Raw genomic sequence first — 53,233 nt, forward strand, 5'->3', positions numbered from 1 at the left:
CCCGCCGCGCGGTCGGGGCGGGGGGGCCGAATCCACACGCCCCCCGCGCTCCCGGTGGGGGCCCGGGCCCTGGCCGCGCTTGGCCACGGCCCGCCGGTCTGGGTCCATGGCGACGTTGCCTCGGGCAATCTGCTCGTCGAAGATGGCAAACTGTGCGCGGTCGTCGATTTCGGCAGCTCGGCTATCGGCGATCCTGCCTGTGACCTGGTGATCGCGTGGACGGAATTTTACGGCGAGAGCCGCCAGGCGTTCCGCGCCGCCATTGCCCTTGACGAGCACAGCTGGGCGCGCGCACGGGGCTGGGCGTTGTGGAAGGCGCTGATCGTCGCCTCGGGACATGACGGCAACCAGCGCGAGGCGGAAAAATCGTGGCGGGTCATCGATGAGGTGCTGGCGGATCACACAAACAGTCGAAGCGGGAAGGCTAATTCAGTCTGAACGCGTCCCGCTCTAGTAACGAAAGCATTACTGCCCGCCCATCTCCTTCCTGAACGTATCGAAATCGACCTGCATGCCGTTGAAGATGGTGCTCCAATGGCGGGTCAGCGCTGAAACGGCGACCGCCTCCTGGATCTCCTCGTCGGTGGCGCCGGCGCGCTTGGCGTCCTGCGTGTCCGACCAGATACAGTAGTTGCACGGGATTTGCGCCGCCACCGCCAGCGAGATCAGCGACTTGACCTTCGGCGGCAGCGCCGTCTTGTCGCTGAGCTGGATGGCCTTGACCTCGGCCCATGCACCGGGCAGACCGGCTTTCGGGAACTGCTTTACGAAACCGGGCACCCCGCCCATGGTCGACTGGATGTCCTTGACGGTCGCGTCATACTCATCGGCATAAGAAGGAGCTGCAGCCAGGGTCAGCACACAGGTGGCGGCGAGCAGGCAGGCGCGGCGGATGGAAGAATGCGTTGATGAAAGAGTACGATAGGCAGACATGACATTCTCCTCTGGCATTTGTTGGCCTTACGGTGTAAGGTAACGTCGAAAATGAACCTTACAGCGTAAGTTGTCAAGCGGCACCATGGACACATCGATCAAAAAAAAGCGACTGCGCGGCCGGCTGTCTCGCGAGATGATCGAGGATGCGGCTTTGAAGGTTATCGAGAGCGAGGGCCTCGCCGGGTTTTCGATGCGCAAGCTGGCGGCAGAACTCGGCTGCGAAGCCATGAGCATCTATCACCACTTTCCTTCGGTGGCGCATCTCTTCGAAGCCTTGGTGGATCGGCTGATCGGCTCCCTCGAAATGCCCGACGCGGACCTCCCTTGGCGACAAAGGTTACGCATTGCCGTGCAGGATTTCCGCCGCGTCGCGCGTGAGCACCCGGCCTTTGCCACGTTCCTTGTAACCTACCGGATGAATTCGCCGACGTGTCTCACTTGGCTGAACGGCATCCTTGGCCTGTTCGAGGCCGGCGGCTTCCGACCGGAACTGGGTGCGCGGCTGTTCCGCACCACCGGCTATTATCTGATGGGTGCCATCCTCGACGAGACTGCCGGCTATGCAAAGGGGCCTTCGGCCGTGAGCACCGTCAGCGATGAGCAACTGGCGCAGGATTTTCCAAAAGTAGCTGCGGCGGGGCGTTATTTCGGCACCGCCGAATTCGACCGGACGTTTGATCTCGGCCTTGACATGCTCCTGGACGAAATGGAGCGCGCCCGCGACGGCGCCAACGCGCCGAATACCGGGTCTTGACCTCATGCGCTCTCTGTTCGCCCTGATCCTGCTCATCGGTACCGGCATCGGCGTCGTCTACCCCTGGGCGATGACCAACTTCTCCGGCCGTGAGATCGGCACCTGGCGGGTGTATGACCAGGGCCGGTTCAAGCCGGTGACGGTACCCCTGAGCGCACGCGACGGGCCGCTACGCGTGCTGGTCGATCTTACGGCAAGAGCCGAGCGCATCGTCTCGCAGCAGCGCACTGTGTTGACCCTCACTGCCGCCGCCGGCGGCAGGACGGTGCTCGCCTCGACGCTGCAGTTCAATCACTCCGACAATCCGCGCCAGGTCAGCCCGCAACTGCCGGACAGGATCTTTCGCGACGAGGCCGGCCTGATCCCGACCGTTACCCCTGGTTCCTACATCTTCACCGTCGGTCCGGGCGACGCCGAAGGCATTCCGATGCGGGCCGTCGATCTCGTCCTGCGCTCGGGTGCCGGCGAGGTCGACCGCCGGGCGCGCCCGGTCGGTTTTTCCCTGATGGCGGCCGGCCTGGTCGGGCTGGTGCTGGCATTCCGTTTCGGCGGCCGCCGGCCGGAAAATCCAAACTCGCAGCCGCCACCGCCGCGCTGGGGCAGGGGCTCCAATTGAACTATCGCCACGCCTACCATGCCGGGAACTTCGCCGATGTCGTCAAGCATGTCGTGCTCAGTCGGCTGATCGAATATCTGAAGCAGAAGGACAAGGCGTTTCGGGTCATCGACACCCATGCCGGGATCGGCCGCTACGATCTGTCCTCGACCGAAGCGCAAAAGACCGGCGAATGGCAAGGCGGCATCGGCCGGCTCGTCGATGCGGCCCTCGATGCTCCGGCGGCGGCACTGCTGTCACCGTATCTTGAAGCCGTAAATTCGCTCAATCCGGACGGCGGCGTGAAAAAATACCCGGGTTCGCCGCTGATCGCCCGGCACCTGATGCGCAAGCAGGACCGGCTGTCGGCAGTCGAACTGCACCCTAAGGATGTCGTCAGGCTGAAGGCGCTGTTCGACGGTGACTTCCAGACCCGGGTGATCGAGCTCGACGGCTGGCTGGCGCTCGGCGCGCATCTGCCGCCAAAGGAAAAGCGCGGCCTCGTGCTCATCGATCCGCCTTTCGAGGAAGGGGGCGAGTTCGGTAGCTTGGTCGACGGGCTGCAAAGAGCCCATCGGCGCTGGCCAGGAGGGATTTACGCGCTGTGGTATCCGCTCAAGGACCGCAGGGCGGTCGCCGCCTTCCGCAAGGCGCTGAAGCAGACGGGCATTTCGAAGCTGCTCGACATCGGTTTTGAGATCAGGCCGGACGCCGTCGAGCCGAGCCTCGACGGCTGCGGCATGGTGGTGGTCAATCCGCCCTTCACGCTGGAAGGCGAGTTACGGACGCTGCTGCCGGCGCTGCACCGGCTGCTTGCACTTGAGCAGCCGTCGCATTGGACGCTGGACTGGCTGGCGGGAGAGTAGTTTGAGGCGCGGCCCTGCCGTTCCGTCAGCGCAACCATCGTCACCACAACCACGGTCGCTACAACCGCTTGACCGCGCGTCAGCGAATCCGCACAGTGCGCGCAGTCGACCTTGAGAGGCTGCCATGACTCGCTTCGCCCAATCCGCCCTTGCCGCACTGCTCGCCTTTTGCACGCCGCTGGCCGCACCTCTTGGCGTCACCCAGGCAGTCCAGGCGGCCGACCTTGCAATCTATACCGACGAGGATAGCGGCGTCTGCGGCGAGGCCTGGGTGCTGAACAAGATCACCGACCGCTTCTCCTATCAGGTGCATCACGTGCCGCATCTGCCGGATGTGCAGATCGTCGACTTCCAGCGCATCCACCAGCATCGCTATCTGCCGGCCGACGACACCTGGCCGATCGGCCGCCGTTATTGCGGCGCCACCGTCAGCCTCTCCGACGGCGGCGCCCGCACCATCTGGTACCTGATCGAGGAAGGCCAGGGTTTTGCCTCGATCGGCGACAATGTCGAATTCTGCGTCTCGGGCTTCGACCGCTGGATGGTCTACAACGGCCGCTGCCGCGTCCTGCGCTGATCGCGCACTCGCTGATTCCGACTTTTTAGCACCGGCCACCTGATCGACCGTCACCGTTTCCATGCGGCGCAGCATTCGCGGGAAGCGCGATCTGCTGTCACGAGTTTGCGGGGAAACAGCACCACATGGATTCGCTTGTTTATACTGTTGCTCTCGGCGCGGTCTTTGCAGGCTTCGTCCAGGGGCTGTCCGGGTTCGCTTTCAGTCTGGTTGCCATGTCGTTTTGGGTTTGGACCGTGGAGCCCCAGCTTGCTGCCGCCATGGCGGTCTTTGGGGCGCTCACCGGCCAGATCATCGCCGCCGTCACCGTCCGCCGGGGCTTCGACCTCAAGCTTCTGCTGCCATTCCTGATCGGGGGGATCATCGGGATTCCGGTCGGTGTCGCCATCCTGCCCTTGCTGGATGTGCAGTTGTTCAAGTTGGTCTTCGGAGCGCTGCTGGTCGTTTGGTGTCCCTTGATGCTCTTTGCGCGTCGCCTCCCTCCCATCACGGTCGGGGGTCCTGTTGCAGACGGTGCAATAGGTCTGGTCGGCGGCGTCATGGGTGGACTTGGCGGCTTCACCGGCCCGGTTCCAACGCTGTGGTGCGTGCTGCGCCAATGGGAAAAGGACAGGCAGCGTATTGTCATCCAGAATTTCAACCTTGTGACCCTCTCCATGACGATGGCTGCCTATCTTGCGGCCGGAAAGATCAAGCTCGAAATGCTGCCGATGTTTGCCGTCGTCGCGCCGGCGATGTTGATACCAACACTCCTTGGCGCGAGACTCTACATCGGCGTTAGCGAGGCGACTTTTCGAAAGATCGTCCTCGCACTCTTGGCCGCATCAGGTGCGGCATTGTTGGCATCGTCCTTGCCGCACCTCATAAGCCGGGTTTGAACGACACACAGAAATCCCGACTTCCGCCGTGCCATGCGCTATCGACCGATGCGGCCTGCTCCCGATAGGTAGGCGCAGACCAGTTCGACGAGTTGCTTTTGCAGCTCCGGCGCGGCGAGCATGTTCCGGCGTGCCGCGTTGTGGATCACACCTTCGATCGCTGACGACAGCACGCGCGCCACGGTCTGCATGTCGGCGCCTTTCCTTGGCTTGCGATAAGTGGCGACAGCAGTCGCATAGTGGTTGAGGTATTGTGCCTGGAACGAAGCATGGGCGGCCCTGGAGCCGCGATCGCCCGGCGCCTCGTCGAGCAGCACCTGATGTAGTGTCGGGTGAATGCTGTGCGCGGCGATCATGCCGCGCACCAGCTCCTGCGCGAATTTCCTGAGCGGCTTTTGGTCTTCCGCCGAATCGCGAATGACCGACAGCACATGATCGAAGTGACGGCGCCGGACGGCAGCGAGCAGGGAAAGCTTGTCGGGAAAATACTGGTAGAGCGTGCCGATGCTTACACCTGTTGTCTCGGCAACCTTGTTGGTGGTGAAGCCGGCCCAGCCCAGCCCGCTCAGAACATGAGCCGCCGCCTCGATGATCGCCTCGACGGTTGCCCTGGAACGCGCCTGGCGCGGCTGTTTGCGCATGCGCGGATGCGGTTTTGCAATGCGAGTAGACACGTTCGCCCATTCTCCTGAAAATATAAACAACATACTCGCATTTCCGGAAAAGGACACCGACCATGAATGCGCTCGCTCTGCTTCGCAGCCTGTTTGCCTATCAGGCCTGGGCCAATGACGAACTGCTGGAAAAGCTCGCGAGTCTCGACCCGCATGTTCACGGCAAGGAACGGCAGGCCGTGATACGGCTCGTCGATCACAGCCATGTGGTGTCGCGGATATTCTCGGCGCACCTGGTTGACGCAAGCCATGGCTACTCCGCCGACACCACCGAGGACACGCCGGCGTTCGACGAACTTCGCGCCGCGGTCGCAGCGACCGATCGCTGGTATCTCGATTATCTCGAAACCGTTTCGTCGCGGCAGCTGTCCGAGCCCGTCGCATTCGTGTTCACCGACGGGGATAAGGCATTGATGTCGCGACAGGAAATGCTGACCCACGTCGTACTGCACGGCGGCTATCATCGCGGTGAAGCGGGGCGCATCCTGGCGCAGATTTCGGTCATGCCGCCATGGGATACCTTCGCCGTCCATCTCCACAGGGCCGAGCCTTCGCGCCGGCTGCAGATAAGCCGTGAACCGCTCGGCGCCTGAACGGCCGAGCGCTTTCGATCACGGTCGGCTCGACCGGATCTATCGAACGATATCCTGTCCTTTAGAAATGCGAGCTATCTGCTTACTTTCATCGCGTCGTGCAAGATAGTGCAGCGGCGTGCTCGTCGCGTTGCTTCCTACTTACCTGTAGTTTATCGTTTCGGACAAGACGAGGCGGGCGACCGCCTTCGCTCTTGACAATGTTCGCGCCGAGCGTCGGACGTTGAAGCGCAAAGCAGGTCGAAAAGGTCCTGAGCTTGACGAGAAGACCGGTCGAGATAGAGCGACCAGAATTTCTGTCGCAGAACTTCGCTGCGGGACACAAAGATTCGCAGCCGATTTTTGCGCGGGTAAAATGGTCGCGCGCTCGCCGTAACCAAAACTTAAGCTGCAAAAATCATTCTAATGCTTCGCTGGCTAGCAAGCCGCGAGTCAGATATGCAATGCGCGCCGGGTCAATAACGGCCGTCGGCACAACGGAAGGGGCATGATATGGCTAAGCAGTCATCCAAAGCGCCGGCATCCAAGGCACCGGCAAAGTCACCGGCAAAGAAAGCACCAGCAAAAGCAGCCGCGGCAAAGGCCGCAACTGCTGTGAAGAAAGCAGCACCCGCTGCCAAAGCGAAAGCCGCCGCGCCTAAGGCAAAAGCAGCGCCGGCCAAAAAGCCAGCCGCCAAGGCCGCGGCAAAACCGGCCGTGAAGAAAGCAGCACCTGCCAAGGCAAAAGCAGCACCGGCCAAGGCCAAGGCTGCACCGGCCAAGAAGGCGGCACCGGCCAAGAAGCCGGCTGCAAAGGCCGTGGCGAAGCCCGCTGCGAAGAAGGCAGCACCGGCAAAGGCCGCCGCTGCGAAATCTTCTGCAGCAGTGAAGAAAGCAGCGCCCGCGGCCAAGCCGAAGGCAGCGCCCGCAAAGGCGAAGGCCAAGAAGTAGTCGCGGTCCTGCTGTCGCAGGGGACAGTACTCAAGACAGCCAGGGCGGGATGCCGGACAGGCGCCTCGCTTCTTGGTTGACAGTCGGGCAGGACCAGAAAGAGGCGGGAGGAAGACGTCTTTTCGCAGCTCCCAGGACTTCGCCATGCGGCGAAGTCCGGTGGGATTTTCGTGGCTGCCAAAACCAACCTTCGGTGCAAGGCCGAGTTGGTAGCTAATCGGATTTGGATTGTCCGACCCGCTCGCGTCTGCCGCACTGCGGCTTATCACATCGCGATTGACGTCGAGACAATGGTTATACGCTGGCGGCGCGGTTTTCCGCCTCTGGCCGTTGATGAACCCTGCATGATCGGTCAACAGTGCCCACGCACGAGCTCCCTGTCGGAATCGATTTTCGGTGAGGGTCATGCGCGAAGTCACAATGCTACAGCGTCCTTTTGCGCGTCCAACGGGGCATATGGAGCTGTAGCCGGCAAACAGGAATCGACAATGCCCAGACTGCTCTACGCGTCTACTTCCCCCTACAGTTCCAAGGTGCGCATGGCAGCACTTCATGCCCGCATTGCGGTCGATCTCGTGCCGATAAAGACCGAGGAAAGGCCGGCCGAACTGATCGGCGCCAATCCGCTCGGCAAGATCCCGGTGCTGGTGCTCGATGACGGCCGCTCGGTCCACGACAGCCGCGCCATCACCCAGCATCTCAACCGGATGTCGAAGAACGCATTGTTTCCGCGCAATCCCGACAAGCGCCTTGAGGCGGAGGTGCTGGAGGCATTGGCCGACGGCATCTGCGACTGCGCGCTGTCGATGGTCTATGAGCGGCGCACACGGCCGGAAGAGATGGTCTACCAGCCTTGGCTCGAGCGCCAGTGGACGAAGATTTCGGCCGCGCTCGATCTGCTCAACGCGAACCCGCCGAAGCTGCCGAAGAAAATCACCCTCGGCCAGATCGCACTGCGCGCCTGCCTCGGCTATCTCTCGCTGCGCTTCGCTGGAAAATGGGAAAAGGGCCGCGGCCGGCTGACGCGCTGGGCGGCACGCTTCGACGAGAAATTCCCGGAGCTGAAGCCCGCTATCCCGGCTTGAGGACAAGCGGTCTCAACCGATGCCAACAAAAAAAGCCGGGCGCGAGGCCCGGCTTTTTCGTGTCGTGGCTTGGACGACTTAGAACTTCATACCGACGCCGAAGGTGACGCGATTGTCGGTCGACTTGACCTTGCCGATACCGTCGAAGTCCTTCCTGCCGAAGTCCGTGTAACGATACTCGACACGGCCGAACACATTGTCGGTGATCTTGATGTCGGTACCCACGCCGGCTGTCCAGCCAAACTGCGTGTTGGTGTCGCTTACGCCGGCAGCTTCAATCTTCTGGTTCTTCAGCGCGCCACCGGCGGTGCCGTAGAGCAGGATGTCCGGGGTGACAGCGTAGCCGAGACGGGCACGCAGCGAGCCCTCGAAGCCACCCTTGGCCTCGATGCCGGCATCGTCGCCCTTGACGCCGTTGTAGCCGATATCGGCTTCGGCACCGTAGACGAAGTTCTCCTGCTGCCAGTTATAGCCGCCGAAGACACCGCCGACAAAACCCTTGGTGTCGACGTCGACGCCAATGTCTTTGGCTTTGGCGTGGCCAGCGAAGCCGTAGCCGACGCTCACACCGGCATAGGGACCAGCCCAGGATGCGACCGGAAGTTCTGCGATCGGGGCAGGTGCCGGCGGCTCTTCCTGAACCACGTCCGCGGCATAGGCGGTTCCGCCGAGGGCGAACAGCCCAAACGCCACCGCGAGCGGTCGCGCAAATTTAAGATTGGCTTGCATTGTTCTTTACTCCTTAAGCCACAGGACACAGGCTTGTTTTTTCATGAGCGCCCTCAACCCGTCCGGGGGGTGAAACGGATCCGGCGTTCAACGGTTCCAAATGTCGTGTCGAAATGCGGCTGAAGCGAACCTGAACTTGGGTCATTACCTGGCACGAATGAGGCAGAACCTTGACGTTGCATCTTCGCAACAGCGAATGTCAGCAGGTTCGCCGTGCTGCACTGCACACGGCTTGGTGTAAGGGCTCCAGCGCCCTATATTGCGGGCGGGCTGGCCCGAATTCCGGTCGAGCCAAAACGCCCACCGGCCACTTTGCCACAATCCTGCCCCAGGTGGAAATGGGATTTAACGCTTGGCGGGCCATAATTTGCCGGCGCGATCCCGGCAGGTCGGAATCGGCATCGGATTAAGGATTGACAGATGAGCAAGGTCGCCGCGACGGCACTGGTGACGGGCGGGGCGAAGCGGATCGGCAGGGCGATCGTCGAAGATCTTGCCGCGCATGGTTTTGCCGTCGCCATTCATTGCAATCGCTCGCTGGCCGAGGCGGAGGAACTGGCGGCCCAGATCACCAGTGGTCATTTTGGTCGACATGGCCGGGCCGCAGTGATTGCTGCCGACCTGACCGAGATGGACGCCGTCGGCGACCTGGTCGGTCGCGCGGCGGCGGCGCTCGGGCCGGTGTCGCTGCTGGTCAACAACGCCTCGCTGTTCGAGCACGACAGCGTTGAGGATTTCGACTGGCCGGCCTGGGATCGCCATTTCGCCATGCATGTCAAGGCGCCGGCGCTGTTGGCGCAGACTTTCGCCCGGGCCTTGCCGCAGAACAGTGAGGGGCTGATCGTCAACATGATCGATCAGCGCGTCTGGCGACCGACGCCGCGTTATTTTTCCTATGCGCTGTCGAAGTCGACCTTGTGGGCGGCGACCGAGATGATGGCGCAGGCGCTGGGTCCCCGCATCCGTGTCAACGCCATTGGTCCTGGCCCGACCTTGAAGAACACGCGCCAGCACGACAGCGATTTCGATGCCCAGATTGCCGGGCTGATCCTGAAACGCGGCCCGGAATTGCCGGAATTCGGTGCCACTATCCGTTATCTCTGGGCGGCACGCTCGGTCACCGGCCAGATGATCGCGCTTGACGGCGGCCAGCATCTTGCATGGCAGACGCCCGATGTGACAGGCATGACGGAATGAGCCCCATGGACCAGAAACAAAAAACGCGCGGTGGCGCCGACGACCTGCCGCCCGAAATCGACCTCGAGGACGAGGCGGCCGAGGAAGTCGTCGAGCCTGCAGCCAGCGGTCCGGACGTTACCTTCACCGCCATCGACTGGACCCCGCATGCCGGCGACGCCGACGGCATGGTCGGCGCCGAGGTGATCCAGACGCTGGTAAAGCGGCTGCCCAATGCGCCCGGCGTCTACCGCATGATGAATGCCGCCGGCGACGTGCTCTATGTCGGCAAGGCACGCAGCCTGAAGAAGCGGGTCACCAGCTACGCGCAAGGCCGGTTCCACACCAGCCGCATCGGCCGCATGGTGCGCGAGACGTCGACCATGGAGTTCGTCGTCACCCGTACCGAGATCGAAGCGCTGCTGCTTGAAGCCAACCTCATCAAGCGCTTGCGGCCACGCTTCAACGTGCTGATGCGCGACGACAAGTCGTTCCCCTATATCCTGTTGACCGGCGATCATGTCTCGCCCGGTATTTACAAGCACCGCGGCGCGCGCTCGCGCAAGGGCGATTATTTCGGCCCCTTCGCCTCGGCCGGCGCAGTTGGCCGTACCATCAACTCGCTGCAGCGCGCCTTCCTGCTCAGGAGCTGCACCGACTCCTTCTACGAGAACCGCACCCGGCCTTGCCTTTTGTTCCAGATCAAGCGCTGCGCCGGCCCGTGCACCGGCGAAATCTCGCACGGCGACTATGCAAGGCTTGTCGCCGAGGCGAAGGATTTTCTCTCCGGCCGCAGCCAGAAGGTGAAGACGGAGATCTCCGCCGCCATGCAGCAGGCTTCGGAGAACCTCGATTTCGAACGCGCCGCCATCTATCGCGATCGGCTGGCGGCGCTGTCGCATGTGCAGAGCCATCAAGGCATCAATCCGCAGACCGTCGACGAGGCCGATGTCTTCGCCATCCATCAGGAGGGCGGCCAGGTCTGCATCCAGGTGTTCTTCTTCCGCACCGGCCAGAACTGGGGCAACCGCGCCTATTTTCCCAAGGCCGATCCGGCGCTCGAAGCCGGCGAGGTGCTGGGATCGTTCCTGGCGCAGTTCTACGACGACAAGCCGACGCCGCGCACCATCCTGTTGTCGCATGGCGTCGAGGACCAGGAATTGCTGGCGGAGGCCCTCTCCACCCGCGCCGGCCGCAAGGTGTCGATCTCCGTGCCGCAGCGCGGCGAGAAGAAGGACCTGACCGACAACGCGCTGCAGAACGCGCGCGAGGCGCTCGGCCGGCGGCTCGCCGAAACCTCGACCCAGGCGCGGCTGCTCACTGGCTTTGTCGAGACCTTCGGCCTGGAAAAACCGCCGGTGCGCATCGAGGTCTATGACAACTCGCACATCATGGGCACCAACGCCGTCGGCGCCATGGTCGTCGCCGGGCCGGAAGGTTTTGTGAAGAACCAGTATCGAAAGTTCAACATCCGCTCGACCGAGATCACGCCGGGCGACGATTTCGGCATGATGCGCGAGGTGATGCAGCGGCGCTTTTCGCGGCTGTTGAAGGAACATGGCGACGCCCCGCAAACCGAGAGCGCGGGCGAGGCGAGCCCTACCGAACCGGGCGACGATATCGAGGACGCGGGCGGCTTCCCCGCCTGGCCCGACGTCATCCTCATCGACGGCGGCCAGGGCCAGATGACGGCGGTGCGCAAGATCCTGGCCGACCTCGGCATCGAGGACCGCGTCGTGGCCATCGGCATCGCCAAGGGTCAGGACCGCGATGCCGGCCGCGAACGCTTCTTCGTCAAGGGCAGGGCCCCATTCTCGCTGCCCGTTCGCGATCCGGTGCTCTATTTCGTCCAGCGGCTGCGCGACGAGGTCCATCGCTTCGCCATCGGTTCGCACCGCGCCCGCCGCAAGAAGGAGATGGTCAAGAGCCCGCTCGACGAGATCAGCGGCATCGGACCCGGCCGCAAGCGCGCGCTGCTGATGCATTTCGGCACGGCCAAGGCCGTCAGCCGCGCCGCCGTCGAGGACCTGGTCAAGGTCGACGGCATTTCCGAGCAGGTGGCGAAATTGGTCTACAATCATTTTCACGAGAGCTAAGACGTATTGCCGACATTTCGGCTGGCTAATCGATTCTGGCCTGTTGACCCCCCACATTCGCTTCTGATTTGACTAAGCAGGCAGAAAGAGTTCCCAAAACATGGCTCAGCGCGCATTCAACCTGCCCAACATGCTCACTTATGCCCGCATCCTGGCGGTGCCGCTGGTGGTGCTGTGCTTCTTCCTGGAAGGGCATCTGAAATCGAGCGACTTCGCGCGCTGGTCGGCGCTCATCATTTTCCTGCTCGCCTCGATCACCGATTACTTCGACGGCTATCTGGCGCGCGCCTGGCAGCAGACCTCCAACATCGGCAAGATGCTCGACCCGATCGCCGACAAGCTGCTGGTCGCCACTTGCCTGCTGCTGCTTGCCGCCGACACCGACCGCCATGCCGGCATCGCCGGCTGGTCGCTATGGGCGGCGATCATCATTCTGTGCCGCGAGATCCTGGTCTCGGGCCTGCGCGAATATCTGGCGGCCCTGAAGGTCTCGGTGCCGGTGACGCAGCTCGCCAAATGGAAGACCACCATCCAGATGATCGCCATCGCCTTCCTGCTTGCAGGTCCCGCCGGCGACAAGATCTTCCCGCTGACCACCCAGACCGGGCTGGTGCTGCTGTGGATCGCAGCCCTGGTGACGCTCTACACCGGCTACGACTATTTCCGCGCCGGCCTCAAGCACATCATGGATGAATAAAATGTCGACGAAGCTCATCTATTTCGCCTGGGTGCGCGAGCGGATCGGCAGACCGGAGGAAGAAGTCGAACTGCCGGCCGGCATCGAAACGGTCGCCGACCTGTTGCGCTGGCTGAAATCGCGCGGCGAGGAGTACGAGAACGCGCTGCAATATCCTGACGTGATCCGCGTCGCCATCAACCAGGAACATGTCGAGCACCGCGAGAAGATTGCCGGCGCGCGCGAGATCGCGCTGTTCCCGCCGATGACCGGTGGCTGAACCATGTCCGCGGTGGTGCCGGTCGTGCGCATCCAGGCGGAGGATTTCGACGTCGCCGCCGAGATCGCCAGGCTGACCAGGGGTCGCAACGATATCGGCGCTGTGGTGACCTTCTCCGGCCTTTGCCGCGACGAGCAAGGCAGGCTCTCGGCGCTCGAGCTCGAACATTATCCCGGCATGGCGGAAGCCGAGATATCCCGCATCGCCGGCGAGGCAATCGAGCGCTGGCCGCTGCAGGGGCTCACCGCGATCCATCGCCACGGCAAGATCGCGCCCGGCGAAAACATCGTGCTGGTAGTGGCGGCTTCCGCCCACCGGCAGGCGGCGTTCGAGGCCGCGAATTTCCTGATGGACTATTTGAAATCACGGGCGCCGTTCTGGAAAAAGGAACACCATAGCGACGGTTCCGAAGGCGGCTGGGTCGACGCCAAGGAGGCCGACGACAAGGCGGCGAGCCGCTGGAAGCAGCCGCCGTCCAAATAAATCCCTGCGACAGCCATCCCATACCCTGCCGGCCATTCATTGACCGCAATCCTGCGAGACCCTTGGCCGGAAGGGGAGCAGGATCATGCTGGACAGGATCGCCGAGTTCTTCATCTTCGGACTGGTGCCGCTGGCCGTCGGCATCCTGGCCGTTCCGGATCATTCCGCGGCTGCCGAAAAGACCCTCAAGGGCGAGGTGATGTATCGCGAGCGCATCGCGCTGCCGCCCAATGCCGTGCTTTCCGTGCAGCTTGCCGACGTCTCGCTGGCCGACGCGCCGGCCGCAATCATCGGTGAGCGCAAGGTGGTGCCGGCCGGCCAGGTGCCGATCAAGTTCGAGATCAGCTTCGACCCGCGGGTGATCCGGCCTGATATGACCTACGCGCTGCAGGCGCGCATCACTGTCGATGACCGGCTGCTGTTCGTCACCGATGCGCGCCATCAGGTCGACCCGCTCAGCGACGCGCCACAGACCATCATGCTGAAAATGGCGGCGCCGAGCGATGCGCCGGCGGCAGCCTCGGTGTTCGGCCAAAGCTGGCTGGTCGAATATATCGACGGCATCGGCGTGATTGCCGAGCCGCGGGCGACATTCCGGATCAGCGAAGCCGGCAAGGCCGGCGGCAGCGGCCCTTGCAACGTCTATTTCGCCACCGCCAGGGTAGACGGCTCGACGATCGCCATCAGCGACATCGGCTCGACCTTCAAGGCCTGCGCGCCTCAGGTCATGGCCGAGGAAAAGGCGCTGTTCGAGGCGCTGGCCAAGGCGGCATCCTACCACGTCGACGCCGGCAAGCTTGTCATCATTGACAGCGGCGGCCGCGACATTCTGCGCTTCAACGCCGCGAGCTAGCGCATCACCCAAGCCGATTACTCTCTGCGGCAGCTGCATGCCGATCACGTTGTGTTTCAGCGGGAATAGGCCGGGCAGGGGGCGCGTTAGTTCTTCATAAATGGCGGGTAAGGCAAAAGGGACGTTTGTCCCTTCGTTGAAGCCGCCAGAATGGCTGCGGCTCGTTCTGGCCTTAACTCAAAGGAGTCCAGACATGAAAACGCACACGCTTATCCTTGCCGCCACCGGTGCATCGCTCCTTGCCTTTACCGGCCTTGCCAAGGCGGACGACCATCTCGTCAATGCTCTTGACCACGGTCTCAAAGCGGACAGCCAACCGTTCCAGACCAACAAGGCCGGCCATAGCGGCGATCTCGCACCGGGGCAGGGCAGCCCGTTTTCAGGTGAAGAGACCAAGACCCCGTCCACCGACACGGAAGCGGCGAACGAACATGCGAACGTGAAGGAACGCGAGGCGAAATAGACAGGCAGAACCCGCCGCTAGGGGGCGGCGGGCGACATGTATCGGGCGACGATGCCGCATCTCATGCGATATTTCTCAATTCGTCGCGAGTTTGAATACCGCGCCATAGTGATAGGGCGGCACATCAACCAGCTCGGCGAGCTTGAACCCGCTCGCTTCCACCGACGCGGTGGTCTGTTCGGGTGACAGCCTCAGCTCGGTCTTTGGCCCGCGCGGCTCGCCCAGGACCGTGGTCTGCTCGCGCGGATACTGGTGCCAGTTGACGATGGCAAAACGACCGGCAGGGCCAAGCGTCGCGCGCACGGCGCGGGCAAGCCGCGGCCGATCCGGAACGCCGTGGAAAGCGTTGGCGATAAAAACGAAGTCGACGGTTTGAGGCACCAGCCTGGCAAGTTCATAGGCGTCGCCCGCCAAAAACTCGCAATTGCCCGCGCCTCCTTCGGCCAGCCGCCGCCTGGCGACGTCGAGCAGATCGGCATCGATGTCGATAGCGATCACATGACGGGCGACCCTGGCGATTGGCAGCGTGAACCAGCCGTCGCCGCAGCAGAGATCGACCACGTCCGTGCCGGGCTTCATGCCGACTGCCGCCAGGACACTGGCAGGCTCGGGCCACAGCGCTTCCCACCAGCCGCTGGTTGGCATTTCGGTGCCTTGGAAGAAACCGGGAATGGTGCTGGTCATGGCCTGGTCGGCTCCATTGTCGGGATCGCGTTTGATCCGCCCCTCCGAGCTTAACGCACCCGTGACCCGTCGAGGAGCCTGAAGCTGAAAATGTCCGCTACTGCATGTCGCGCAAAAGTGTGCAGCGGTTTTGCGATAACGACATGCATCAAGACAAGAAACCTGAAGCGCGTCGCATGAGGCCGGTCGAACGCGACGCGCTTTAGCAAAAAAGGCCGGCATTGCGCCGGCCTCTTTGATGGGGTTCGGGATGCCGGCTCAGCCGACGATCTCGGTGTCCGAGAACCAGTATTTGATCTCCTGCGCGGCGGTTTCCGGCGCATCGGAACCATGCACGGAATTCTCGCCGATCGACAGCGCGTGCAGCTTGCGGATGGTGCCTTCGGCTGCGCTTGCCGGATTGGTGGCGCCCATCACTTCGCGGTTCTTGGCAATGGCGTTCTCGCCTTCCAGTACCTGCACGACTGTCGGGCCCGACGACATGGATTCGACCAGCTCGCCGAAGAACGGACGCTCCTTGTGGACGGCATAGAAACCTTCCGCCTCACGGCGGCTCATCCACACCCGGCGCGAAGCGACGACGCGCAGGCCGGCATCTTCCAGTATCTTGGTGATAGCGCCGGTGAGATTGCGACGGGTCGCGTCCGGCTTGATCATGGAAAAGGTGCGTTCGAGCGCCATGGGATCGTCCTTGTGATGGAGAGTGGAATTGAAGGTGGCGGGCTATATACAAGCCGCCCGCCGCCTTGCCAAGGGGAGGCCGGCGCGGCGCGCATTTCTGCGCTGGGGCGGCGGACTTTCAAGTCGAACCATGCCGCCGCTCCATCTTTTTGCTCAGCATCGGATTTTCCAGAAACCGGTACTCACTTTGGGTCCGATCGACTGGCAGCCCTATAGCGCGTCGTCGCCAGCCTGAGACTACGTCGTCATAACTGCATCTCGATCGTCAGGTTGGCCGTGTCGCCAGCCCCGAGGCCTTCGCGAACCCGCACCGCGGTCTTGATCGGCAAGAGCAGGCTGCCGGATTTCTTGTCGGGAAACAGCGATGTCCGCCATCTGGTCTGGCCGATGACGGCTTCCACGCCAAGCGAGCCCCAGGGCCTTGCCATCCCCACCATCGCCGTCTTGATCCGGGCTCCAAGCTCCGGCGGCAGCGTCACGAAATGCCAGCCGCCCTTGCCCTGATAGACCCAGATCTCGGCCTGCACGTCGCAGCGAAACATTCAATGCCCTTCCTCAGATCAAGGCCGTCGTGACTGGCCTTGCCACGGTCTCTTGTTGGCGATGCTGACGATCGGCGAAAATCATCCAGAATATCCATTCTGCCCTGCAAGGGAGGAGCGCAAAGAGGATGGCAGCGCCGCCGTTGCACTACCGCCTTATCACGATCGAAGCGCGCCGGACCTCCCAGCCTTCCCGTTCCAGTTCCGGCACACTGTGTTCCTCCGAGGGATAGCCGACGCAGAAATAGCCGATCAGCGTCCACTCCGCCGGCACGTCCATGATCGTCGCCATCTCGGCCGGATCGAGGATCGAGACCCAGCCCATGCCTATTCCTTCGGCTCGCGCCGCCAGCCACATCGTGTGGACCGCCATGACAGCGGAATAGTCTATGGTGGCTGGCATGGTCAGGCGGCCAAGCCCATGCCCTTGCTCGGTTGCGCGGTCGGCGAAAACCGCAAGCTGGCAGGGCGCCTCATTCAGGCCGGCAAGCTTCAGGCGCGAATACAGGGCGGCGCGTTCACCGCAAAAGCTTTGGAGTGCCTCCGCGTTGCAGCGCTCGAAGCAGGCCCTGACGGCGGCGCGGCATGCTTCGCTCTCGGCGACGACGAAGCGCCAGGGCTGGCTCAGCCCGACGGACGGTGCGGCGCTGGCAAGCTCGAGCAGCCGCTCCAGCGCTCCATCGGGGAGCGGCGTCGGCTTGAACCGCCTGACGTCGCGCCGCCACAGGAAGAGGTTGGCGAGCGCAGCGCGAAAATCGGCCGGGAACTCTGGGTTTGCGGTCATGGCGCGCTGCCTTTGTTGTGATTGCCCGGTTCGCCGGATGTTCGTCCTGTTTGCTTCGATCCAGGCGCTGATGAGGCGCTTCGAGCGACACTTCGTCTACCCGCATTGTCGCATTTCGCCGGCTGGCAACTTTCAGCTAAGGCCGGACGACATCGCCGCGATCTACGCCGTTGGACCTCGATCGGCAAAACAAAACCCGCCTCGGCAGGCCGGGCGGGCGTCGGTGCGAATCATCACCATATCGAGATTAGTAGCATAGCTGCCGGCACAAAGCAAGAACAAAATGTGCCGCCGCCGATGAAAACTGCCGATTTCAACTCTCAAGGCGGGAGATCGCTGCGGCCGCAACCGTGCGGCCGAGGCCGCCATGCAGATCGAGGCATCGTTCGAACCATTGCGCCACGACATCGGTGTCGTCGAGCAGCCGGTAGGGCGTGGCGATGCGCGCCCATTGCAGCGCGCCGAAAACGATGTAGTCGGCAAATAGCGGCGACCGGCCTCCGATGAAGGGCTGATAGCCAAGCATCGAGCGCAGCGGCTCCAGCGAGGCGCGGAAGCTGGCGAGCCCGGCGTCGCGGGTGGCGTAAACCGCCTCCAGGGGCTTGCCGAAGCGCTGCTCGCGGTTCTGCCGGAAATAGGCGGCGTTCGCCTCGTCCTGCATGGCGTGCAGGTCCAGTATCGCAGCGGTGGTGACGTAGGGATGGATGGTCAGCTGCGACCAGCGTTCGATGAAGCGCGCCGTCGCCTTGCCGCCGTCGCCGGAAAACAATGTCGGCCGCTCGGGATAGGTCTCCTCGAGATAGAGCGCGATGGCGAAGGAATCGGCGACCACCGTCTCGCCGTCGCGGATCACCGGAACGAGCTTCGAGACGCCGCCTTCCACCTTCGGCACTTCAAGGAAACGGGTCGGCACGCTGGCGATGTCGAGCCCTTTGTGGGCCACCGCCATCGCCGCCTTCCAGCAATGCGGGCTGAACGGGCGGGCGGCGTCGCGTCCGACAAGGTCGTAGAGCAGAATGGTCATTGGCGGCAGCGTCCTTGCAGTCTAACTATGGCCGAAACGGACCCGCGCAGGGGGTCTCGCAGGTCGAGAGAAAATGAAACAGCATTTCAGGATGTTTGCGGCCTACAATCAATGGGCCAACGGCCGCATCTACGATGCCGCTGCCGATCTCGTCGAGGAAGAGTTCGACCGCAATATCGGCGTCTTCTTCGGTTCGATGATGGGAACGCTCAACCACCTCCTGGCAGCCGACCGTATCTGGATGAAACGCTTCACCGGCGAGGGCGACGCGCCGGCAAGGCTCGACACGATCCTGCACCGCGCCTTGCCAGGCTTGCGGCTGGCGCGCGAGGCCGAGGACAAACGGATCATCGACTGGGTCGACGGCCTGAGCGACAAGGCGCTGTCGGGCCGCTTCTCCTACATGACCGTCTCGGATATGCGCACCGTCTCGCAGCGGCTGGCGCCGGCGCTCGACCACTTCTTCAACCACCAGACCCACCACCGCGGCCAGGCGCATGCGATCCTGACCATTCTGGGCAAGCCAAGCCTCGGACTGGACCTGACGATGTTCCAGCGCAGCGAGGAGGGCAGGGCCTTCGCCTGAACCTGGGCGGCTGGTGAAGCGGACCGTGGATAGAGGACGATCTGCCGAGATTGCAAAACGCGCCGAAACATTTTATGGAGCGGATGGTCGTGAGGGCGGCCGCTTCAGCAGCATTCAGCAGCAACAGCGAGAATTGGCACGCATGCCCAATGAACCCTTGCGCCTTGTGGCGTTCTTCGCCGTGGTCTTGGCGCTTCTCAACTCCGGTTATTATTTCCACCAGGGCGACATCGTCGCGACCATCTATTTCATGATCGGCGCCATTCTTGTGACTGCGGTGACCCGGATGAGTATCAGAAGGCAGCTGATTTAGGATCCGCCGGGCCAGCACTGGTGACCGGAATCCGGCCGGCCATGATGACGAAGAGTCTTGTCAGGCGGCGTAGCCGCCGAGGCCCCGGGCGACCGGCTTGACCGAGACTGCCGGCTGGGCGGCCGGCCAGAGGATACCTGCCGTCACGGCGAAGGTGATCAGGGCGTCGCGTGCCGCTTCGGCCGAGATATCGCCGGCACGTGCCGCCTCGCAGGCCTTTACCGCGGCGCCATAGCTCAGCCGGCGGCGCGAAGGCGGGAACTCGGTCAGGAATTCGTGCATCTCGGAGAACGAAGCGATCGTACGCTTGTAGCCGGCGCCAACAGTTAGGGCGACCGGGGTGGAAAACGTCCTGTCGTGCATTCTGGCCTCTCGAATGGGCGGAGGTCACGGCGGACGCCGTTCTCCGGTCTGGGGGTCGGGCAGAAACGCGGATCACGGCGCGAGGTTCCATGTTGCCGGGATTGTTTTTTCGCCGGCTCTGGGAGCGGTCGCCGGGCGAGCAGCGCCGACGTCGAGGCGGGTGCCTATTTCCACATGCCGCGCATGCGGGCGCCGAGGTCGACACGCACCTGCGGCTGGCGGCGCGGATCGTCTCTGGCCTGGACGCTGGCCCATGCCACCTGCTCGAAGGCGCCGAGGATAGAGCGCGGGATGAAGCGCGTGCGCGAGGCATAGACATGGCGGTCGCCGCGCGCCGCCTGGCCGTGGACGAAAAAGCGATGCGGCATGACCAGGTGCAGGCTGTCCTTGGCCCGCGTCATCGCCACGTAGAGCAGCCGCCGCTCCTCGTCGACGTCCTCCTTGCTGCCGACGCCGAGATCGATCGGGATGCAGCCGTCGACGGTGTTGAGCACGAAGACGTTCTTCCACTCCTGGCCCTTGGCCGAATGGATCGTCGACAGGATCAGATAATCCTCGTCGCGGTGCGGCGGGCCGGCTTCGTCGCTGGTCGCGTCCGGCGGATCGAGCGTCAGCTCGGTGAGGAAGCGCTCGCGCGAGCCATAGCCGGAAGCGATCTGCTCGAGCTGCAGGAGGTCGGCCCGGCGCGTCGTCGCATCCTCGTGGATGCGTTCCAGATGCGGCTCGTACCAGAGCCTGACCTGCTCGATGTCGGCCGGCCATTTTTTTGCGCCGGCGCGCAGGCCGCAATAGAGCGCGACAAAGCCCGGCCAGTCGTCGGCGGCCCGCTGCGGCGGCCGGTAGCGGGCAAGCCCCATCGTCTCGTCGAGCGACGTCGCCATGGTCTCGACGATCGCATTGGCGGCCGAGGGGCCGATGCCGGGCAGAAGTTGCAGCACGCGAAATCCGGCGACGCGGTCGCGCGGGTTTTCGGCAAAGCGCAGCACGGCCAGCACGTCCTTGACGTGGGCGGCATCGAGGAATTTCAGCCCGCCGAACTTGACGAAGGGGATGTTGCGGCGCGTCAGCTCGATCTCCAGCGGGCCGCTATGGTGCGAGGCGCGAAACAGCACCGCCTGTGCTTTGAGAACGGTGCCGGCCTCGCGTTCGGTGAGTATCGCCTGGCAGACATAGCTCGCCTGCTCGGTCTCGTCGCGCACACTCACCAGCTTCGGCTTTTCCGCAGATTTGCGCTCGGTCCAGAGATTTTTGGTGAAACGCTCCGAAGCTTCGCCGATCACCGCATTGGCGGCCGCCAGGATGGTCTCGGTCGAGCGGTAGTTGCGCTCCAGCATGACGACCTCCGCCGGCTGCGCGAACTGCTTGGGAAAATCCAGGATATTGCGCACTTCCGCGGCGCGGAACGAATAGATCGACTGCGCGTCGTCGCCGACCACCGTCAGCCCCGATCCGTCGGGCTTGAGGGCCGTCAGGATCGAGGCCTGCAGCCGGTTGGTGTCCTGGTATTCATCGACCAGCACCTGGTCGAAACGTGCACCCAGATGCGCGGCGATTTCCGGCTCGCCGGCCATCTGCGCCCAGTAGAGCAGCAGGTCGTCGTAATCGAGCACGTTCTGCGCCTGCTTGGCCTCGACATATCGGGCGAACAATTGCTTCAGCTGTTCGGCCCAGCCGGCGCACCACGGGAACACCGAACCCAGCACCTCGCCGAGCGGCGCCTGTGCGTTGACCGCGCGCGAATAGATCGCAAGGCAGGTGCCCTTGGTCGGGAAGCGGGCTTCGGTCTTCGAAAACCCAAGCTCGTGGCGGGCGAGGTTCATCAGGTCGGCGGAATCCTCGCGATCGTGGATGGTGAAGGCCGGATCGAGACCGATCTCCAGCGCATAATCGCGCAGCAGCCTGGCGCCGATGCCGTGGAACGTGCCGGCCCAGCTCAGCGCATCGGTAATCACCGAGGCATCGCGCCCCAGCACCTCGCCGGCGATGCGCTCGACCCGCTTGGCCATTTCCGCTGCGGCACGGCGCGAAAATGTCATCAAAAGGATGCGGCGCGGGTCGGCACCCCTGACGATCAGATGCGCGACCCGGTGCGCCAGCGTGTTGGTCTTGCCGGAGCCGGCGCCGGCAATCACCAGCAACGGCCCGGCGATCTTGCCGTCGCCATGTTCGACGGCAAGCCTCTGCTCGGCGTTGAGCTTCGCCAGATAGGCCGGCTGGAAGGACGAATCACGGGCGGCGAGGTTCATCGCCCATCAAGCATCGTTTCTGCTTTGTTCGCAACGGTTTGCGGAGCCGGAATAGGGCCCGTGAGCGAGAAGCCTTGCGGGCAGGCCTGTCGACTAACGCTCGGGCTCGACGCCCATCCTTGCCGATTGCCGCCGCAGCGCCTCGCGATCGTCCTGTGGCGGTGGCAACAGCAGCGGATCAAAATCGTCGGGCACCTCGTCGATCACTTTCTTGGCGACGCGATAGGCAACATAGACGATTGCCCCGGCGATGAGCAGACGGATCATGCCTTCCTCCATTGATTGTGGAGCAACCGGAGACGCGGCATTTTGTTCCCAGGCCCCTTGGCGAATGCAGGAACGACACCGGCCGCGCAACCAAATCGCCGACGCCTCGTTGTCGGGCGAGAGGAGACTGCGATGAAAAAGCGCTCAATCCTGCTGCTTATGGCAGCTCTGACTGTTGCGGGTTGCGACAACAATATCCAGCCGACCAAGGCCCCTGGCGACACGGTCGATCAGAACCCGCAGGTCGACAAGAATCCGGTGCCGAAGTCGACGACCGGCGGCGATCAGCCCGGCACGCCGCCGAAACAATGACCGCCTCAAATGGCGTCGGCGCCGGTCAAGGAAGGTGGCCGGCGCCGCTTGGGAGGAAGCTGATGGCGCCGGCCAGGCGGAGATCAGGCCCGCCGCACATCCAAGGATAGCCGAGTCTTTCCGCAGCGTCATGGTCGATAGCGTACAGACGGCACGCCCCTGTGGACAAACCTGCCGGCCACAGCAGCATTTGTTCATCACATAGTTCGTTCTTCCCAAGGAACAAACCGGGCTCCTGCGTGTTTGGATGTCGATCGGACGCTCCCAAGGCCGCCGTTCACGAAAGAGCCCGCTCTCCTTGTCCCCCCTCAGGATAGCGGGTTCTTTTTGCGTTTTGCGGGAAGTCGCGGCGCGGCGGGCTGACTTGCTTGCCGGTTTTCGCGCCTTATGCGGCGAACCGGGGCTCAAGCCCTTGCGAAGCATGGTTGTCCCGTGCAAAAGCCCGGCCATGCTGATCATCAACGACCTTTCGCTCCGCATGGCCGGACGCCTGCTTCTCGACCATGCCTCACTGACCTTGCCGGCCGGCAGCAAGGCTGGCCTTGTCGGCCGCAACGGCACCGGCAAGACGACCTTGTTCAAGGCGATCACCGGCGATCTCGCCTCCGAAACCGGCTCGATCAGCCTGCCCAAGAACACGCGCATCGGTCAGGTGGCGCAGGAAGCGCCGGGCACCGAGGAGCCGCTGATCGAGATCGTGCTCAAGGCCGATCTTGAACGGAGTGCGCTGCTCGAAGAGGAAAAGACGGCGACCGATCCGCACCGCATCGCCGACATCCACATGCGGCTGGCCGATATCGATGCGCACTCGGCCGAGTCACGCGCGGCCACCATTCTCGCCGGCCTCGGCTTCGACGATGCCGCGCAGCGGCGCCCGGCCTCGTCCTTCTCCGGTGGCTGGCGCATGCGCGTCGCGCTGGCCGCCGTGTTGTTTGCCGAGCCCGATCTGCTGCTGCTCGACGAGCCGACCAATTATCTCGATCTCGAAGGCACGCTGTGGCTGGAAAACTACGTGTCGAAATACCCGCACACCGTGCTGCTGATTTCGCACGATCGCGACCTGCTCAACCGCGCCGTCAACTCGATCGTCCATCTCGACCAGAAGAAGCTGACCTTCTGGCGCGGCGGCTACGACCAGTTCGAGCGCCAATACACCGAGCAGCGCGAATTGCAGGAGAAGGGCCGCGTCAAGCAGGAAGCAGCGCGCAAGCACATGGAATCCTTCGTCGAGCGCTTCCGCGCCAAGGCGTCGAAGGCGAGGCAGGCGCAGTCGCGCATCAAGGCGCTGGAGAAGATGAAGCCGATCGCCGCGATCGTGAACGACACGGTGCGGCCGTTCTCCTTTCCGGAGTCGGTGAAGTCGGTGGCCTCGCCGATCATTGCGCTGAACAACGTCAACGTCGGCTACACCGAGGGCGAGCCGATCCTGAAGAAGATGACGCTGCGCATCGATGCCGACGACCGCATCGCGCTGCTCGGCGCCAACGGCAACGGCAAGTCGACTTTCGCCAAGCTTTTGGCCAGCCGGCTGAAGCCGGAGACCGGCAGCATGACGGTGGCGCCCGGGCTCAAGGTAGCAATCTTCGCCCAGCACCAGCTCGACGACCTCAGGCCGGACGAAAACGCCTATGAGCATGTCCGCCGGCTGATGCCGGAAGCGCCGGAATCGAAGGTGCGCGGTCGCGTCGCCCAGTTCGGCCTGACCACCGAAAAGATGAACACCGCAGCCAAGGACCTGTCCGGCGGCGAGAAGGCGCGGCTGCTGATGGGACTGTCGGCCTTCGAGGGGCCGAACCTGTTCATCCTCGACGAGCCGACCAACCATCTTGATATCGACAGCCGTGAATCGCTGATCCATGCGCTGAACGATTTTCCCGGCGCGGTCATCCTGATCTCGCACGACCGCCATCTGCTCGAAGCGACCGCCGACCGGTTGTGGCTGGTCAAGGACAGCGCGGTTAATCCGTATGACGGCGATCTCGAGGATTACAAGACGCTGGTTACCGGCGTCTCCGGCGACCGCCGCGGCAAGCGCGAGGCGGACAAAGCGTCGAAGGCCGACCGCCGCCGCGATGCGGCCGCGCGCCGCGCCGCCTTCGAGCCGCTGGCCAAGGAAATCCGCGCCACCGAAGCGCTGATGGACCGCCTCCGCAAGCGCATCGACCTGATCGAGGACGAACTCGCCAACCCGGCCGTCTACGAAAAGGACCCCTCGACCGCGACAAGGCTGGCCAAGGAGCGCTCACAACTTGCGCAACAGCTGGCCGGCCATGAGGAAAAATGGCTGTCGATGTCGGCGGAGTACGAGGAAGGCACGGCGGAGTAGGAGAGCGTAATCTCCCCGCTCGTGGGTTCCCGCCAGCCTGACAGCCATTTGGAGCCGCCGGTCGTTGGAGTTTGATCAAGAGCGAGTCACACCGACGACGTAGCGATCCTTCACGCCCCCCTCTGTCCTGCCGGACATCTCCCCCACTTGGGGGGGATTGGCTCGTCATCTGGCCCTACACCTGGTTGTCCAAAGCAGCTAGTTTGACCCCATGAATCAGCATGCCAAGCTCAAAATCGGCCATTCGGCCTGTCCGCATGATTGTCCGTCGACCTGCGCGCTCGAGGTCGAGTTGCTCGACGCCAGGCGCATCGGCCGCGTCCATGGCGCCAAGGCCAACAGCTATACGGCCGGCGTCATCTGCGCCAAGGTCGCCCGTTACGCCGATCGCGTCCATCATCCCGACCGCCTGCTGAAGCCGCTGGTGCGGGCCGGCGCCAAGGGCGACGGCGCCTGGAAGGAAGCGAGCTGGGAGGCGGCGCTCGATCTGGTCGCTGAAAAATTCATCGCGGCGGAGGCAAAATACGGCTCGGAGACGGTCTGGCCCTATTACTATGCCGGCACGATGGGGCTGGTGCAGCGCGACGGCATCGAGCGGCTCAGGCACGCCAAAAAATACTCCGGCTTCTTCGGTTCGATCTGCACCAATCTGGCCTGGACCGGCTGGATGATGGGCGCCGGCGCGCTGCGCGGCCCCGATCCGCGTGAGATGGCAAAGTCCGACTGCGTGGTGATCTGGGGCACCAACGCCGTGGTCACGCAGGTCAACGTCATGACCCACGCCATCAAGGCGCGCAAGGAACGCGGCGCCAAGATCGTCGTCATCGACGTCTACGAAAACGCGACGATGAAGCAGGCCGATCTCGGCCTGGTGCTGAAGCCCGGCACCGACGGCGCGCTGGCATGCGCTGTCATGCACGTGCTGTTCCGTGACGGCATGGCCGACCGCGCCTATCTGGAAAAATACACCGACGATCCGCACGGTCTGGAAGCGCATCTCAAGACGCGGACGCCGCAATGGGCCGCTGATATCACCGGGCTTTCTGTCGACGAAATCGAGACCTTCGCCCGGCTCGTCGGCACGACGAAGAAGACTTACTTCCGCCTCGGCTACGGCTTTTCGCGGCAGCGCAACGGTTCGGTCAACATGCATTCCGCAGCCTCGATCGCGGCGGTCACCGGCTGCTGGCAGCATGAGGGAGGCGGCGCCTTCCATACCAATTCGGGCATCTTCAAGCTCAACCAGGAACTGCTGGAAGGCACCAAGATGCGCGACCCCGCGATCCGTCATCTCGATCATTCGCGCATCGGCCCGGTGCTGACCGGGGCTGAGGATGCGCTCTATGGCGGCCCGCCGGTGACGGCGCTGCTGATCCAGAACACCAATCCGGTGAATGTCGCGCCGGAGCAGCGGCTGGTGAAGCAAGGTTTTCTGCGCGACGATCTGTTTTCCTGCGTGCACGAGCAGTTTATGACCGACACCGCCAAGCTCGCTGATGTGGTGCTGCCGGCGACGATGTTTCTCGAGCATGACGACGTCTACAAGGGTGGCGGCAACCAGCACATCACACTCGGGCCGAAGCTGATCGACCCGCCGGAAGGTCCGCGCACCAACCATTTCGTCATCGAGGAGCTCGGCAAAAGGCTCGGTGTCGCCGACCGTCCGGGCTTCGGCATGACCGAGCAGCAGCATATCGATATCATCCTGGGCAAGCGTGGGCTGGGCAGCTTTTCGAGCCTGAAAGAGCAGAAATGGGTCGATTTGCAGCCGGATTTCGAGGCCGCGCATTTCCTCGACGGCTTCGGCCATGCCGACAAGAAGTTCCATTTTCGCGCCGACTGGACGGGCCAGGCGTCGCCCAACCGGCCACCGAAAAGCATGGGCCTGTTCGGGCCGGTGGCGAGCCTGCCGGAATTCCCCGATCATGTCGACCTGATCGAGGTGGCGGACGAGGCGCACCCATTCCGGCTGACCACCTCGCCGGCGCGCAATTTCCTCAATTCGACCTTTGCCGAAACACCGGTATCGCAGGCAAAAGAGCGCCGGCCGGAGCTGCTCTTGCATCCCGATGATGCGGCGGCACTCGGCGTCGCGGACGGCGGCCGTGTCGAAGTCGGCAACCAGCGTGGCGAGGTGGTGCTGCACGCAAAGCTGTTCGACGGCATCAAGCGCGGCGTCGTCGTCGCCGAAGGCATCTGGCCGAACAGCGCCCATGAGCGCGGCGAGGGCATCAACGTGCTGACCGGCGCCGATGCGCCGGCGCCCTATGGCGGCGCCGCCTTCCACGACAACAAGGTCTGGCTGCGCCCGGCGGATTGAGCGTCGGAACGATATCTCCATCCGGCCGTTTTCGCGTGGCGGGTGGAGGCATTGTCATGGCAGAAGTGTTGCCGGCGCCGGATCCCATCGGAAGGACACTGTCGTCCGGCGAACTCGTAACCACGATGTCCCACTTTCATCGCGCCGAGATTGCGCGCATGGCTGGGTGGCGCGACCGCCTGGACCGGACAAGCAACTGGGCAATAACGGTCGTCGCGGCGATGCTCTCCGTCTCGCTTTCGACAGCCAGCGCTCATCACGGCGTGCTGCTGTTTGCCATGCTGCTTGTTCTGCTGCTGCTGTGGATCGAGGCGCGGCGATACCGCTTCTTCGACTTTTACCGGGCTCGTGTGCGCCAGTTCGAACGGCACTATTTCGCGCAGATATTCTCGCCGCAGCCGGACTTCGCGTCCGATTGGCTGTTGATAGTCGGCGAGAGCCTGCGCGCGCCGAAATTCCTGATTTCGCAACGCGTGGCTTTGGCGCGCCGCCTGCGTCGCAATTACATCTACATGCTGCTGATTCTGCTGCTGGCCTGGATCCTCAAACTGTCGACCCCCAGTCTTCTGACCGAAGGCGTCCGCATCGGCTTCGTCGGGTCGATGCGTGAGGCCGTCGCCAGTGCTGCCCTGGGTCCGGTTCCTGGTGGCGCCATCGTCGTGCTGGTCGCCGTCCTCTATGCAGGCCTGCTGGTGACAGCCTTTCTGACAGAGAGCGACGACGGCGAACTCTCCTTCGGTGACGTTCACGTCTAGCAACGCAACGCCCTGTCGCGCGTTGTTGGACACGTGCATTTGGGCGATGGGGGTTTCATGGCTTGGCAGGTTCCGACACGTTCCAGCCTGGCGCTGCTGGTTTGCGCTTTCGTCCCCGCGGGCGCGGCCTGGGCAGCGGAGACGCTCGTTGCCGGTACCCGGGCCTCCGGCATGGGTGGTTCGGGCGAAGGCGCTTTCGTCGCCGAGATCGTGCTTCTGCTGCTTGTTGGGCGCGGCCTGGGCGAAGTGCTACAGCGTTATGGCCAGCCGGCAATCATGGGCCAACTGATCGGCGGCATCCTGCTCGGTCCTTCGCTGTTCGGCTGGCTGTGGCCGTCGGCCCAGCACCTGATCTTTCCCAGTGATCCTGCGCAAAAGGGCATGATCGACGCCGTCTCGCAGCTCGGCATCCTGATGCTGCTTTTGCTGACCGGCATGGAGACGGACCTGCGGCTGGTGCGCCGGGTTGGCGCGGCATGTTTTTCCATTTCGGCGACCGGCATTGTGGTGCCCTTCATCTGCGGTTTCGCGCTGGCGCAGTTCCTGCCGGACGCACTGCTGGCCGACGCGACGCAACGCACCGTCGCCGGGCTGTTCCTGGGCACCGCGCTGTCGATCTCGTCGGTCAAGATCGTCGCCATGGTGGTGCGCGAGATGAACTTCATGCGCCGCAACCTCGGACAGGTGATTATTTCCTCGGCGATTATCGAGGACACGATCGGCTGGCTGGTCATCGCCGTAACCTTCGGCATCGCCACCAATGGCAGGCTGCAGCTCGTGCCGCTGGTGACCACCATCGCCGCCGTGGCACTGTTCATGGTGTTCTCCTTCACCATTGGCCGCCGTCTTGTCTTCACCCTGATCCGCTGGACCAACGATCAATTCCGCAGCGAGTTTGCGGTGATCACCATGATCCTCATCATCATGGGCGTGATGGCGCTGATCACCAACATGATAGGCGTCCATACCGTGCTGGGGGCGTTCGTCGCCGGTATCCTTGTCGGGGAATCGCCCATCCTCTCCAGCCATATCGAAGGCCAACTTCGCGGCGTCATCACCGCGCTGTTCATGCCGATCTTCTTCGGCATGGCGGGGCTTTCCGCCGATCTCACCGTGCTCGCCGATCCAACGCTTGCCATGCTGACGGGCGCTCTCGTGGTCATCGCCAGCATCGGCAAGTTTGGCGGCGCGTTCATCGGCGCCAAGCTCGCCGGCATGTCGTTCAAGGAAGCAATCGCCGTCGGCAGTGCCATGAACGCGCGCGGCTCGACCGAGGTGATCGTCGCCAGCATCGGCCTGTCGATGAACATCCTGTCGCACAATCTCTTCACCATGATCGTCACCATGGCCGTGATCACCACCTTGGCCGTGCCGCCGATGCTGCGCTGGGCGCTCGGCCGGCTGCCGGTTGGGCACGACGAGCAGCAGCGTGTCGAGCGCGAGGCGTTGGACGAATACGGCTTCATTTCCAGGCTGGAGCGGCTGCTGGTGCTGGTCGACGACAGCAGGATCGGCAAGTTCACTGCCTATCTCGCCGGACTGGTCGGCGGAGGCAGCGGCATGCCCACCACCTTGCTTCAGCCGAAGGACGGCCGAATTGACAGGCCAACCGACAGCAAAGGACAGGAGCGCACCCTGAAGGAAATCAAGAAGGGTGCAAAAAAAAGCGCCCGGGCGGTGAAACGGATTGAAGATACGCTTGTCGGCAAAGTCCACCTGACGGCCCGCACCGAATTGGAAGCCACCGGTGAGACGATCGCCGAAGAGGCCCGCAAGGGATACGGCCTGCTGCTGGTCGGGCTTGACAATGTGCTGACCGCCGATGGCGCCTTCGCGCCGGCCCTCAACGACATCGCCGGAGGATTTGACGGCCCGCTTTGCCTGGTCCTGAACGGCGGCAATGCTGCCGAAAAGATGCCGACTCTGAAGGCCGGCACCAGCATTCTCGTCCCCGTCAACGGTACCCAAGTGGCGCGTCGCGCCGCCGACTTGGCGCTGGCGCTGGCCCGTCCAAACCGGGCGCGGGTCAAGATACTTTACGTCTCGCAAACGGCAGCCAAGGGCCGCAGGTCGACATCGGTGTCGCATAGCCGCGAAGAGGCCGTCCTGAAAGACATCGCTGATCTGGCGGGCCGCTACGGCCTGCATATCGACACAGCGTTCCATACCCGCGTCACACCCGACAAGGCGATCACCCGGGAGGCGGCCAAAGGCGCGGCGATCGTCGTGATGGGCGTCACCCAACGTCCGGGTGAGGACCTGTTCTTCGGTGAAACCGCCGGCGCTGTTTTAGCCGCCTGCAACTGCCCCGTCGTGCTTCTGGCCAGCGCGCGGCCCAAGCACGACGCCGCTGGCGCTGAGCTGGCAGCGTGAATTTCACGGCGCATTGATCCGTCGGCAGGAATGTCGATCGAGCCTCTGAAAGCGCTGATCAGCCAAACGTAAAGGAACTCGAACCGAACGGTTCGGTGCTGTTGACAGAGAGTACAGGAAAGGGTGAACGCCGGCTCAAAGAATGTTCGCGCGGCAAATCACCACTGACCGCATAACTAGTTGAAAAGAAAGAAGAACATTGTGGCGAAAGGAGCTGCATGTCGAATTTCAAGCGGCCAATTTGGCGCACCCGTACAAAATTTTCGTGATTGGAAACGACAGGCTTGCCGACCCATCTCGGGGTGGTCCGAGCGACGCGAATTCCTCCCGAGGCACGCCACTTGACGGACAGACCAAAGAACTACCGGAGTACCCGAAATGACTAAGCTCGCTCTTACCGCCGCCGCCATCCTCGTTGCCACCGGCACTGCTTTTGCCGGCAGCGACCATTATGGCTCGGACAATTTCAACCAGCCGGCCGCTGCTGCTGCTGCCAACGTCGACAACACCTTCACCGGATCGATCCGCAAGCCAGTTACTTCCGAGCATACCGGTGCCAAGATAACCTCCGAGTCGGTGGCGCCTGAATCCGGCCAAGGCATCTGGGGCCGCTGATTATCACGGCCCGCAACACAAAGAGCGGCGGGCTTGGCCCGCTACTCTTGCTTTCGCGTATCAACGGGCGTGTGCGCCGAATAGCATCCTGCGCCAATCGAATACGTTGATCTGCAGGTTTCATCTGTAGCCACAATCTCGGTTGCTGAAATCGTCCAGCAACGTGCACATCGGAAAAAGCCGGGTGCGTATTCGTCGGCGCGGACAGCGCTCTCATCTCGAATGCGTCGAAAGCAACGACAACTCACGAATGACCAGTACATTGGAGTACCTGAAATGACCGAGATTGCTCTTACCGTCGCCACCATCGTCCTCCTCGCCACGGGCAGCGCCTTTGCAGGCAGTGATCACTATGGTTCGGACGGCGTCAACCAGCCGGCCGCGCCTGTTGGCAACGCGCCTGTCGGCACCATCGACAGCGGGTTTACCGGTTCTATCCGCAAGCCGCTGACGGCCGAGCACAACGCCGTCGACACCAAGGCGACGACCCGGTTCGGCACGGATCAACCCGTAGTGCCCCAATCTGGCCGGGGCAATTGGGGCCGATAGTTCCTCAAACCCCGGAGCACGAAGAGCGGCGGGCTTGGCCCGCCGCTTTTGTTTGTGCGAAGCCGGGTTTGGTCGAAAGGTCGGCGATCCCCCGGCCTGTCGGGCAGTCCCTAGCGAAGATCCTTCGGCCAAATGCAGTGCGTCAGTCGGGCGCTGCCGAAGGTGAGACCGGTCCAATCGCCGTCGACGTCGAACCGAGCCAGGCCCGCGGTTGGGTATTTCTCCGCCAGCTTCTTCAGCGCCGCTTGGTCCGATCCAGCCTCGGCAAGCCCGCGCGCGAACTCCTCCAGCCCGGGATTGTGGCCAAGCACCAGCAGTGTTCCAGTCCCCGCCTTTACTTGCCGCACCTTGGCGAGGATGTCCGCCGCCGCTGCCTCGTAGAGCGCCTGGGAAAATTTGGCCTGCACCTTCGCCGGCAATTCCGCCGAGACCAGCCGCCACGTGTCGCGGGTGCGCAGCGCCGGCGACACCAGCGCCAGCTCCGGCAGCCAGCCGCGCCGGGCCAGTTCGCGCCCGACCAGTGGTGCTGCCTTCAGCCCGCGCGCGGACAGCGGCCGGTCGAAGTCGATGAGGTCGGGATCGTCCCAACTCGACTTGGCGTGACGCAGGAGCAGCAGTTGCTTCATGGATTCAAAATAAGGCCGAAGCGTCGCGTGCGCCATGCACGACGCGGACGATCTCGACGCGCTGTTCGGCTAGGCGATAAAGCACGAGATAGTTGCCGATCGTCAACGCCCGCACCTCGGCAGCGATGTCGGGCCTCTTGGGACCGGATTCCGGGAATATGCCCAATTGCACGATGCGCTCGGCAATAGCATCCAAAAAGCGGTCCGCGGCAAGCGGGTTGTCCCTTGCAATGCCAAACCAAATATCGATCAGGTCGTCTTCTGCCGCCGGGCTGTGGACAATGCGGATGTCAGCCATTCCGCCGGTTTTTGCTGGTGTTGCCCAACCGGCTGCGGGCTTTCTGTTTTATGTCCTCGATGTCGAACGGCGCAAACGGACCGCTCTCCAGCCCTTCCGTCCAGGCTTTCCGCAACCGCTCCGCTTCGGCCTCGCGCAAGGGCTGGCGAAGCCGCCATTCGCGCAGTGCCTCGCGGATCACTTCACTTGTCGAACCGTACTGCCCGCTGGCCACCGCGCCTTTGACCATGTCCAGCAGTTCCGGGGAAAGCGCTACGCTGACTTTTTCGACTGGCGCCATCAAGCCGTCTCCTCACGAAAACGGTAGCAAAATTTGCTACCAAATTCAAGAACTGACCCTCACGGCGTGATCCGCGCCAGGTGCTCGAGATCGGTCTCTTCGCGCAGCGGGTCGGGCGCGATCACCACCGACGTGGCGTTGTCGGCATCGTCGGCGAAGCGCGAAAACACCGTGCGGCCGCCTTCCATTCGCGCCTTGCCTTCGGCGACAAGGCCCAACGCCAGCGGATAAAGTTGGTGCTCGGCCTTGAGCACGCGCGCGGCCAGCGTGTCCTCATTGTCGCCGACCATCACCGGCACGGCGGCCTGGGCGATGATCGGCCCGTCATCCATGTCGAGCGTGACGAAATGCACCGTGCAGCCATGGATGCGCATGCCTGCGCGGAGGGCCCGCGCATGCGTATCCAGCCCCTTGAAGGCAGGCAGCAGGGCAGGGTGGATATTGATCATGCGGCCCTGCCACTTCTCTACGAAGCGCGCGCCGAGGATGCGCATATAGCCGGCCAGCGCGACGATCTCGGCGCCGAACGATAAGAGGGCCGCATCGATCGCCTCGTCATGCGCTTGCTTGCTGGCATAGTCGGAGCGCGAAATCACTCTGGTGGCGATGCCGCGCGCCGCGGCGATGCCAAGGCCGGCGGCATTGGCGCGGTCGGAGATGACGCCGACGATCTCGGCCGGATAGGCCGGGTTGCTCGCCGCCGCAACCAGCGCCGTCATGTTGGAGCCGCGCCCCGAGATCAGTACGACCGTCCGTTTCCTGGTCATAGGCCAATCGAGCCCCGATAGATGACGCCGGCATCGCGGCGCGGCACGATCTGCCCGATCGGCGTCACCGTCTCGCCGGCCTCCTGCAGAACGGCAGCGACCTGCGCCGCCTGGCCGGAGGCGACGACCAGGATCATGCCGATGCCGCAATTGAAGGTGCGCATCATCTCTTCCGGCGCGACGCCACCGGTCTTGGCCAGCCACGAAAACACCGGCGGCACCTCGATGGCGCCGAGATCGAGCTCGGCCGAAAAATCCTTGGGCAGAACGCGCGGGATGTTTTCGGGAAAGCCGCCGCCGGTGATATGGGCCAGCGCCTTGATGCCGTGCGTGTTGCGGATCGCCTTGAGGATCGACTTGACGTAGATGCGCGTCGGCTCGAGCAGCGCCTCGGCCAGCGTCGCCTCGTCATTGAACGGCGCCGGATCGCCCCAGCCAAGGCCGCTTACCGCGACGATGCGGCGGACCAGCGAAAAGCCGTTCGAATGCAGGCCCGACGAGGCGAGGCCGAGCAGCACGTCGCCCTCGACGATGTCGTCGGTCGGCAGCAACTGGCCGCGTTCGGCTGCACCGACGGCAAAGCCGGCAAGGTCGTAGTCCTTGTCGTGATACATGCCAGGCATTTCCGCCGTCTCGCCGCCGATCAGTGCGCAGCCGGCCTGCCGGCAGCCGGCGGCAATGCCGCCGACGATTGCAGCACCCTGGTCGGGATCGAGCTTGCCGGTGGCGAAATAGTCGAGGAAGAACAGCGGTTCGGCGCCCTGCACGACGATGTCGTTGACGCACATGGCGACGAGGTCGATGCCGATCGTGTCATGCTTGCCGGCGTCGATGGCGATCTTCAGCTTGGTGCCGACGCCGTCATTGGCGGCCACCAGCACCGGATCGGTGAAGCCGGCGGCCTTGAGGTCGAACAGGCCGCCGAAGCCGCCGATCTCGCCATCGGCGCCCGGCCGGCGGGTGGCGCGCACCAGCGGCTTGATCTTCTCGACCATGAGATTGCCGGCGTCGATGTCGACGCCCGCTTCGGCATAGGTGAGCCCGTTCTTGCGCTTGCTCATTTCCGGCGCCTGCTCATCTGTTGCGCTTGCCTGTCGCTGTTTTCACTCGCGTGCGGGCTCTTCGCATGAACGGTTTTGCCCCGCAAGGCAAGCGCGCGATTAATGGTGTTTTCAGTTGGATGCCGGGGGAACCGGGCGTGATACACTCCAACAATAAAAAGAAATGCCTGCCAGAATTGCGGCGAGGCCACCGACGGTGGCAAGAGATCTGATTTCACCGTCGAAGGGCAGGGTTCCATACGAGAAGCCGGCGGCGACCAAAGCCGCCGCGGCAGCCCACAGACCTGGATTTGCAACGATCGACCGCGCGAACAGGAACGCGACGACAGCGGCGGTCAGCCAGGCGGGCCAAGAGACGACCACGCCTACGGCCAGATAAAGAGCGAAGGTCGAAAGAAGATCCTGCGCTGCCACGTTGCGGTGCGAGGCTCCGAAAAATGCGAAGACCAAAAGACTTTCCGTCAATCCGGCCAAATAGCAAAGCGTGACTCGCCAAACGATTGTGATTCTCTGTGTCATCGTCGTTCGGCGGTCGGAAAATAAGCTATTGCTTTCCCCGTTTCTTCGCATGAACGACCGCACCTCGCAAGGATGACGGCGGGATCAGACGGTCTTGGCTCGACAAAAGAGTGGAAAGTCGCCCAAGATGCCGCCCTTACGGACGACCCTCTCGTTCCGCCAGAACCATGTCGACGCGGTCGAGTTGTGCCTTGGCGTAGCCGCTCAGCGCTATTCCGCTATTGTTCGTTCGAATCCAGTGCACAGCCTGCTTCACCCGCTCGTAGTGCCCAAGTTCGATTTCGCAGGCAATCAGCGCGAGGATTCGAACTGCGAAGGGCTGTGTGAATTCGTAAGGTTTGTCGAGCAACTCGCTATGTCCGGCGACGTAACTGGCGAGGTCCGGGTTCTGAGCCCTGATCCGTCGCGCCAGCTCGACATATTTCCCCAGCAACCTATCTATGCTCGTCTGGTCAAGGTGCTCAAAGTAACGAGCATAAGCTTTCAGCTCATTGTTTAAATATCGTTTCAGGATGAAACTGCGACAGTCCGGGCCAGATCCATTTTTTGCCGTACAGCCTTTCAAGCAACGGCCTGACGGTAAGAAAGTCCAGGTAAACGAGCATGTTCAAATGAACATCGCCATAGCTTGCAGTAAAGGCCTCTTCGAGAATCAGGCTGATATCGTCGCTCCGGTCGACTTCGAAGACGCCTTTCCGGATGCGGCGAAAGCCATGTCCCGTCATGAACGTATCGAGATACTTACGCGCTTCGCCAACGGCCAAAGACAAGGTTCCACTCCCTCTTTGTTGCGCATCGTGCCTTGCTAGCGGCCTATTAGTCCATCCACAGCGCGCCTTGTTTCCTAACGGCCAAAGGATAGCGCGCTTCGGGCTCGCTTCCATTTGGTTAGTTCAACGCTGGCTATCCTTCACGCCCCCTCTGCGTTGATCGCAAATTGCGCGGCGAAAGCCCGGATATAAGCCGGCCGAGCTTCCCCGCGCGCTACATAGGCAGCCAAGTTTTGATATTCGTCCAAAATGCCTGACATTCTTAGTCGCAGCAGCACCGACACCATCAACAAATCGCCCGCGCTGAACGCATCATCGAGCCAGTCGGCGACGCCCAAGTGAGCCGAGAGTTTGTCCAGCCGAGCGCGAACACGGTCCTTTACCAACGGCAAGCGCTCCTCGCTCCAAGGCTTGTCACGTTCGAATATTCTTGCCGTCGTTAATTCGAGGATCGGCGGCTCGACGGTGTTAAGTGCGGCAAACATCCACGTGATCGCACGCGCGCGGGCATTGCGATCCTTCGGCAGCAATCCCGCATGCTGCTCAGCAACATGAAAGACGATCGAGCCGGTCTCGAACAGCGAGAGAGAACCTTCCTCATAGGTGGGGATCTGGCCGAAGGGATGGATGGCCAGATGTTCATGCGCCTTCATCGCTGCGAAGGAAACAAGACGAACCTCATACGGCTGCCCCACTTCTTCGCGCGCCCAGCGAACGCGCGTATCACGCGCCAGTCCCTTGCCGCCATCGGGCGATCGTTCAAATGCTGTGATAGTGATTGTCATCGCGTCCGTTTCCTTGCTGGGCAAATTTCCTCGGCTTCCTATCGTGAGACGAATGAGCCTCCCCGAAATCGACATCGGTCTTGACCTATTTCATTGCTGGCGCCCTCGTGGGGAGATTGGCAGCTTCTGTGTCGCTTCTCACTTGCCGTAACCCTCCATCTCCATCATGTATCGACAAACAAGAGCGACGGGATATGCGTTTGACCATCCCCAACATGATCACGATCATGCGCTTCGTGCTGGTGCCGGCCGTGGTGCTGGCGATGCTGCAGGAACGCTGGGACTGGGCCTTTGCCGGCTTCCTCATTGCCGGCATTTCCGACGGGGTCGACGGCTTCATCGCCCGCCATTTCAATCAGTTTTCCAGGCTCGGCGCCTATCTCGATCCGATGGCCGACAAGCTGCTGCTGGTCTCGGTTTTCGTGGTCCTGGGCTTCAGCGGCGAACTGCCGCTGTGGCTGGTCGTTACCATGGTGTCGCGCGATGCGCTGATCGTCTGCGCCGTGCTTTTATCCACCGTCATGGCGCATCCGGTCGAGATGAAGCCGCTCCTGGTGTCGAAGGCCAACACCGCGATCCAGATCGTGCTGGCGGCGGTGGTGCTGGGCGAACTCGCCTTCGACATCCGTCTCGATCCGCTGAGGCCGGCCCTGATATTGCTGTCCGGGGTCTTGACCGTGGCTTCGGCCGCGGCCTATCTCGTGGCTTGGCTGAGGCATATGAGCGGCTATGGCGAAGGCTCCACACCCGGCACCTGAACACGGGGCACCTGACCACCGGGCACCTGACGAACGGTCCATCGACGCCGAGGCCGAAGCTGCGGCAGCGGAGGCTGCGGCATCGGCGTCGTTTCGCCGGCAGATCCGCTTCTGGCTGGTCAGCGCCGTCATCCTCGCCGTCTTCCTCTATGTCTTCAGCGGCATCCTTCTGCCGTTCGTCGCCGGCATGGTGCTCGCCTATTTCCTCGATCCTGTGGCCGACCGGCTGGAGCGGCTCGGCCTCTCCAGGCTGATGGCGACGGTGGTCATCCTCATCGCCTTCATCGTCGTCCTGGTGCTGGCCGTCGTTATCCTGGTTCCGGTGCTCGCCTCGCAGATGGCTGATTTCGCCAGCAAGCTGCCGGACTATCTGACCCGGCTGCAGGGCCTGATCACCAGCTTCGACCCGAAATGGCTGGAAGAAAAATTCGGCGTCGACGCCAACGGCCTGCGCGAAGGCCTGAACTCGCTGCTGACCTCCGGCTTCGGCCTCCTGACCACCGTCTTCACCTCGATCTGGAGCTCCGGCGTGGCGCTGGTCTCGGTCGTCAGCCTGTTCGTGGTAACGCCGGTCGTCGCCTTCTACATGCTGCTCGACTGGGACCGCATGGTGGCAATCGTCGACAGCTGGGTGCCGCGCGATTACGTCAAGACCGTCAGGACGATCGCCAGGGACATCAACACCGCGACGGCCGGCTTCGTGCGCGGCCAGGGCACGCTGTGCCTGGTGCTCGGCGCCATGTATGCCACCGGCCTGACACTGACGGGCCTGAATTTCGGCATCCTCATCGGTCTGTTCGCCGGGCTGATCTCCTTCATCCCCTATGTCGGCTCGCTGACCGGCCTGGTGCTGGCCGTCGGCGTCGCCTTCGTCCAGTTCTGGCCAGACTGGACCATGGTCGCAGCGGTAGCCGGTGTGTTCTTCGTCGGCCAGTTCATCGAGGGTAACATCCTGCAGCCCAGGCTGGTCGGCAAAAGCGTTGGCCTGCATCCGGTATGGCTGATGTTTGCGCTGTTTGCCTTCGGCGCGCTGTTCGGCTTCGTCGGCCTGCTGATCGCCGTACCGGCTTCCGCCGCCGTTGCCGTTCTGGTGCGTTTCGCCATCGCGCGCTACCTCGAATCGCCGCTCTACAAGGGCCATTCGGACGAGCCGGTGCCGCCGCTGCAGGTGCGCCGCCGCGGGGGCGCGCGCGGTTGAGCCAGATGCCGGACAAGATCGATCCGCCGCGTCAATTGCCGCTCGATCTAGGCCACGGCACCGGCTATTCGCGCGACGAGCTCGTCGTCTCCAGCACCAACAGCCAGGCGGCGGCGCTTGTCGACCGCTGGCCGGACTGGCCGTCGCCGGTCGTTGTGCTGGCCGGGCCGGCCGGCTCGGGGAAAACCCATCTGGCCTCGATTTGGCGGACCCGCGCCGACGCCATGAAAGTGGCGGCCGGCCGCATCGGCGACTGCATCGAAAACCTCGGCCCGCATCCGGCCCTGATCGACGATATCGATGCCGAACCGATCGATGAGCACGGCCTCTTCCACCTGATCAACGCGGTGCGCGGCGCCGGCTCGAGCTTGCTGTTGACGGCGCGGCGCTTCCCGTCCGCCTGGGGCGTCAGGCTGCCCGACCTGGTGTCGCGGCTCAAGGCGGCGGCGCCCGTCGAGATCCACGAACCCGACGATCTTCTGCTGGCCGGCGTCATCACAAAGCTGTTCGCCGACCGCCAGGTCGAGGTCGAGCCGCATGTCGTGCAATATCTGGTGCGCCGCATCGAGCGCTCGCTGGCCACGGCCATGCGCGTGGTCGAACGGCTCGACCGCACCGCGCTCGAGCGCAAGACGCCGATCACCCGCGCCCTGGCAGCCGAGACGGTCAGCGCCATGGACGAAGGGCAGGGCGAGTTCGAGATTTGACGATTCCAGTTCCGCCATTGTCCCATTTCGGGAACAAAAGCTGGCATCTGTCTTGCAGCAAAGAGCTTGCCGGCTAATCCCGGTCCTGATTGCGTATCAAATCAGGTAGTAGGCTCGCCGGGAGATGGGGCGGTTGGGGTTCTCTTCCCGGCGAGCTTGCCTTTGGCAGCGTCGATCGATAGCGGCATTGCGCGGCGGCCAGGCCTCAGCTTTCGTCTCCCCCAAGCGCCGCTCGTTCCACGCCAAAGCGCCGGCGATAGTCGCCGGGCACCAGGCCGGTTATCCTGGCGAATACCTTGCGGAAGGAGCCGGGATCGTCATAGCCGACCTCCCAGGCGATCTGGTCGATCGCTCGCATCGTGGTTTCCAGCATCTCGCGCGCCTTGCCGACCCGCAGGTGCTGACAATATTCGGTCGGCTTGAGGCCAGTGGCGCTGCGGAAGCGCCGCAGAAAAGTCCGCTCCTCCAGCCCGGCATGCTCTGCCATGGCGCCGAGCGTCACGTCGCGCGCGCCGTTCGCCTGCAGCCAATGCTGCACGTTGAGGATCGCTCCGTCGCCGTGGGTCAGCCGCGGCGCAAACGGACTGTAAAAACGTTGCTCGCGGCCCGGCGGGTCGACCAGCATGAAACGCGCCGTGTCCATCATGACGGCTGACCCGAGCACCCTGTCCACCAGCTTCAGGCCGAGATCGGTCCAGGCCATGTAGCCGCCGGCGGTGATGATATCGCCATCATCGATAACCAGCCTGTCGGCGTCGAGCAAGATGTCTGGAAAGCGTAGCGCCAGCGCCTCGCGATAGGCCCAGTGCGTCGTCGCCGCACGGCCGGACAACAGGCCAGTCTCGGCAAGCACGAAGGCGCCGGCACAGACCGAACCGAGCGTCGCGCCTGCCGTGTGGCGATCCCTGAGCCAGCCGGCATAGGGCGCGGCTGCTTCCCGAGCGATCGGATCTCCCAAGGTCGGCGGGAGGATAACCATGGCTGGTTCATTGTCGGCGCCGGGGTCGCTGTCGAAGGTGCGGACTACGGTGTGGCCCGCGTCCTCCAATTGCCAATGACTGACGCGAAGCCTCGCCGCCCCGGGCGACCGCTCGACAGCCAGCCGGTTTGCCAGCATGAAAAGGTCGGTCAGGCCGAGCACGGCCGCTTCCTGCACGCCGGGATACAAGACAAGGCCGATTTCGATCAGATCACGCGCAGCCGTCATTTGTCAGTTTTGCCACGTTGAATGTCCGTTTTGCCAATGCTCACCCTGGCCACACTGTTATAATTTGTCCAGCTGAAGGGGCTAAAAGCTTCCCTGTTACCCCCGACTTTTCCATCAAGGAGTAGGACGATGAGCACATTCACCACCCATGACGGCACCGAGATTTTCTACAAGGATTGGGGCAAGGGCCAGCCGATCGTGTTCCATCACGGCTGGCCGCTGAGCTCAGACGACTGGGACAACCAGATGCTGTTCTTCCTCGAAAAGGGCTACCGCGTCATCGCACATGACCGCCGCGGCCACGGCCGCTCGTCGCAGACCGCGACTGGCAATGAGATGGACACCTACGCCGCCGACGTTGCGGCGCTGGCGGCGCATCTCGATCTCAGGGATGCGATCCACATCGGCCATTCGACCGGTGGCGGCGAGGTGGCCCGTTACGTCGCGCTTTATGGCGGTGGCGGCCGCGTTGCCAAGGCGGTGCTGATCGGCGCCGTGCCGCCGATCATGGTCAAGACCGACAGCAATCCGGGTGGCCTGCCGATCGAGGTCTTCGACGGCTTTCGCGCCGCTTTGGTCGCGAACCGCGCCCAGTTCTACAGGGATGTGCCGGCCGGCCCGTTCTATGGCTTCAACCGCGAGGGCGCCAAGGTCTCGCCAGGGGCTATCGACAATTGGTGGCGCCAGGGCATGATGGGCGGCGCCAAGGCTCATTACGACTGCATCGAGGCCTTTTCCGAGACCGACTTCACCGACGATCTCAAGAAGATTGACGTGCCCGTCCTGATCATGCACGGGGACGACGACCAGATCGTGCCGATCGCCGATTCCGCGCTGCTTGCGGCCAAGCTGGTGAAGCACGGCACGCTCAAGGTCTACAAGGGCCTGCCGCACGGCATGTGCACCACGCATCCGGAGATCATCAATCCGGATCTGCTGGCCTTCGTCCAAAGCTGACGGCTGGATATCGGACGGGCAGCGCTGGCTCCGCTCAGTCCGTCCGTTGCCTGAGCGTGATACGACGACGGGTCACGCTCGAGCGTGGCCCGCTTGCGCTGCCGACGAGATTCGCTTGATGAATGGTCGGAGTGGAGAGATTCGAACTCCCGACCCTCTGGTCCCAAACCAGATGCGCTACCAGGCTGCGCTACACTCCGAACGGTCTGTTGCCTAGTGATTTCAGCCTGCCAAAGCAAGCGTAAAAAGCCATCGGCCTTGCTGCAGGCGGCATTGCGCAGTAATGACGGGCTAGTGCATGGCCAGAGAACAGTAATGTGGTCTCGGGGTCGTGTGCTTGCAACCAGCAATGAGGTGGTCATGTCAGCCCGCATTTTCAGCCCAGCCAAAACCGCGATGCAGTCCGGCAAGGCCAAAACCGGCTATTGGGTGCTGGAATTCGATCCGGAGCAGCGCAAGAAGATCGATCCGCTGATGGGCTACACCACGTCCGGCGACATGCGAAGCCAGATCAGGCTGACCTTCGACACAAGAGAAGACGCGGTCGCCTATGCCGAGAAGGAAGGGCTGGCTTTCCGCGTCGAGGAGCCGAAGGAAATCAAGCGCCGCCAGATTTCCTATGCGGAGAATTTCCGCTATGACCGCAGGACGCCCTGGACGCATTGATCCCATACCGGCCCTCCCGGCACAATTCGCCGGTCATGCGGCCGGCCAGCGGTCCCGTAGCTCAGCTGGATAGAGCACCGGCCTTCTAAGCCGATGGTCACAGGTTCGAATCCTGTCGGGATCGCCAATATTTTCAAGGTCTATTCCGGACAGGTTCACTCGCCAGTCGCGAACAGGATTTCCGAAACATGACAGCGATGGGCGCGGCGGCACTGCTGATCCTTGTCCTGACCTATGCCGGCGTCGCAATCGGCAGGATACCCGGGCTGCGCCTCGACCGGGCAGGCATCGCGCTGCTCGGCGGTGCGGCGATGATCGCCATCGGCGCGCTCACCATGGAAGACGCCTACCGCGCCATCAGCTTCGACACCATCACGCTTCTGCTCGGCATGATGATCGTCGTGGCGCATCTGAAAGTGTCGGGCGCCTTTCGCGCGCTCGGTGGGTTCGCCATCGAGCACGCCCATGCGCCATTCATGCTGCTGGTGATGGTGACGCTGTTGACCGGCGTCCTCTCGGCGTTCCTGGTCAACGACGCCATCTGCCTGGTCATGGCGCCGATCGTCGTCCATGTCACCCGCGTCATCAACCGCAATCCGGTTCCCTATTTGATCGCCACCGCCACGGCGTCCAATTGCGGCAGCGTCGCCACCATCACCGGCAATCCGCAGAACATGGTCATCGGCGCGCTGTCGGGGATTTCCTACCCGGCCTTCTCGGCGGCGCTGGCGCCGGTCGCGGCGTTCGGCCTCGTCGCCGTCATCGTCATCATCCGCATCGTCTACCGCGCCGAATTTTCGCGCAAAGCCGAGCTCAGCCCCGAAGTCTATCGCGGCCGCATGCTGCCGGGGCAGGTGGTGAAGGCGGTGGTCGTCTGTGTCGGTTTGGCGATCGCCTTCTTCGCCGGTGTTCCAGTCGCCAAGGCAGCGCTGATCAGCGGCGCCATTCTTCTTTTGACCCGCGCCATCAAACCTGAGCGCATCTATCGCGAGATCGATGGGCCGCTGCTGTTCATGTTCGCCGGGCTGTTCATCGTCGTCGCCGGGGCGGAGAAGACGCTGCTGACGCCCGACATCGTCGCCTCGGCAAAGGACCTCGGGCTGAATGACGTCTGGCGGCTGTCCGGCTTCACCGCGGTGCTGTCCAACATCATGAGCAATGTCCCGGCCGTGCTGGCGCTGAAGCCGTTCGTGCCCGGACTGGAAAACCCCGAGCGGGCCTGGCTAGTCGTCGCCATGAGCTCGACGCTGGCCGGCAATTTCACGCTGCTCGGCTCGGTCGCCAATCTGATCGTTGCCGAGCACGCGCGGGTCTCCGGCAAACCGCTGGGCTTCATCGCCTTCTTCAAGGTCGGCCTGCCGTTGACGCTGGTCACGCTTCTTGTAGGGACGGCATGGCTGGCGGCCTAAAAGCGCGCCGGGACGCGCATTGGGCTCTTGTTTTATGCATGTCGTTATCGCAAAACCGCTGCACACCTTTGCGCGGCATGCATCAGCCAGTCAGGGCGACGTCACCGTCAGATGGCCTTTCATGTTGGGATGGAAGCGGCAGAAATAATCGACCGATTCCGCCTTCTTCACCGTCAGGCTCGCTGCCTTCTTCGGCGGGATCATCACTTCCCAGGCGCCGTTGACGGTTGCCGTGTGGGCGAACACGTCCTTGTTCACCCACTTGATCGTGTCGCCGACCTTCGCCTCGATCCTTGCCGGCGAAAACACAAGCTTCTCGATCGTCACCTCGATGGTGTCGGCCTTGGCCGGCGCGGCACCCATGGCCAGTGCCAGCACAACCCACAGATGCCGCCTCGACACCATTGGCCCAATCCTCACTTCAGCATGCCGGCGACGTGTTCGGCGTGCTGTTCGTGGCCCTGGAATATTTTCAGGCCGGTTTCCAGCAGGCTTTTCAGCTCGGCATTGCTGGCCGACGGAATCAGCAGTGTTTCGAGCGCGCCATCGACCTGCTTGTGGTAGACCACTTCGCTGGCGACATAGGCCTTGTCGAACGCCGCGCCCTTGAGCTTGGCAAGCTTGGCACGTTCCTCGGCCGCCGCCTTGGTCAGCGCCTTGCTGGTCGGATTGTCCTCAGGCGTGACCTTGAGCTTCTTGACCAGGTCGAGAGCCTGTTTGTTGACCGCCTCGTGATCTCGCACCATGTCCTTGGCGAAATCCACGACCTCCTTGTTCTTCGATTTCTTCAGCGCCTGCTTGGCCGCCTCGACGTCAAGCACGCCCGCTGTGTAGGCGATATGTGCAATCTGCGGATCGGTCGGTTTGTCGGCAGCTTGCGACAAGGGCGCTGCGCTAAGCAGGAAAACTGCGGCCAGCGCCGTGGTCGATCGAATAAACATGATGCTCTCCTTCGCCCCGACGCGGAACTGCATCGGGCTTCGTTTTCAGTGATGCTCATTGGATGCAGGTCGCTGCCAAACGTTCCCGCGAAAATCGGCGCGGCCTATCCGGAAAGACCAAGCCGCTGCATCACGGCATTGGTCAGCCGTTCGCAGCGCCGGCCCGCGAAGGGAAAGGCGTCGAGCAGCACCGGGCCGATCTGGTCGTCCAGCGCCTTGCGCACCAGCGCGCGGGCGCGGTGCAGCCTGGTCTTGATGGTTTCTGGCCGCACGCCAAGCAGTTCGGCGGTCTCCTCGATGCTCAATCCCTCGATGACGCGCGCCACGAACACCATCCGGTAGACATCGGGAAGACTGTCGGTTGCCCGTTCGACAAGCTCAAGGATCTGCCGTTGCGCCATCGTCCGCTCCGGATCGTCGCTCGGGTTGAGGGGAAACCGGATGATTTCGGCTTGCGGGTTTTCAGGCATCGCTACCATTCGCCGCCTTTTGCGCAAGCGACCGAGCGCTTCGTTGATGACGATACGCGATAGCCACGTCGCGAGCGAGGCATCGCCGCGAAAGGCCTCGAGATGGGCAAAGGCGCTGACATAGGCCTCCTGGACGATGTCCTCGGCCTCGCTGTCGTTACGCACGACGCCTCGGGCGATGCGGTAGAGCCTTTGGTTGTGCGTCTTGATGATGGTGCGGAATGCATCGCCATCACGTGCCAGCGCGCGGCCGACAAGCTGCATATCGCCGGAAGCGGCGGGCGTTGCCGTCAACGCAGCAGGCATGGCCGATCTCCTGATAGGCTTCTCATCGCGACATTGGATGCATCGGCCGACAAAAGGTTCCCGACCGATCCCGCCGGCCAGCCTCAATCCGTGTCAACGACTGGCAGAGGCTATTCTACCGCCTTCACCACGCCGCCGCCTCTATTTTGTAGAGCCGTATCATCGGTCGATCGGTCGCCATGATATCGCTCAGGATCGCAATTTTTCCAGGCTGTTACGCCGATTTTCTGACTCAGTTTGAAAAGGTGCTGGCTCAGGCCCCAGCGGCCGCCGCCAGCCCGCGCGCCAGGTCGGCCTTCAAATCCCCTACATCCTCGAGCCCGATCTGCAGGCGCACCAGCGGCCCGTCATACGGGCCCTTGGCGATGGTGCGGTCGCCAAGGAATACCGGCACGGCAAGGCTCTCATAGCCGCCCCAGGAATAGCCGAGGCCGAAAAACTTCAACGCGTCGAGGAAGGCGTGCTGCTGCTTCTGTCCGCCGCCCGCGAGAACGATCGAGAAGATGCCGCTCGATCCGCAAAAATCGCGCTTCCATATGGCGTGGTCGGGATGACTGGGCAGCCCCGGATGCAGCACCTGCGCTACGCCCGGCTGACCCTCCAGCCAGCCGGCGAGGGAAAGCGCGCTCTTTTGATGGTGCTCCAGCCGCACGCCCATGGTGCGCAGGCCGCGCAGCACCTGGTAGACGTCGTCCGGCCCGGCGCAGCAGCCCATCGTGTTGAACGTCTCGCAAAGCTGCTTCCAGCAGGCTGCGTTGGCCGACACCGTGCCGAGCAGCACGTCGGAATGGCCGGCCGGGTATTTCGTCGCCGCGTGGATCGAGATGTCGACGCCATGGTCGAGGGGGCGAAAGTAGAGCGGCGTCGCCCAGGTGTTGTCCATCATGACGATGGCGCCGGCGGCATGCGCTGCCTTGGCGATGGCCGGTATGTCCTGCACCTCGAAAGTGTTGGAGGCCGGCGATTCGGTGAACACCACCTTGGTGTTGGGCTTGATCAGCGCCGCGATGCCGGCGCCGATGCGCGGTTCGTAATACTCGACCTCGATGCCCAGCCGCTTCAGCATCGTGTCGGCGAAGTTGCGGGTCGGATGATAAACGGAATCGACGATCAGCAGATGATCGCCGGCCGACAGGAAGGCGAGCAGCGGCAGCGTCACCGCCGCCAGGCCGGACGGTACCGCGACCGTGCCGGCGGAGCCTTCCAGCGCATCGATGGCGCTGGTCAGCGCATCGGTGGTCGGGGTGCCGCGCGTGCCGTAGGTGTATTTCTGGCTGCGCGCCGCCATTGTCGCGGCATTGGGATAGAGCACGGTCGAGGCATGCACGACCGGCGGATTGACAAAGCCGAAATAGTCATGCGGGTTGTTGCCGGAATGGGCGAGCCGCGTGTTGACGCCCATCTCGCTGTCGTCTTTTGCCATTGCTTTTCGTCCCATGGGTTGGTCGTTAGCCATAGTGCGGCGGCATTGGCCGCGCAACCGCACCGCACTCGCCAGGCCAAGGTCTTGAATATGCCAATTCAGCAATGCGCCGTAGATCCTCTGGACGGCTGCCAGGTGCGCTTGGCAAGTCACGGTCCGACTTTGCCGGCTTTATTGGCGCGCTGACCAATTTGCGAGCGCGTTTGTCTGCAATTTCAGGCATTTCAGGCGGTTGGTTTTCAAAGTCTTTCGGATTTGGTCATTTCCCTTGACCTCACAGGAATAATCGCCTTCGATGTTGTTCGTGAATGGGAGGCAGCGCGTCGGTTACGATGCGGGATTCCGGTAATGGGCCGGGATACATAGCTGCGTTCACACGGGAAAAAGTCAGGTTCGCCTGGAAAAAACAGAAAAGGGTCTGTGGGTCATGAAACACATTGCAATCGGCGTTTTGGGCGCCGCCGCGTTTGGATTCGCGGCTTCGGCGGCTTCGGCGGCCACGCTCGACGATGTCAAGGCGAAGGGCTTCATCCAATGCGGCGTCTCGACCGGTCTGGCCGGCTTCTCGGCGCCGGACGACAAGGGTGAGTGGCAAGGCATCGACGCGGACTTCTGTCGCGCTGTGGCGGCCGCCGTGTTCGGCGATGGCACCAAGGTGAAGTTTACGCCGCTCAGCGCCAAGGAGCGGTTTACCGCTCTGCAGTCGGGCGAGATCGACATCTTGTCGCGCAATACCACCTGGACCATCAATCGCGACACCGCACTCGGCCTGAACTTCATCGGCACGACTTATTATGACGGCCAGGGCTTCATGATCAACGCCAAGAAGCTACCGGGCGTGAATTCGGCGCTGCAACTTTCGGGCGCGGCGGTCTGCGTGCAGAGCGGCACCACGACCGAGCTCAACCTTGCCGACTATTTCAAGTCGAACAAGATGGAGTACAATCCTGTCGTCTTCGAAAAGCTGGAAGAGGTTAACGCCGCCTATGACGCCGGCCGCTGCGACGTATACACCACCGACCAATCGGGCCTCTATGGCATCCGCCTGACGCTCGGTGCGCCGGCCGACCACGTCGTGTTGCCCGAGATCATCTCCAAGGAACCGCTTGGGCCGGCTGTACGCCAGGGCGACGACCAATGGTACCACATCGTCAAGTGGACCTATTTCGCGTTGCTCGACGCCGAGGAACTCGGCATCACCAAGGCCAATGTCGACGAGATGAAGAACTCGGACAGTCCCGAGATCAAGCGCGTGCTCGGCCAGGAAGCCGACACCAAGATCGGCACCGATCTCGGCGTCTCTAACGACTGGGTCGTCAACATCGTCAAGGCCGTCGGCAATTACGGCGAGATGTTCGAGCGCAATGTCGGCTCGGGCAGCCCGCTGAAGATCGCGCGCGGCATCAACGCGCTGTGGACCAAGGGTGGTCTGCAATACGCTCCGCCGATCCGCTGATCGAAAATGGATCCGGAAGGCAGATCGTCTGCCTTCCGATCTCTCTTTCCAGGGGACTGTCGAATGGCATCGCAGGAAGTTCTTCGCGAGGAGCCAAGCCGCGGTTCCTTCATCAATGATCCTCGTGTCCGCGGTATATTCTTTCAAGCGTTGGTCCTCGTCCTGCTGGTAGCGGGGGTCTGGTGGGTTACCCACAACGTCATCGTCAATCTGACGCGCTTGCACATCGCTTCCGGCTTCGGCTTTCTCAAGGGCCGCGCCGGCTTCGACATCAGCGAAAGCGCCATCGCTTATTCGTCGGATTCGACTTATTTCCGAGCCATCCTGGTCGGCTTCATCAACACCGTGATCGTGGCCGTCGTCGGCATTATCACCGCCACCATCATCGGTTTCATCGTCGGCATCGGCCGACTGTCGCGCAACTGGCTGATCAGGAAGATCTGCACGGTCTATGTCGAGGTCTTCCGCAACATCCCGCCGCTGCTGGTCATCTTCTTCTGGTATTCCGGCGTGCTCGCCGTGCTGCCGCCGCCGCGCGAGAGCATTAATTTGCCGTTCGGCTCCTTTCTCAACCAGCGCGGCTTCTATTTTCCGCGCGCTGTCTGGGGCGAGGGCTCCTGGCTGATCCTGGTCGCCCTGCTCCTCGGCATTGCCATGGCCTGGTTCGTCGCCCGCAAGGCGCGGCAGCGGCAGATGGCGACGGGTCAGCCGTTCCCGGTGCTCTGGACATCCATAGCGTTGATCGTCGGCCTGCCGCTGCTGGCCTACGCGCTGAGCGGCTTTCCTCTGAGCTTCGAATTCCCGAAACAATCGACTTTCAACCTGGTCGGTGGCTTTCAGGTCAGACCGGAGTTCCTGTCACTCTATCTGGCGTTGTCCTGCTATACGGCCGCCTTCATCGCCGAGATCGTGCGCGCCGGCATCAGGGGCGTCAGCACGGGCCAGACCGAGGCGGCCGCGGCACTCGGGCTGCGCTCGGGATCGATCCTCAGGCTTGTCGTCGTGCCGCAGGCGATGCGCATCGTTATTCCGCCGCTGACCAGCCAGTATCTGAACCTGACCAAGAACTCTTCGCTCGCCATCGCCATCGGCTATCCGGACCTGACGGCGACTGCCGGCACTGTCTTGAACCAGACCGGGCAGGCGGTCGAAGGCGTGGTGATCATGATGGCTGTCTATCTCGCGCTCAGCCTGATCACGTCGGCGATCATGAACGTCGTCAATGCCAGGATGGCGCTGGTGGAGAGGTAGGGCCATGCAGGAACACGACATGTCCTGGGTGCGGACGGAGATGACGCTGGCGCAGCCGGCGCCGTCGAGCGAGCGTGGCCTCACCGCCTGGATCCGCAAGAACCTGATTGCCACCACGGGCGACACCATCTTGACCATCGTCGGCATCGCGCTGGTTGCCATGATCCTGCCGCAGATCGTCAATTGGGCTTTCATCAACGCCCAGTGGACGGGACCGGACCGCACGGTCTGCGCCACCGTGGCGCAGGGCGGCATCCAGTCGGACGGCTGGACCGGCGCCTGCTGGGCTTTCGTCAACGCCAAGTTCGGCCAGTTCATGTTCGGCACCTATCCTGTCGAGGAGCGTTGGCGGCCGATCGTGGTGGCCATCCTGTTCGTGGCACTGCTGGTGCCTTTGCTCATACCGCGCGTACCGCGCAAAGGGCTGAACGCCATTCTTCTCTTCCTGGCGCTGCCGGTCGTCGCCTTCGTTCTGCTGGTCGGCGGCATGTTCGGCCTGCCGCATGTCGAGACGTCGCGTTGGGGTGGGCTGCTGGTGACGCTCAGCCTGTCCTTCGTCGGCATTGCCGTGTCGCTGCCGATCGGCATCGTGCTGGCGCTCGGCCGGCGCTCGAACATGCCGATCGTCAAGCTGCTGTGCGTGATCTTCATCGAGACGGTACGCGGCATCCCGCTGATTACGGTGCTGTTCTTTGCCAGCGTGATGCTGCCGCTGTTCCTGCCGGCCGGCGTCAGCTTCGACAAGTTCCTGCGCGCGCTGATCGGCGTGTCGCTGTTTGCCGCCGCCTACATGGCCGAAGTGGTGCGCGGCGGCCTGCAGGCGATCCCCAAAGGCCAGTATGAGGGCGCCGATTCGCTCGGCCTCAGCTACTGGCAGAAGATGGGTCTGGTCGTCATGCCGCAGGCGCTGAAGCTGGTCATTCCCGGCATCGTCAACACCTTCATCGGCATGTTCAAGGACACCAGCCTGGTCATCGTCATCTCGATGTTCGACCTCCTCGGCATCGTCAAGCAGAACTTCTCCGACGCCAATTGGGCGACGCCGCAGACGGCCAGATCCGGCCTGGTGTTCGCGGCCTTCATCTTCTGGCTGTTCTGTTTCGGCATGTCGCGCTATTCAATGTACACGGAACGCCGTCTCGACACCGGCCACAAACGCTAAAAAAGGGGACCTTGTCATGGCCATAGAAAACGCCGTCAGCGCGGAAGAGATCAAGGTCAATGCCGCCAAGATGCACATTTCCACCACCGATGTCGCCATCGACATCATTGCCATGCACAAATGGTACGGCGAATTCCATGTGCTGAAGGACATCAATCTAAAGGTGATGCGCGGCGAGCGCATCGTCATCTGCGGCCCGTCGGGCTCCGGCAAATCGACGATGATCCGCTGCATCAACCGACTGGAGGAACACCAGAAGGGCAAGATCATAGTCGACGGCAAGGAACTGACCAACGATCTGAAGAAGATCGACGAGGTGCGCCGCGAGGTCGGCATGGTGTTCCAGCACTTCAACCTGTTCCCGCATCTGACCATTCTGGAAAATTGCACGCTGGCGCCGATCTGGGTGCGCAAGATGCCGCGGAAACAGGCCGAGGAAATCGCCATGCATTTCCTCACGCGCGTCAAGATCCCGGAACAGGCCAACAAATATCCCGGCCAGCTTTCCGGCGGCCAGCAACAGCGCGTGGCGATCGCCCGCTCGCTGTGCATGAACCCGCGCATCATGCTGTTCGACGAGCCGACCTCGGCTCTCGACCCGGAAATGATCAAGGAAGTGCTGGAGACGATGGTCGGGCTGGCCGAGGAAGGCATGACCATGCTCTGCGTCACCCACGAAATGGGCTTTGCGCGCAAAGTCGCCAACCGGGTGATCTTTATGGATCAGGGTCAGATCGTCGAGCAGAACACGCCGGCCGAGTTCTTCGACCACCCGCGCCATGAGCGCACGAAGCTGTTCCTGTCGCAGATCCTGCACTGATCCTGTACGCCGGTTCGGGACAAGACCGGCGGACCGGGCTCTCTGTCTTGCTGGCTTCGCGCGTATTCGACGAGCGCTGACCGTGCGCCCGGCGTCGCCTAGGCTCGTTCCAGCCGGTGCACCGGCCCGGACGCCATGCAGTGGCTGGGGCCAAATTTTCTCTCAAGCTGAGGTGATCTGCCAGACAGCGACGCCGGCAAGGGCGAGACCGGCGGCGCCCTCGATGGCCCGGGAGATGGTTTCGAACAGCCGTGGCTGGCGCGCGAAAAACTGTACAAGCCGTTCCCGAAACACGATCGACAACACGGCGACGCAGGACAGCGTCAGCGCCACGCCGACCATCATGGTGATGGCAAACAGGACGCCCGCTGCCGGAACACCCCTGGACATCGCGAAAGTCATCGCGAAAAGCGTAAGCGTGGGATCAGGCCTGCCATGACGCCGACAGCCTCGCCCTCGTGCCTGTGGTGATGGCTGTGGCTCAAAGCGCGCCAGAGCATCCAGACGCCAATGAGGCCGAGCAGCCCGCGACTGATGTGCTCCAGAAGCGGAGCGCGGCCGACGCTGCCCAATGCTATTGAGACCAGTGGCAGCGAGAGAGCCGCAATCAGAACGGCAATCGTCACATGCGTGAACGATAGCGTGATAGATACGAGCAGACCACGCGAGACCTTCGCATCCGAACCGGCAAGATAAGTCGCCAGGACGGCCTTGCTGTGCCCCGGCGTCAGCGCATGGGCAGCCCCGAACACGACGCCCATCGGCAGGAAGGCCACGAACGCCAGCCAATTGCCTCCGGCCGCAAGCAGCTTGATCTGTTCGCCGAGCGTCAGATAGATCGTGCGCTGAAATTCGACGAGCGTCTGGAACATCGGACGAGACTAGCAGAAAATCGGCGAGCGTCAGTGCATGTGGCCGTGGTCATGCGTGTGCTCGTGAGGATGGTCGTTCTCTCCACGTTCCGTTGAAAACCGCACATTCGCCTCAGCCAGGGCCGGCATATGCTGGGATAGTTCGTCCTTCAGCGCTGCGGCGATCTTGTTCGCCGCCGACAGCGGCAGGGTTCCGTCCGCGGCAATTGCGATGTCGGCGTGCAATCTATGACCGATCCAGCGCGCCTTGGCATCGACAATGCGCGCGCCCGGAACATGCTCGGCGGCATGTCGGATTTCGTCCATCACACCGGGTTCGATTCCATCCAGCATGCGGGTCAGCACCGAGCGGGCCGATTGCCAGACGATACCGAAGATCGCAATCGTGATCAGCAGACCGACGATCGGATCGGCCAAGGAAAAGCCGAACCAAACGCCGATGGCTCCGATGACCACGGCAAGGCTGGTAAGTCCATCTGTGCGGGCGTGGTAGCCGTCGGCAATCAGTGCCGCGCTGTTGATTTCGCGACCGACGCGGATACGGAACACGGCAACCGCCTCGTTGCCGAGGAAGCCGACAATACCCGCCGCAGTCAGCCAGCCCAGGTGTGTCACCACTTGTGGATTGATCAGCCTGTCGATGGCTTGGTAGGCAGCGACTACAGCGCTGAACAGGATGATGAGCACGATGATGATGCCGGCCAGATCCTCGACCCGGCCCAAGCCATAGGTGAAGATCCGCGACGGCTTGCGCCGCGCCAGCACGAACGCAATCCATAGCGGGATCGCCGTGGTCGCATCGCCGATGTTATGGATCGTATCGGCCAGCAATGCCACGCTCCCCGACAACGCAACCACGACCATCTGCAATGCCGCGGTGATGGCCAGGATCACGAACGACCATTTGATTGCCCAGATGCCCCGGTCGGTGGTGGCAATTGTCGCGTCGATGACGCCATGGCTGTGACCGTGCGGACCGTGACCGCCGTGATGATGTGCGGCGTGCGAGCCGAGCCCGAGCCATTCCAGAATGGGGGCTACGATGGAATTCATAGATATTTCGCCAGCTGCTTGAGTTCCGCCAGCGAGTTGCCGCCGGTTTCGACGCTGTCCGTCAGGCAATGCTCGATGTGATCGTTG

General features: G+C 62.9%; 62 protein-coding genes, 2 tRNA genes and 1 pseudogene (1 of these 65 cut by a window edge). 35 read left to right on the forward strand and 30 right to left on the reverse strand.

Annotation, left to right across the window (positions count from 1 at the left end; all coding sequences use genetic code 11):
- Positions 1–438, forward strand: a 438-nt coding sequence (locus tag NKI25_RS25270; RefSeq protein WP_352999679.1) for a phosphotransferase, incomplete at its 5' end; no start/stop codon positions are given.
- Positions 439–465: 27 nt separating this feature from the next.
- Here NKI25_RS25270 and NKI25_RS25275 read toward each other — a convergent pair.
- Entirely contained in the window at positions 466–933 is a 468-nt protein-coding gene (locus NKI25_RS25275) for a carboxymuconolactone decarboxylase family protein (RefSeq protein ID WP_352454415.1), read from the reverse strand.
- 85 nt (positions 934–1,018) lie between these two features.
- On the opposite strand from NKI25_RS25275, the gene NKI25_RS25280 reads away from it, so the two are divergent.
- The 5 genes from NKI25_RS25280 (at position 1,019) to NKI25_RS25300 (ending at position 4,606) form a co-directional block, all read left to right on the forward strand.
- On the forward strand, positions 1,019–1,690 hold the full coding sequence (locus NKI25_RS25280) for a TetR/AcrR family transcriptional regulator (protein ID WP_352829118.1): 672 nt from the start codon (positions 1,019–1,021) through the stop codon (positions 1,688–1,690).
- Positions 1,691–1,694: 4 nt separating this feature from the next.
- Positions 1,695–2,306: a hypothetical protein gene (locus NKI25_RS25285; RefSeq protein ID WP_352829120.1), complete on the forward strand. Its 612-nt coding sequence runs from the start codon at positions 1,695–1,697 to the stop codon at positions 2,304–2,306.
- Positions 2,303–3,151 carry a 23S rRNA (adenine(2030)-N(6))-methyltransferase RlmJ gene (locus tag NKI25_RS25290; RefSeq protein ID WP_352829122.1) on the forward strand — a complete coding sequence of 283 codons (849 nt, stop codon included), beginning with the start codon at positions 2,303–2,305 and terminating at the stop codon, positions 3,149–3,151. Before NKI25_RS25285 ends, NKI25_RS25290 begins: the two co-directional genes overlap by 4 nt.
- A 124-nt stretch (positions 3,152–3,275) precedes the next feature.
- Positions 3,276–3,728 (forward strand): hypothetical protein, encoded by a 453-nt coding sequence (locus tag NKI25_RS25295; protein WP_023677684.1) that lies wholly within the window; start codon positions 3,276–3,278, stop codon positions 3,726–3,728.
- 125 nt (positions 3,729–3,853) lie between these two features.
- Entirely contained in the window at positions 3,854–4,606 is a 753-nt protein-coding gene (locus NKI25_RS25300; protein WP_352594391.1) for a sulfite exporter TauE/SafE family protein, read from the forward strand.
- Between the two features lie 38 nt (positions 4,607–4,644).
- On the opposite strand, the gene NKI25_RS25305 is transcribed toward NKI25_RS25300, so the two are convergent.
- Positions 4,645–5,280 (reverse strand): TetR/AcrR family transcriptional regulator, encoded by a 636-nt coding sequence (locus tag NKI25_RS25305; protein WP_502896680.1) that lies wholly within the window; start codon positions 5,278–5,280, stop codon positions 4,645–4,647.
- A gap of 62 nt (positions 5,281–5,342) precedes the next feature.
- Here NKI25_RS25305 and NKI25_RS25310 point away from each other — a divergent pair, with 62 nt between their 5' ends.
- Positions 5,343–5,873, forward strand: coding sequence for a DinB family protein (locus NKI25_RS25310; protein WP_352594392.1), 531 nt, complete (start codon positions 5,343–5,345; stop codon positions 5,871–5,873).
- Between the two features lie 455 nt (positions 5,874–6,328).
- Here the strand turns inward: NKI25_RS25310 and NKI25_RS25315 are convergent, their stop codons facing one another.
- On the reverse strand, positions 6,329–7,210 hold the full coding sequence (locus NKI25_RS25315) for a hypothetical protein (RefSeq protein ID WP_352755916.1): 882 nt from the start codon (positions 7,208–7,210) through the stop codon (positions 6,329–6,331).
- A gap of 81 nt (positions 7,211–7,291) precedes the next feature.
- On the opposite strand from NKI25_RS25315, the gene NKI25_RS25320 reads away from it, so the two are divergent.
- Positions 7,292–7,888 (forward strand): glutathione S-transferase family protein, encoded by a 597-nt coding sequence (locus tag NKI25_RS25320; RefSeq protein ID WP_352569696.1) that lies wholly within the window; start codon positions 7,292–7,294, stop codon positions 7,886–7,888.
- 78 nt (positions 7,889–7,966) lie between these two features.
- On the opposite strand, the gene NKI25_RS25325 is transcribed toward NKI25_RS25320, so the two are convergent.
- Positions 7,967–8,617 (reverse strand): outer membrane protein, encoded by a 651-nt coding sequence (locus NKI25_RS25325; protein ID WP_292662341.1) that lies wholly within the window; start codon positions 8,615–8,617, stop codon positions 7,967–7,969.
- 420 nt (positions 8,618–9,037) lie between these two features.
- On the opposite strand from NKI25_RS25325, the gene NKI25_RS25330 reads away from it, so the two are divergent.
- From NKI25_RS25330 to NKI25_RS25360, 7 genes are all read left to right on the forward strand, one after another.
- Positions 9,038–9,814: an SDR family oxidoreductase gene (locus NKI25_RS25330; protein ID WP_352594394.1), complete on the forward strand. Its 777-nt coding sequence runs from the start codon at positions 9,038–9,040 to the stop codon at positions 9,812–9,814.
- Complete coding sequence (gene uvrC, locus NKI25_RS25335; protein ID WP_023677676.1) at positions 9,811–11,889, forward strand: excinuclease ABC subunit UvrC; 2,079 nt, start codon at positions 9,811–9,813, stop codon at positions 11,887–11,889. The genes NKI25_RS25330 and uvrC overlap by 4 nt, the downstream gene beginning before the upstream one ends.
- A 100-nt stretch (positions 11,890–11,989) precedes the next feature.
- On the forward strand, positions 11,990–12,586 hold the full coding sequence (pgsA, locus tag NKI25_RS25340) for a CDP-diacylglycerol--glycerol-3-phosphate 3-phosphatidyltransferase (RefSeq protein ID WP_352481786.1): 597 nt from the start codon (positions 11,990–11,992) through the stop codon (positions 12,584–12,586).
- Position 12,587: 1 nt separating this feature from the next.
- Complete coding sequence (gene moaD, locus NKI25_RS25345; RefSeq protein WP_023677674.1) at positions 12,588–12,845, forward strand: molybdopterin converting factor subunit 1; 258 nt, start codon at positions 12,588–12,590, stop codon at positions 12,843–12,845.
- 3 nt (positions 12,846–12,848) lie between these two features.
- Entirely contained in the window at positions 12,849–13,328 is a 480-nt protein-coding gene (locus tag NKI25_RS25350; RefSeq protein WP_352622384.1) for a molybdenum cofactor biosynthesis protein MoaE, read from the forward strand.
- Positions 13,329–13,413: 85 nt separating this feature from the next.
- Positions 13,414–14,181: a YbaY family lipoprotein gene (locus NKI25_RS25355; protein ID WP_352999681.1), complete on the forward strand. Its 768-nt coding sequence runs from the start codon at positions 13,414–13,416 to the stop codon at positions 14,179–14,181.
- Between the two features lie 193 nt (positions 14,182–14,374).
- Positions 14,375–14,644, forward strand: coding sequence for a hypothetical protein (locus NKI25_RS25360; protein ID WP_023677671.1), 270 nt, complete (start codon positions 14,375–14,377; stop codon positions 14,642–14,644).
- A gap of 75 nt (positions 14,645–14,719) precedes the next feature.
- Here the strand turns inward: NKI25_RS25360 and NKI25_RS25365 are convergent, their stop codons facing one another.
- From NKI25_RS25365 to NKI25_RS25385, 5 genes are all read right to left on the reverse strand, one after another.
- Positions 14,720–15,550, reverse strand: a complete 831-nt coding sequence (locus NKI25_RS25365; protein WP_352796385.1) for a class I SAM-dependent methyltransferase — start codon at positions 15,548–15,550, stop codon at positions 14,720–14,722.
- Positions 15,551–15,586: 36 nt separating this feature from the next.
- Positions 15,587–16,009 (reverse strand): nucleoside-diphosphate kinase, encoded by a 423-nt coding sequence (gene ndk / locus NKI25_RS25370; protein ID WP_023677669.1) that lies wholly within the window; start codon positions 16,007–16,009, stop codon positions 15,587–15,589.
- Positions 16,010–16,254: 245 nt separating this feature from the next.
- Positions 16,255–16,551, reverse strand: coding sequence for a DUF1905 domain-containing protein (locus tag NKI25_RS25375; protein ID WP_352999683.1), 297 nt, complete (start codon positions 16,549–16,551; stop codon positions 16,255–16,257).
- A 148-nt stretch (positions 16,552–16,699) separates the two neighbouring features.
- Entirely contained in the window at positions 16,700–17,335 is a 636-nt protein-coding gene (gene bluB, locus NKI25_RS25380; protein WP_352796381.1) for a 5,6-dimethylbenzimidazole synthase, read from the reverse strand.
- A 313-nt stretch (positions 17,336–17,648) separates the two neighbouring features.
- Complete coding sequence (locus NKI25_RS25385) at positions 17,649–18,359, reverse strand: glutathione S-transferase family protein (RefSeq protein WP_352569706.1); 711 nt, start codon at positions 18,357–18,359, stop codon at positions 17,649–17,651.
- Positions 18,360–18,432: 73 nt separating this feature from the next.
- On the opposite strand from NKI25_RS25385, the gene NKI25_RS25390 reads away from it, so the two are divergent.
- On the forward strand, positions 18,433–18,945 hold the full coding sequence (locus NKI25_RS25390; RefSeq protein ID WP_352569707.1) for a DinB family protein: 513 nt from the start codon (positions 18,433–18,435) through the stop codon (positions 18,943–18,945).
- Positions 18,946–18,958: 13 nt separating this feature from the next.
- Complete coding sequence (locus NKI25_RS25395) at positions 18,959–19,258, forward strand: hypothetical protein (protein ID WP_352616695.1); 300 nt, start codon at positions 18,959–18,961, stop codon at positions 19,256–19,258.
- A 60-nt stretch (positions 19,259–19,318) separates the two neighbouring features.
- Here the strand turns inward: NKI25_RS25395 and NKI25_RS25400 are convergent, their stop codons facing one another.
- The 3 genes from NKI25_RS25400 to NKI25_RS25410 all read right to left on the reverse strand — a co-directional run bounded on the left by NKI25_RS25400 (position 19,319) and on the right by NKI25_RS25410 (position 22,134).
- Positions 19,319–19,621 (reverse strand): DUF982 domain-containing protein, encoded by a 303-nt coding sequence (locus NKI25_RS25400; RefSeq protein WP_023677662.1) that lies wholly within the window; start codon positions 19,619–19,621, stop codon positions 19,319–19,321.
- A gap of 164 nt (positions 19,622–19,785) precedes the next feature.
- Positions 19,786–21,867 (reverse strand): ATP-dependent helicase, encoded by a 2,082-nt coding sequence (locus NKI25_RS25405; RefSeq protein ID WP_352999686.1) that lies wholly within the window; start codon positions 21,865–21,867, stop codon positions 19,786–19,788.
- Positions 21,868–21,960: 93 nt separating this feature from the next.
- Positions 21,961–22,134: a hypothetical protein gene (locus NKI25_RS25410; protein ID WP_023677660.1), complete on the reverse strand. Its 174-nt coding sequence runs from the start codon at positions 22,132–22,134 to the stop codon at positions 21,961–21,963.
- 132 nt (positions 22,135–22,266) lie between these two features.
- Here NKI25_RS25410 and NKI25_RS25415 point away from each other — a divergent pair, with 132 nt between their 5' ends.
- From NKI25_RS25415 to NKI25_RS25445, 7 genes are all read left to right on the forward strand, one after another.
- The gene (locus tag NKI25_RS25415) at positions 22,267–22,446 is read left to right on the forward strand and encodes a hypothetical protein (protein WP_023677659.1); all 180 of its coding nucleotides are present in this window, start codon (positions 22,267–22,269) and stop codon (positions 22,444–22,446) included.
- 448 nt (positions 22,447–22,894) lie between these two features.
- Positions 22,895–24,772: an ABC-F family ATP-binding cassette domain-containing protein gene (locus NKI25_RS25420; protein WP_352569711.1), complete on the forward strand. Its 1,878-nt coding sequence runs from the start codon at positions 22,895–22,897 to the stop codon at positions 24,770–24,772.
- Positions 24,773–24,983: 211 nt separating this feature from the next.
- Positions 24,984–27,092 (forward strand): molybdopterin-containing oxidoreductase family protein, encoded by a 2,109-nt coding sequence (locus NKI25_RS25425; protein WP_352999688.1) that lies wholly within the window; start codon positions 24,984–24,986, stop codon positions 27,090–27,092.
- Positions 27,093–27,148: 56 nt separating this feature from the next.
- Positions 27,149–27,847, forward strand: coding sequence for a DUF2270 domain-containing protein (locus tag NKI25_RS25430; protein WP_254820271.1), 699 nt, complete (start codon positions 27,149–27,151; stop codon positions 27,845–27,847).
- Between the two features lie 171 nt (positions 27,848–28,018).
- Positions 28,019–30,220 carry a cation:proton antiporter domain-containing protein gene (locus NKI25_RS25435; protein WP_502897435.1) on the forward strand — a complete coding sequence of 734 codons (2,202 nt, stop codon included), beginning with the start codon at positions 28,019–28,021 and terminating at the stop codon, positions 30,218–30,220.
- A gap of 378 nt (positions 30,221–30,598) precedes the next feature.
- Positions 30,599–30,835 carry a DUF680 domain-containing protein gene (locus tag NKI25_RS25440; protein ID WP_352783911.1) on the forward strand — a complete coding sequence of 79 codons (237 nt, stop codon included), beginning with the start codon at positions 30,599–30,601 and terminating at the stop codon, positions 30,833–30,835.
- A gap of 276 nt (positions 30,836–31,111) precedes the next feature.
- Entirely contained in the window at positions 31,112–31,384 is a 273-nt protein-coding gene (locus tag NKI25_RS25445; protein ID WP_352707799.1) for a DUF680 domain-containing protein, read from the forward strand.
- 110 nt (positions 31,385–31,494) lie between these two features.
- Here the strand turns inward: NKI25_RS25445 and NKI25_RS25450 are convergent, their stop codons facing one another.
- From NKI25_RS25450 to NKI25_RS25490, 9 genes are all read right to left on the reverse strand, one after another.
- Positions 31,495–32,010 carry a SixA phosphatase family protein gene (locus NKI25_RS25450; RefSeq protein ID WP_352684972.1) on the reverse strand — a complete coding sequence of 172 codons (516 nt, stop codon included), beginning with the start codon at positions 32,008–32,010 and terminating at the stop codon, positions 31,495–31,497.
- A gap of 4 nt (positions 32,011–32,014) precedes the next feature.
- Positions 32,015–32,308, reverse strand: a complete 294-nt coding sequence (locus NKI25_RS25455; RefSeq protein WP_352999693.1) for a type II toxin-antitoxin system RelE/ParE family toxin — start codon at positions 32,306–32,308, stop codon at positions 32,015–32,017.
- Positions 32,301–32,588, reverse strand: coding sequence for a type II toxin-antitoxin system ParD family antitoxin (locus NKI25_RS25460; RefSeq protein ID WP_352707800.1), 288 nt, complete (start codon positions 32,586–32,588; stop codon positions 32,301–32,303). The genes NKI25_RS25455 and NKI25_RS25460 overlap by 8 nt, the downstream gene beginning before the upstream one ends.
- 59 nt (positions 32,589–32,647) lie before the next feature.
- On the reverse strand, positions 32,648–33,355 hold the full coding sequence (gene purN / locus NKI25_RS25465; protein WP_352457663.1) for a phosphoribosylglycinamide formyltransferase: 708 nt from the start codon (positions 33,353–33,355) through the stop codon (positions 32,648–32,650).
- A complete protein-coding gene (gene purM, locus NKI25_RS25470) occupies positions 33,352–34,416 on the reverse strand; it encodes a phosphoribosylformylglycinamidine cyclo-ligase (RefSeq protein ID WP_352707801.1) in 1,065 nt (354 codons plus the stop codon). Before purM ends, purN begins: the two co-directional genes overlap by 4 nt.
- Before the next feature lie 111 nt (positions 34,417–34,527).
- Positions 34,528–34,866 carry a hypothetical protein gene (locus NKI25_RS25475; protein WP_352707802.1) on the reverse strand — a complete coding sequence of 113 codons (339 nt, stop codon included), beginning with the start codon at positions 34,864–34,866 and terminating at the stop codon, positions 34,528–34,530.
- 205 nt (positions 34,867–35,071) lie between these two features.
- A complete protein-coding gene (locus tag NKI25_RS25480) occupies positions 35,072–35,368 on the reverse strand; it encodes a hypothetical protein (RefSeq protein ID WP_352707803.1) in 297 nt (98 codons plus the stop codon).
- A gap of 55 nt (positions 35,369–35,423) precedes the next feature.
- Positions 35,424–35,705 (reverse strand): hypothetical protein, encoded by a 282-nt coding sequence (locus NKI25_RS25485; RefSeq protein WP_352707804.1) that lies wholly within the window; start codon positions 35,703–35,705, stop codon positions 35,424–35,426.
- Positions 35,706–35,845: 140 nt separating this feature from the next.
- Entirely contained in the window at positions 35,846–36,490 is a 645-nt protein-coding gene (locus NKI25_RS25490) for a glutathione S-transferase family protein (protein ID WP_352999696.1), read from the reverse strand.
- 200 nt (positions 36,491–36,690) lie between these two features.
- Between NKI25_RS25490 and NKI25_RS25495 the strand changes: the two genes are divergently transcribed.
- From NKI25_RS25495 to hdaA, 3 genes are read left to right on the forward strand one after another with little or no spacing between them, the layout of a single operon-like run.
- The gene (locus tag NKI25_RS25495) at positions 36,691–37,248 is read left to right on the forward strand and encodes a CDP-alcohol phosphatidyltransferase family protein (protein ID WP_023677645.1); all 558 of its coding nucleotides are present in this window, start codon (positions 36,691–36,693) and stop codon (positions 37,246–37,248) included.
- Complete coding sequence (locus NKI25_RS25500; protein WP_352999697.1) at positions 37,220–38,446, forward strand: AI-2E family transporter; 1,227 nt, start codon at positions 37,220–37,222, stop codon at positions 38,444–38,446. The genes NKI25_RS25495 and NKI25_RS25500 overlap by 29 nt, the downstream gene beginning before the upstream one ends.
- A gap of 5 nt (positions 38,447–38,451) precedes the next feature.
- Complete coding sequence (gene hdaA / locus NKI25_RS25505) at positions 38,452–39,153, forward strand: DnaA regulatory inactivator HdaA (RefSeq protein WP_352999722.1); 702 nt, start codon at positions 38,452–38,454, stop codon at positions 39,151–39,153.
- Positions 39,154–39,358: 205 nt separating this feature from the next.
- Here the strand turns inward: hdaA and NKI25_RS25510 are convergent, their stop codons facing one another.
- Positions 39,359–40,360, reverse strand: coding sequence for a GlxA family transcriptional regulator (locus tag NKI25_RS25510; protein ID WP_352707808.1), 1,002 nt, complete (start codon positions 40,358–40,360; stop codon positions 39,359–39,361).
- A gap of 129 nt (positions 40,361–40,489) precedes the next feature.
- On the opposite strand from NKI25_RS25510, the gene NKI25_RS25515 reads away from it, so the two are divergent.
- Positions 40,490–41,317, forward strand: coding sequence for an alpha/beta fold hydrolase (locus NKI25_RS25515; protein WP_352707809.1), 828 nt, complete (start codon positions 40,490–40,492; stop codon positions 41,315–41,317).
- A gap of 123 nt (positions 41,318–41,440) precedes the next feature.
- On the opposite strand, the gene NKI25_RS25520 is transcribed toward NKI25_RS25515, so the two are convergent.
- Positions 41,441–41,517, reverse strand: a tRNA-Pro gene (locus NKI25_RS25520).
- A 160-nt stretch (positions 41,518–41,677) separates the two neighbouring features.
- Between NKI25_RS25520 and NKI25_RS25525 the strand changes: the two genes are divergently transcribed.
- From NKI25_RS25525 to NKI25_RS25535, 3 genes are all read left to right on the forward strand, one after another.
- Positions 41,678–41,983, forward strand: coding sequence for an ETC complex I subunit (locus tag NKI25_RS25525; RefSeq protein ID WP_352472630.1), 306 nt, complete (start codon positions 41,678–41,680; stop codon positions 41,981–41,983).
- A 50-nt stretch (positions 41,984–42,033) separates the two neighbouring features.
- Positions 42,034–42,110: transfer RNA gene (locus NKI25_RS25530), tRNA-Arg, on the forward strand.
- 61 nt (positions 42,111–42,171) lie between these two features.
- Entirely contained in the window at positions 42,172–43,392 is a 1,221-nt protein-coding gene (locus NKI25_RS25535) for an anion transporter (RefSeq protein WP_352707810.1), read from the forward strand.
- 90 nt (positions 43,393–43,482) lie between these two features.
- Here the strand turns inward: NKI25_RS25535 and NKI25_RS25540 are convergent, their stop codons facing one another.
- The 4 genes from NKI25_RS25540 to NKI25_RS25555 form a co-directional block, all read right to left on the reverse strand.
- Positions 43,483–43,797 carry a cupredoxin domain-containing protein gene (locus NKI25_RS25540; RefSeq protein WP_352999700.1) on the reverse strand — a complete coding sequence of 105 codons (315 nt, stop codon included), beginning with the start codon at positions 43,795–43,797 and terminating at the stop codon, positions 43,483–43,485.
- Positions 43,798–43,808: 11 nt separating this feature from the next.
- Positions 43,809–44,333: a DUF4142 domain-containing protein gene (locus NKI25_RS25545; protein ID WP_352707812.1), complete on the reverse strand. Its 525-nt coding sequence runs from the start codon at positions 44,331–44,333 to the stop codon at positions 43,809–43,811.
- 104 nt (positions 44,334–44,437) lie between these two features.
- The gene (locus tag NKI25_RS25550; protein ID WP_023677637.1) at positions 44,438–45,109 is read right to left on the reverse strand and encodes an RNA polymerase sigma factor; all 672 of its coding nucleotides are present in this window, start codon (positions 45,107–45,109) and stop codon (positions 44,438–44,440) included.
- 253 nt (positions 45,110–45,362) lie between these two features.
- On the reverse strand, positions 45,363–46,532 hold the full coding sequence (locus NKI25_RS25555; protein ID WP_352999702.1) for a cystathionine beta-lyase: 1,170 nt from the start codon (positions 46,530–46,532) through the stop codon (positions 45,363–45,365).
- Positions 46,533–46,959: 427 nt separating this feature from the next.
- Here NKI25_RS25555 and NKI25_RS25560 point away from each other — a divergent pair, with 427 nt between their 5' ends.
- The 4 genes from NKI25_RS25560 (at position 46,960) to NKI25_RS25575 (ending at position 51,221) form a co-directional block, all read left to right on the forward strand.
- A complete protein-coding gene (locus tag NKI25_RS25560; RefSeq protein ID WP_254820740.1) occupies positions 46,960–47,988 on the forward strand; it encodes an amino acid ABC transporter substrate-binding protein in 1,029 nt (342 codons plus the stop codon).
- 63 nt (positions 47,989–48,051) lie between these two features.
- The gene (locus NKI25_RS25565; protein ID WP_352452783.1) at positions 48,052–49,239 is read left to right on the forward strand and encodes an amino acid ABC transporter permease; all 1,188 of its coding nucleotides are present in this window, start codon (positions 48,052–48,054) and stop codon (positions 49,237–49,239) included.
- A 4-nt stretch (positions 49,240–49,243) separates the two neighbouring features.
- On the forward strand, positions 49,244–50,401 hold the full coding sequence (locus NKI25_RS25570; protein WP_352452782.1) for an amino acid ABC transporter permease: 1,158 nt from the start codon (positions 49,244–49,246) through the stop codon (positions 50,399–50,401).
- Positions 50,402–50,471: 70 nt separating this feature from the next.
- Positions 50,472–51,221: an amino acid ABC transporter ATP-binding protein gene (locus NKI25_RS25575; protein ID WP_031194215.1), complete on the forward strand. Its 750-nt coding sequence runs from the start codon at positions 50,472–50,474 to the stop codon at positions 51,219–51,221.
- A 162-nt stretch (positions 51,222–51,383) separates the two neighbouring features.
- On the opposite strand, the pseudogene NKI25_RS25580 reads toward NKI25_RS25575, so the two are convergent.
- From NKI25_RS25580 to NKI25_RS25590, 3 genes and pseudogenes are all read right to left on the reverse strand, one after another.
- A pseudogene (locus NKI25_RS25580) lies at positions 51,384–52,093 on the reverse strand (HoxN/HupN/NixA family nickel/cobalt transporter).
- Positions 52,094–52,123: 30 nt separating this feature from the next.
- Entirely contained in the window at positions 52,124–53,146 is a 1,023-nt protein-coding gene (locus tag NKI25_RS25585) for a cation diffusion facilitator family transporter (protein WP_502894598.1), read from the reverse strand.
- On the reverse strand, positions 53,143–53,233 hold the end of the coding sequence (locus NKI25_RS25590) for a metal-sensing transcriptional repressor (protein ID WP_023719742.1). Its footprint extends 173 nt past the window's final position; the window shows 91 of its 264 coding nt (coding positions 174–264); its start codon lies beyond the right edge, outside the window; its stop codon occupies positions 53,143–53,145. The genes NKI25_RS25585 and NKI25_RS25590 overlap by 4 nt, the downstream gene beginning before the upstream one ends.

This window comes from Mesorhizobium sp. M0808, from assembly GCF_040320025.1.
Classification (GTDB): domain Bacteria; phylum Pseudomonadota; class Alphaproteobacteria; order Rhizobiales; family Rhizobiaceae; genus Mesorhizobium.

Excerpts from the sequence above, each read along its gene's own strand:
- NKI25_RS25275 (WP_352454415.1), bottom strand. The coding sequence starts at position 933 with ATGTCTGCCTATCGTACTCTTTCATCAACGCATTCTTCCATCCGCCGC.
- NKI25_RS25280 (WP_352829118.1), top strand. The coding sequence starts at position 1,019 with ATGGACACATCGATCAAAAAAAAGCGACTGCGCGGCCGGCTGTCTCGC.
- NKI25_RS25285 (WP_352829120.1), top strand. The coding sequence starts at position 1,695 with ATGCGCTCTCTGTTCGCCCTGATCCTGCTCATCGGTACCGGCATCGGC.
- NKI25_RS25295 (WP_023677684.1), top strand. The coding sequence starts at position 3,276 with ATGACTCGCTTCGCCCAATCCGCCCTTGCCGCACTGCTCGCCTTTTGC.
- NKI25_RS25300 (WP_352594391.1), top strand. The coding sequence starts at position 3,854 with ATGGATTCGCTTGTTTATACTGTTGCTCTCGGCGCGGTCTTTGCAGGC.
- NKI25_RS25310 (WP_352594392.1), top strand. The coding sequence starts at position 5,343 with ATGAATGCGCTCGCTCTGCTTCGCAGCCTGTTTGCCTATCAGGCCTGG.
- NKI25_RS25315 (WP_352755916.1), bottom strand. The coding sequence starts at position 7,210 with ATGACCCTCACCGAAAATCGATTCCGACAGGGAGCTCGTGCGTGGGCA.
- NKI25_RS25320 (WP_352569696.1), top strand. The coding sequence starts at position 7,292 with ATGCCCAGACTGCTCTACGCGTCTACTTCCCCCTACAGTTCCAAGGTG.
- NKI25_RS25325 (WP_292662341.1), bottom strand. The coding sequence starts at position 8,617 with ATGCAAGCCAATCTTAAATTTGCGCGACCGCTCGCGGTGGCGTTTGGG.
- NKI25_RS25330 (WP_352594394.1), top strand. The coding sequence starts at position 9,038 with ATGAGCAAGGTCGCCGCGACGGCACTGGTGACGGGCGGGGCGAAGCGG.
- uvrC (WP_023677676.1), top strand. The coding sequence starts at position 9,811 with ATGAGCCCCATGGACCAGAAACAAAAAACGCGCGGTGGCGCCGACGAC.
- pgsA (WP_352481786.1), top strand. The coding sequence starts at position 11,990 with ATGGCTCAGCGCGCATTCAACCTGCCCAACATGCTCACTTATGCCCGC.
- moaD (WP_023677674.1), top strand. The coding sequence starts at position 12,588 with ATGTCGACGAAGCTCATCTATTTCGCCTGGGTGCGCGAGCGGATCGGC.
- NKI25_RS25350 (WP_352622384.1), top strand. The coding sequence starts at position 12,849 with ATGTCCGCGGTGGTGCCGGTCGTGCGCATCCAGGCGGAGGATTTCGAC.
- NKI25_RS25355 (WP_352999681.1), top strand. The coding sequence starts at position 13,414 with ATGCTGGACAGGATCGCCGAGTTCTTCATCTTCGGACTGGTGCCGCTG.
- NKI25_RS25360 (WP_023677671.1), top strand. The coding sequence starts at position 14,375 with ATGAAAACGCACACGCTTATCCTTGCCGCCACCGGTGCATCGCTCCTT.
- NKI25_RS25365 (WP_352796385.1), bottom strand. The coding sequence starts at position 15,550 with ATGCCGGCCTTTTTTGCTAAAGCGCGTCGCGTTCGACCGGCCTCATGC.
- ndk (WP_023677669.1), bottom strand. The coding sequence starts at position 16,009 with ATGGCGCTCGAACGCACCTTTTCCATGATCAAGCCGGACGCGACCCGT.
- NKI25_RS25375 (WP_352999683.1), bottom strand. The coding sequence starts at position 16,551 with ATGTTTCGCTGCGACGTGCAGGCCGAGATCTGGGTCTATCAGGGCAAG.
- bluB (WP_352796381.1), bottom strand. The coding sequence starts at position 17,335 with ATGACCGCAAACCCAGAGTTCCCGGCCGATTTTCGCGCTGCGCTCGCC.
- NKI25_RS25385 (WP_352569706.1), bottom strand. The coding sequence starts at position 18,359 with ATGACCATTCTGCTCTACGACCTTGTCGGACGCGACGCCGCCCGCCCG.
- NKI25_RS25390 (WP_352569707.1), top strand. The coding sequence starts at position 18,433 with ATGAAACAGCATTTCAGGATGTTTGCGGCCTACAATCAATGGGCCAAC.
- NKI25_RS25400 (WP_023677662.1), bottom strand. The coding sequence starts at position 19,621 with ATGCACGACAGGACGTTTTCCACCCCGGTCGCCCTAACTGTTGGCGCC.
- NKI25_RS25405 (WP_352999686.1), bottom strand. The coding sequence starts at position 21,867 with ATGAACCTCGCCGCCCGTGATTCGTCCTTCCAGCCGGCCTATCTGGCG.
- NKI25_RS25410 (WP_023677660.1), bottom strand. The coding sequence starts at position 22,134 with ATGATCCGTCTGCTCATCGCCGGGGCAATCGTCTATGTTGCCTATCGC.
- NKI25_RS25415 (WP_023677659.1), top strand. The coding sequence starts at position 22,267 with ATGAAAAAGCGCTCAATCCTGCTGCTTATGGCAGCTCTGACTGTTGCG.
- NKI25_RS25420 (WP_352569711.1), top strand. The coding sequence starts at position 22,895 with ATGCTGATCATCAACGACCTTTCGCTCCGCATGGCCGGACGCCTGCTT.
- NKI25_RS25425 (WP_352999688.1), top strand. The coding sequence starts at position 24,984 with ATGAATCAGCATGCCAAGCTCAAAATCGGCCATTCGGCCTGTCCGCAT.
- NKI25_RS25430 (WP_254820271.1), top strand. The coding sequence starts at position 27,149 with ATGGCAGAAGTGTTGCCGGCGCCGGATCCCATCGGAAGGACACTGTCG.
- NKI25_RS25435 (WP_502897435.1), top strand. The coding sequence starts at position 28,019 with ATGGGTGGTTCGGGCGAAGGCGCTTTCGTCGCCGAGATCGTGCTTCTG.
- NKI25_RS25440 (WP_352783911.1), top strand. The coding sequence starts at position 30,599 with ATGACTAAGCTCGCTCTTACCGCCGCCGCCATCCTCGTTGCCACCGGC.
- NKI25_RS25445 (WP_352707799.1), top strand. The coding sequence starts at position 31,112 with ATGACCGAGATTGCTCTTACCGTCGCCACCATCGTCCTCCTCGCCACG.
- NKI25_RS25450 (WP_352684972.1), bottom strand. The coding sequence starts at position 32,010 with ATGAAGCAACTGCTGCTCCTGCGTCACGCCAAGTCGAGTTGGGACGAT.
- NKI25_RS25455 (WP_352999693.1), bottom strand. The coding sequence starts at position 32,308 with ATGGCTGACATCCGCATTGTCCACAGCCCGGCGGCAGAAGACGACCTG.
- NKI25_RS25460 (WP_352707800.1), bottom strand. The coding sequence starts at position 32,588 with ATGGCGCCAGTCGAAAAAGTCAGCGTAGCGCTTTCCCCGGAACTGCTG.
- purN (WP_352457663.1), bottom strand. The coding sequence starts at position 33,355 with ATGACCAGGAAACGGACGGTCGTACTGATCTCGGGGCGCGGCTCCAAC.
- purM (WP_352707801.1), bottom strand. The coding sequence starts at position 34,416 with ATGAGCAAGCGCAAGAACGGGCTCACCTATGCCGAAGCGGGCGTCGAC.
- NKI25_RS25490 (WP_352999696.1), bottom strand. The coding sequence starts at position 36,490 with ATGACAATCACTATCACAGCATTTGAACGATCGCCCGATGGCGGCAAG.
- NKI25_RS25500 (WP_352999697.1), top strand. The coding sequence starts at position 37,220 with ATGGCGAAGGCTCCACACCCGGCACCTGAACACGGGGCACCTGACCAC.
- hdaA (WP_352999722.1), top strand. The coding sequence starts at position 38,452 with ATGCCGGACAAGATCGATCCGCCGCGTCAATTGCCGCTCGATCTAGGC.
- NKI25_RS25510 (WP_352707808.1), bottom strand. The coding sequence starts at position 40,360 with ATGACGGCTGCGCGTGATCTGATCGAAATCGGCCTTGTCTTGTATCCC.
- NKI25_RS25515 (WP_352707809.1), top strand. The coding sequence starts at position 40,490 with ATGAGCACATTCACCACCCATGACGGCACCGAGATTTTCTACAAGGAT.
- NKI25_RS25525 (WP_352472630.1), top strand. The coding sequence starts at position 41,678 with ATGTCAGCCCGCATTTTCAGCCCAGCCAAAACCGCGATGCAGTCCGGC.
- NKI25_RS25535 (WP_352707810.1), top strand. The coding sequence starts at position 42,172 with ATGACAGCGATGGGCGCGGCGGCACTGCTGATCCTTGTCCTGACCTAT.
- NKI25_RS25540 (WP_352999700.1), bottom strand. The coding sequence starts at position 43,797 with ATGGTGTCGAGGCGGCATCTGTGGGTTGTGCTGGCACTGGCCATGGGT.
- NKI25_RS25545 (WP_352707812.1), bottom strand. The coding sequence starts at position 44,333 with ATGTTTATTCGATCGACCACGGCGCTGGCCGCAGTTTTCCTGCTTAGC.
- NKI25_RS25550 (WP_023677637.1), bottom strand. The coding sequence starts at position 45,109 with ATGCCTGCTGCGTTGACGGCAACGCCCGCCGCTTCCGGCGATATGCAG.
- NKI25_RS25555 (WP_352999702.1), bottom strand. The coding sequence starts at position 46,532 with ATGGCAAAAGACGACAGCGAGATGGGCGTCAACACGCGGCTCGCCCAT.
- NKI25_RS25560 (WP_254820740.1), top strand. The coding sequence starts at position 46,960 with ATGAAACACATTGCAATCGGCGTTTTGGGCGCCGCCGCGTTTGGATTC.
- NKI25_RS25565 (WP_352452783.1), top strand. The coding sequence starts at position 48,052 with ATGGCATCGCAGGAAGTTCTTCGCGAGGAGCCAAGCCGCGGTTCCTTC.
- NKI25_RS25570 (WP_352452782.1), top strand. The coding sequence starts at position 49,244 with ATGCAGGAACACGACATGTCCTGGGTGCGGACGGAGATGACGCTGGCG.
- NKI25_RS25575 (WP_031194215.1), top strand. The coding sequence starts at position 50,472 with ATGCACATTTCCACCACCGATGTCGCCATCGACATCATTGCCATGCAC.
- NKI25_RS25585 (WP_502894598.1), bottom strand. The coding sequence starts at position 53,146 with ATGAATTCCATCGTAGCCCCCATTCTGGAATGGCTCGGGCTCGGCTCG.